The sequence below is a fragment of the Polymorphobacter multimanifer genome (assembly GCF_014205635.1).
Lineage (GTDB): Bacteria > Pseudomonadota > Alphaproteobacteria > Sphingomonadales > Sphingomonadaceae > Sandarakinorhabdus > Sandarakinorhabdus multimanifer.
This window is the reverse complement of record NZ_JACIIV010000025.1, coordinates 1-52,057: the sequence shown is the minus strand read 5'-3', so window position 1 is coordinate 52,057 and position 52,057 is coordinate 1. Positions and strand designations below refer to the sequence as shown.

Annotated in this window: 45 protein-coding genes and 1 tRNA gene; 21 read left to right on the top strand and 25 right to left on the bottom strand. The window is 66.8% G+C overall.

The window, feature by feature from the left end:
* Nucleotides 1–179: 179 nt before the first annotated feature.
* On the bottom strand, nt 180–1,826 hold the full coding sequence (locus tag FHS79_RS15060; RefSeq protein ID WP_184201959.1) for a DUF885 family protein: 1,647 nt from the start codon (nt 1,824–1,826) through the stop codon (nt 180–182).
* 69 nt (nt 1,827–1,895) lie between these two features.
* On the opposite strand from FHS79_RS15060, the gene FHS79_RS15055 reads away from it, so the two are divergent.
* Nucleotides 1,896–2,783 carry a polysaccharide deacetylase family protein gene (locus FHS79_RS15055; RefSeq protein ID WP_184201956.1) on the top strand — a complete coding sequence of 296 codons (888 nt, stop codon included), beginning with the start codon at nt 1,896–1,898 and terminating at the stop codon, nt 2,781–2,783.
* A 6-nt stretch (nt 2,784–2,789) separates the two neighbouring features.
* Here the strand turns inward: FHS79_RS15055 and FHS79_RS15050 are convergent, their stop codons facing one another.
* Both FHS79_RS15050 and FHS79_RS15045 read right to left on the bottom strand, forming a co-directional pair.
* Nucleotides 2,790–4,448 carry a DUF885 family protein gene (locus FHS79_RS15050; protein ID WP_207792378.1) on the bottom strand — a complete coding sequence of 553 codons (1,659 nt, stop codon included), beginning with the start codon at nt 4,446–4,448 and terminating at the stop codon, nt 2,790–2,792.
* 23 nt (nt 4,449–4,471) lie between these two features.
* Nucleotides 4,472–5,326, bottom strand: coding sequence for a class I SAM-dependent methyltransferase (locus FHS79_RS15045; protein WP_184201953.1), 855 nt, complete (start codon nt 5,324–5,326; stop codon nt 4,472–4,474).
* A gap of 275 nt (nt 5,327–5,601) precedes the next feature.
* Here FHS79_RS15045 and FHS79_RS15040 point away from each other — a divergent pair, with 275 nt between their 5' ends.
* From FHS79_RS15040 to FHS79_RS15030, 3 genes are all read left to right on the top strand, one after another.
* Nucleotides 5,602–8,523 carry a TonB-dependent receptor domain-containing protein gene (locus tag FHS79_RS15040; protein WP_184201950.1) on the top strand — a complete coding sequence of 974 codons (2,922 nt, stop codon included), beginning with the start codon at nt 5,602–5,604 and terminating at the stop codon, nt 8,521–8,523.
* 62 nt (nt 8,524–8,585) lie between these two features.
* Complete coding sequence (locus FHS79_RS15035) at nt 8,586–10,292, top strand: DUF885 family protein (RefSeq protein ID WP_184201947.1); 1,707 nt, start codon at nt 8,586–8,588, stop codon at nt 10,290–10,292.
* 77 nt (nt 10,293–10,369) lie between these two features.
* Nucleotides 10,370–11,875 carry an AMP-binding protein gene (locus FHS79_RS15030; RefSeq protein ID WP_184201943.1) on the top strand — a complete coding sequence of 502 codons (1,506 nt, stop codon included), beginning with the start codon at nt 10,370–10,372 and terminating at the stop codon, nt 11,873–11,875.
* A gap of 81 nt (nt 11,876–11,956) precedes the next feature.
* On the opposite strand, the gene FHS79_RS15025 is transcribed toward FHS79_RS15030, so the two are convergent.
* Nucleotides 11,957–12,376, bottom strand: a complete 420-nt coding sequence (locus FHS79_RS15025) for a GNAT family acetyltransferase (protein ID WP_184201940.1) — start codon at nt 12,374–12,376, stop codon at nt 11,957–11,959.
* Between the two features lie 19 nt (nt 12,377–12,395).
* On the opposite strand from FHS79_RS15025, the gene FHS79_RS15020 reads away from it, so the two are divergent.
* A complete protein-coding gene (locus FHS79_RS15020) occupies nt 12,396–12,587 on the top strand; it encodes a hypothetical protein (protein WP_184201937.1) in 192 nt (63 codons plus the stop codon).
* 200 nt (nt 12,588–12,787) lie between these two features.
* Here the strand turns inward: FHS79_RS15020 and FHS79_RS15015 are convergent, their stop codons facing one another.
* From FHS79_RS15015 to FHS79_RS15005, 3 genes are all read right to left on the bottom strand, one after another.
* Entirely contained in the window at nt 12,788–13,534 is a 747-nt protein-coding gene (locus tag FHS79_RS15015; protein WP_243453509.1) for a class I SAM-dependent methyltransferase, read from the bottom strand.
* A gap of 63 nt (nt 13,535–13,597) precedes the next feature.
* Nucleotides 13,598–15,724, bottom strand: coding sequence for a coiled-coil domain-containing protein (locus FHS79_RS15010; RefSeq protein WP_184201934.1), 2,127 nt, complete (start codon nt 15,722–15,724; stop codon nt 13,598–13,600).
* A 9-nt stretch (nt 15,725–15,733) separates the two neighbouring features.
* Complete coding sequence (locus tag FHS79_RS15005; protein ID WP_184201931.1) at nt 15,734–16,612, bottom strand: CDP-alcohol phosphatidyltransferase family protein; 879 nt, start codon at nt 16,610–16,612, stop codon at nt 15,734–15,736.
* 167 nt (nt 16,613–16,779) lie between these two features.
* Between FHS79_RS15005 and FHS79_RS15000 the strand changes: the two genes are divergently transcribed.
* From FHS79_RS15000 to FHS79_RS14990, 3 genes are all read left to right on the top strand, one after another.
* The gene (locus FHS79_RS15000) at nt 16,780–18,105 is read left to right on the top strand and encodes a CDP-alcohol phosphatidyltransferase family protein (RefSeq protein WP_184201928.1); all 1,326 of its coding nucleotides are present in this window, start codon (nt 16,780–16,782) and stop codon (nt 18,103–18,105) included.
* A 72-nt stretch (nt 18,106–18,177) separates the two neighbouring features.
* Nucleotides 18,178–19,281 carry an inositol-3-phosphate synthase gene (locus tag FHS79_RS14995; RefSeq protein WP_184201925.1) on the top strand — a complete coding sequence of 368 codons (1,104 nt, stop codon included), beginning with the start codon at nt 18,178–18,180 and terminating at the stop codon, nt 19,279–19,281.
* Nucleotides 19,282–19,298: 17 nt separating this feature from the next.
* Nucleotides 19,299–19,979: a phosphocholine cytidylyltransferase family protein gene (locus FHS79_RS14990; RefSeq protein WP_184201922.1), complete on the top strand. Its 681-nt coding sequence runs from the start codon at nt 19,299–19,301 to the stop codon at nt 19,977–19,979.
* A gap of 19 nt (nt 19,980–19,998) precedes the next feature.
* Here FHS79_RS14990 and FHS79_RS14985 read toward each other — a convergent pair whose 3' ends face one another.
* The 3 genes from FHS79_RS14985 to gltX are packed head-to-tail and all read right to left on the bottom strand — an operon-like array spanning nt 19,999 to nt 24,348.
* On the bottom strand, nt 19,999–21,576 hold the full coding sequence (locus FHS79_RS14985) for a capsule assembly Wzi family protein (protein ID WP_184201919.1): 1,578 nt from the start codon (nt 21,574–21,576) through the stop codon (nt 19,999–20,001).
* Nucleotides 21,577–21,584: 8 nt separating this feature from the next.
* On the bottom strand, nt 21,585–22,871 hold the full coding sequence (gltA, locus tag FHS79_RS14980; RefSeq protein WP_184201916.1) for a citrate synthase: 1,287 nt from the start codon (nt 22,869–22,871) through the stop codon (nt 21,585–21,587).
* Nucleotides 22,872–22,890: 19 nt separating this feature from the next.
* Nucleotides 22,891–24,348, bottom strand: a complete 1,458-nt coding sequence (gene gltX / locus FHS79_RS14975; RefSeq protein WP_184201913.1) for a glutamate--tRNA ligase — start codon at nt 24,346–24,348, stop codon at nt 22,891–22,893.
* Between the two features lie 68 nt (nt 24,349–24,416).
* Here gltX and FHS79_RS14970 point away from each other — a divergent pair, with 68 nt between their 5' ends.
* Complete coding sequence (locus tag FHS79_RS14970) at nt 24,417–26,528, top strand: ComEC/Rec2 family competence protein (protein WP_184201910.1); 2,112 nt, start codon at nt 24,417–24,419, stop codon at nt 26,526–26,528.
* Between the two features lie 6 nt (nt 26,529–26,534).
* Here the strand turns inward: FHS79_RS14970 and lexA are convergent, their stop codons facing one another.
* Genes lexA through FHS79_RS14925 form a run of 9 tightly spaced genes read right to left on the bottom strand, consistent with a single transcriptional unit; the run spans nt 26,535 to nt 34,989 of the window.
* Complete coding sequence (gene lexA, locus FHS79_RS14965) at nt 26,535–27,194, bottom strand: transcriptional repressor LexA (protein ID WP_184201907.1); 660 nt, start codon at nt 27,192–27,194, stop codon at nt 26,535–26,537.
* Between the two features lie 49 nt (nt 27,195–27,243).
* Nucleotides 27,244–28,443, bottom strand: a complete 1,200-nt coding sequence (locus tag FHS79_RS14960) for a molybdopterin molybdotransferase MoeA (protein WP_184201904.1) — start codon at nt 28,441–28,443, stop codon at nt 27,244–27,246.
* Nucleotides 28,440–28,910, bottom strand: a complete 471-nt coding sequence (gene moaC, locus FHS79_RS14955; RefSeq protein ID WP_184201901.1) for a cyclic pyranopterin monophosphate synthase MoaC — start codon at nt 28,908–28,910, stop codon at nt 28,440–28,442. Before moaC ends, FHS79_RS14960 begins: the two co-directional genes overlap by 4 nt.
* Nucleotides 28,907–29,689: an indole-3-glycerol phosphate synthase TrpC gene (trpC, locus tag FHS79_RS14950; protein ID WP_184201964.1), complete on the bottom strand. Its 783-nt coding sequence runs from the start codon at nt 29,687–29,689 to the stop codon at nt 28,907–28,909. Before trpC ends, moaC begins: the two co-directional genes overlap by 4 nt.
* On the bottom strand, nt 29,686–30,675 hold the full coding sequence (gene trpD, locus FHS79_RS14945) for an anthranilate phosphoribosyltransferase (RefSeq protein ID WP_184201898.1): 990 nt from the start codon (nt 30,673–30,675) through the stop codon (nt 29,686–29,688). Before trpD ends, trpC begins: the two co-directional genes overlap by 4 nt.
* Complete coding sequence (locus FHS79_RS14940) at nt 30,672–31,265, bottom strand: anthranilate synthase component II (protein WP_184201895.1); 594 nt, start codon at nt 31,263–31,265, stop codon at nt 30,672–30,674. Before FHS79_RS14940 ends, trpD begins: the two co-directional genes overlap by 4 nt.
* Nucleotides 31,262–31,546, bottom strand: a complete 285-nt coding sequence (locus FHS79_RS14935) for a DUF427 domain-containing protein (RefSeq protein ID WP_184201892.1) — start codon at nt 31,544–31,546, stop codon at nt 31,262–31,264. The genes FHS79_RS14940 and FHS79_RS14935 overlap by 4 nt, the downstream gene beginning before the upstream one ends.
* Before the next feature lie 15 nt (nt 31,547–31,561).
* Nucleotides 31,562–33,070, bottom strand: a complete 1,509-nt coding sequence (locus FHS79_RS14930) for an anthranilate synthase component I family protein (RefSeq protein WP_184201962.1) — start codon at nt 33,068–33,070, stop codon at nt 31,562–31,564.
* A 17-nt stretch (nt 33,071–33,087) separates the two neighbouring features.
* Complete coding sequence (locus FHS79_RS14925; protein WP_184201889.1) at nt 33,088–34,989, bottom strand: peptidylprolyl isomerase; 1,902 nt, start codon at nt 34,987–34,989, stop codon at nt 33,088–33,090.
* A gap of 91 nt (nt 34,990–35,080) precedes the next feature.
* Here FHS79_RS14925 and tpiA point away from each other — a divergent pair, with 91 nt between their 5' ends.
* The 6 genes from tpiA (at nt 35,081) to FHS79_RS14895 (ending at nt 40,101) form a co-directional block, all read left to right on the top strand.
* Nucleotides 35,081–35,815, top strand: coding sequence for a triose-phosphate isomerase (gene tpiA, locus FHS79_RS14920; protein ID WP_184201886.1), 735 nt, complete (start codon nt 35,081–35,083; stop codon nt 35,813–35,815).
* A 79-nt stretch (nt 35,816–35,894) separates the two neighbouring features.
* Nucleotides 35,895–36,359 (top strand): preprotein translocase subunit SecG, encoded by a 465-nt coding sequence (gene secG, locus FHS79_RS14915; RefSeq protein WP_184201883.1) that lies wholly within the window; start codon nt 35,895–35,897, stop codon nt 36,357–36,359.
* Nucleotides 36,360–36,392: 33 nt separating this feature from the next.
* Nucleotides 36,393–37,682: an MFS transporter gene (locus FHS79_RS14910; protein ID WP_184201880.1), complete on the top strand. Its 1,290-nt coding sequence runs from the start codon at nt 36,393–36,395 to the stop codon at nt 37,680–37,682.
* Nucleotides 37,683–37,767: 85 nt separating this feature from the next.
* Nucleotides 37,768–39,396: a CTP synthase gene (locus tag FHS79_RS14905; RefSeq protein ID WP_184201877.1), complete on the top strand. Its 1,629-nt coding sequence runs from the start codon at nt 37,768–37,770 to the stop codon at nt 39,394–39,396.
* 272 nt (nt 39,397–39,668) lie between these two features.
* Nucleotides 39,669–39,818, top strand: coding sequence for a light-harvesting protein (locus FHS79_RS14900; protein ID WP_184201874.1), 150 nt, complete (start codon nt 39,669–39,671; stop codon nt 39,816–39,818).
* Between the two features lie 13 nt (nt 39,819–39,831).
* A complete protein-coding gene (locus FHS79_RS14895) occupies nt 39,832–40,101 on the top strand; it encodes a light-harvesting protein (protein WP_184201871.1) in 270 nt (89 codons plus the stop codon).
* Nucleotides 40,102–40,167: 66 nt separating this feature from the next.
* Here the strand turns inward: FHS79_RS14895 and FHS79_RS14890 are convergent, their stop codons facing one another.
* Nucleotides 40,168–41,556, bottom strand: coding sequence for a PucC family protein (locus FHS79_RS14890; RefSeq protein WP_184201868.1), 1,389 nt, complete (start codon nt 41,554–41,556; stop codon nt 40,168–40,170).
* Between the two features lie 120 nt (nt 41,557–41,676).
* Between FHS79_RS14890 and FHS79_RS14885 the strand changes: the two genes are divergently transcribed.
* A complete protein-coding gene (locus FHS79_RS14885) occupies nt 41,677–42,135 on the top strand; it encodes a tRNA (cytidine(34)-2'-O)-methyltransferase (RefSeq protein WP_184201865.1) in 459 nt (152 codons plus the stop codon).
* A 40-nt stretch (nt 42,136–42,175) separates the two neighbouring features.
* On the opposite strand, the gene FHS79_RS14880 is transcribed toward FHS79_RS14885, so the two are convergent.
* From FHS79_RS14880 to FHS79_RS19215, 5 genes are all read right to left on the bottom strand, one after another.
* Nucleotides 42,176–44,638, bottom strand: coding sequence for a vitamin K epoxide reductase family protein (locus tag FHS79_RS14880; RefSeq protein WP_184201862.1), 2,463 nt, complete (start codon nt 44,636–44,638; stop codon nt 42,176–42,178).
* A 136-nt stretch (nt 44,639–44,774) separates the two neighbouring features.
* Nucleotides 44,775–45,836, bottom strand: a complete 1,062-nt coding sequence (locus tag FHS79_RS14875) for an SDR family oxidoreductase (protein ID WP_184201858.1) — start codon at nt 45,834–45,836, stop codon at nt 44,775–44,777.
* A gap of 32 nt (nt 45,837–45,868) precedes the next feature.
* Nucleotides 45,869–46,960, bottom strand: a complete 1,092-nt coding sequence (locus FHS79_RS14870) for a serine hydrolase domain-containing protein (protein ID WP_184201855.1) — start codon at nt 46,958–46,960, stop codon at nt 45,869–45,871.
* An 8-nt stretch (nt 46,961–46,968) separates the two neighbouring features.
* Nucleotides 46,969–47,973: an alpha/beta fold hydrolase gene (locus FHS79_RS14865; RefSeq protein WP_184201851.1), complete on the bottom strand. Its 1,005-nt coding sequence runs from the start codon at nt 47,971–47,973 to the stop codon at nt 46,969–46,971.
* A gap of 49 nt (nt 47,974–48,022) precedes the next feature.
* Complete coding sequence (locus tag FHS79_RS19215) at nt 48,023–48,151, bottom strand: hypothetical protein (RefSeq protein ID WP_274603716.1); 129 nt, start codon at nt 48,149–48,151, stop codon at nt 48,023–48,025.
* Between the two features lie 54 nt (nt 48,152–48,205).
* On the opposite strand from FHS79_RS19215, the gene FHS79_RS14860 reads away from it, so the two are divergent.
* The 5 genes from FHS79_RS14860 (at nt 48,206) to FHS79_RS14840 (ending at nt 51,987) form a co-directional block, all read left to right on the top strand.
* Nucleotides 48,206–48,805, top strand: a complete 600-nt coding sequence (locus tag FHS79_RS14860; protein ID WP_184201849.1) for a glutathione S-transferase — start codon at nt 48,206–48,208, stop codon at nt 48,803–48,805.
* 84 nt (nt 48,806–48,889) lie between these two features.
* Nucleotides 48,890–49,210, top strand: coding sequence for a hypothetical protein (locus FHS79_RS14855; RefSeq protein WP_184201846.1), 321 nt, complete (start codon nt 48,890–48,892; stop codon nt 49,208–49,210).
* A gap of 3 nt (nt 49,211–49,213) precedes the next feature.
* Nucleotides 49,214–50,725, top strand: coding sequence for an FAD-binding protein (locus FHS79_RS14850; protein ID WP_184201843.1), 1,512 nt, complete (start codon nt 49,214–49,216; stop codon nt 50,723–50,725).
* 106 nt (nt 50,726–50,831) lie between these two features.
* Nucleotides 50,832–50,908, top strand: a tRNA-Pro gene (locus FHS79_RS14845).
* Nucleotides 50,909–51,192: 284 nt separating this feature from the next.
* Entirely contained in the window at nt 51,193–51,987 is a 795-nt protein-coding gene (locus tag FHS79_RS14840) for a hypothetical protein (RefSeq protein WP_184201841.1), read from the top strand.
* Nucleotides 51,988–52,057 lie beyond the last annotated feature (70 nt).

The window sequence follows — 52,057 nt, the reverse complement described above, 5'->3', positions numbered from 1 at the left end:
CATCCGGTGCCGGCCTGAACGACACCGCCCGCGCTCGCACCGCTCACATCGCCCTATCGGCCCGCGAACAACGCTGACTTCTTCAACACAATCGGCCCAGAAGCTGCCTCTCGCCGCAAGAATTGCGGATGACCGTTTGCCACCCCGTTCCGGCCGTTCACCTTTGATGAAACCACGGCCTAGCCCTTCGGGATCGGCGGGGCCTTGCGCAGGGGTTTGATCTGGTCTTCGAGGCCGGTCATTTCCCAGCGGGTGAGGGCGATGGGAACGAGGCCGCGGGCGATGAAATCGTCGTGGAATTTGGTGAGGTTGAAGGCTTTGCCTTGCTGCATGGCGACGTCGGTGAGGAGTTGTTCGATCTGCAGCTTGCCGAAGTAGTAGTTGAGGCCGAGGCCGGGCTGGCGGAGGTAGAGGGTCATGTCGAAGTTGGCGGTGTCGTCCTGCGGGGTCATGTACATCGGCGTGTCGGTGGCGAGGCGGGTGACGGCGGTGGTGTAGTCCCATTCGCCCGAGTGGACGAGCAGCTCGGGCCAGAGGCGGGCGGCGCGGTTGGCGAGGAGGATGTAGCTGATTTCGCGGGCCTTGGGGCCATCGTCGAGCCAGCCGGCCTGGGTGACGAGCTCTTCGAGGTAGAAGGCCCAGCCTTCGATGCGCGAGGAATCGATGAAGTTTAGGCGGGTGTCGGCGCGGATCGGATCGGTGCTGCGGCGGCGCCACATGCTGTCGAACTGGTGGCCGGGGAGGTTGTGGGCGCGCAGCGTGCGCGGCTCGCGGTCCTCGGTTTCGCGGAAGAAGCCGCGGCGGATGGGGGCATCGAAGGGGCCGGGGACGGCGGGATCGCGGTTGACGGGCATCACATAGGGGACTTCGGGCTCGGGCGGGGCGAGCCAATCGGGCACGGTGAAGATCTTCTTTTCCTTGAGGAACTTTAGAAGATCGATGTCGGCCTTGGTGCGCATGGCTTCGAAATCGGCGAGCGTGGTGACGGGGGGGAGCATCGGCGTGTCGCGGTGCTCATGCTCTTCCATCTTGAGGAAGGCCCAGGTGCGTTCGAGCTCGCGGCGGCCGAGGAGCTTCATGTCGTCGAAGCCCCAGGGGAAGAGCAGGGCGTAGCGGAGATACCAATCAAGCTGCGCCTTGCCGACGCCAGCGGCCTTGGGGAGTTTTGGTTGTTCGGCTTCGAGCCAGCGGACGAAATCGGCGCTGGCGCGCTCGGCGGCGGCGGCTTGTTTGGCGAGCGCAGGGTTGGACTTGGCGAGCTCGCGCGCCATGCGGCCATAGACGCGGGTTTCGATGCCGTGATGGGTGAGGCCCAGCGTGACGAGATCCCCCTTCATTTCGGTGAGGCTGCGGCGGGCGGCGGCGAGGCGCGCGGGCACCAGGGGGAGCTCGCGGGTATAGGCGGTGGTGGCGGCGGGGCTGAGCGGGTAGGTGGGGACGGGGATGGCGGTGCTGATCTTGGGCCCCCAGCCGAGGGCGAGGGTGGCGTACCAGCTTGGGTCGCGCGCGAAGGGGCGGAGCACTTGCTGCTCGAACCAGACCGAGCGGGCTTCGGCGAGGACGAGCATCAGGTCGGCGCGCTGCTTGACGGGCCAGGCACTGTCGTCGGTGGCTTCGAGGCGCTGCATGACGGTTTGTGCCATCGCGGCGCGGGCGGCCATGGCTTGCGGGCCGTGATCGGCGACGCCGGCACTCACCGGGACTTCGGCGGCGGCGCGAAAGCCCTTGTAGAGATCGACAAGCGCCGCATGATCGGCGACCTGCTGGGCCTGCAGCGGGGCTGCGACCATGACGCTGACGGCGAGTGCCGTTCTGAAGTCCAGCATTGTGTTGACCCCTCTCAATATGCGAACAAATGTATCCCTGCCGAACACTCTAGGCTCAAGGACCGTGCCATGGAAACCCCCCACCTGCAGCCCGAAACCGAATGGCGAAGCCGGGTCGAGCGTGTGCGCGCCGGGCGATCGCTGAAGCCGACGCATTGGCCGGATGGGGCGAAGGCGGCGGTGGCGCTATCGTTCGATTGTGACCATGAATGTTTCGAGCTTGGCGGCGGCGGCGAGACGATCGGCCGGCTGGCCTGGGGGGAGTTCGGGCGCCGGGTGGGGGTGCCGCGGATCCTCGAGCATCTCGGACGGCAGGGGGTGCCGGCGAGCTTCTTCATGCCGGCGGTGACGGCGCTGCTCGACCCCGACGAGACGCGGCGGATTGCCGGCGGCGGGCATGAGATCGGGCTGCATGGGTGGATCCATGAGAACAACAGCCATCTCGACCGCGAGACCGAGCGCGGGCTGATGATGCGTGCGCAGGATGTGCTGACGGGGATTCTGGGGCGGCCGGTGCGGGGGTTTCGCTCGGCGAACTGGGATTTGTCGCCGCACACGATCGCGCTCGTGAAGGAATTGGGGCTGGCGTATGACAGCTCGCTGATGGCGGATGAAAACCCCTATGAGCTGCTGATCGAGGGGGTGCCTTCGGGGGTGGTCGAGGTGCCGGTCGAGTGGATCCGCGACGATGCGGTGTATCTGCTGTTCAACCGCAACCCCGCGACGCGGCCCTGGACGACGCCCGATGATGTGTTCACGATCTTCCGCCGCGAGATCGAGGGGGCGGTGGCCGAGGGCGGGCTGTTCCAGCTGGTGATGCACCCGTTCGTGATCGGTTATCGGAGCCGCATCTGGATGCTCGATGCGATGATCGAGCATGCGAGGAGCCTGGGGCCGGTGTGGTTTGCAACGCATGAGCAGGTGGCGGACTGGTGTCTTGCGCACGCGTCCGCCTGAGCTGCTTCAGCGCTTCATGCCGAGCGCCTCGGCTTCGTCATCTTTGCCGAGCATCTGCCAGCGGATGAGCGAGACCGGGATCATGCCATAGCTGTTCAGCTCGTCGAAAAAGGCCTTGGTGGAGAAGGCCTTGCCCTGGGCTTCGGCGCGCTCGGCATAGAGTTTCTCGATCTGGTATTTGCCGGTGATGTAGCTGGGGCCATAGCCGGGGAGGCGCAGGTAGATCTGCTGTTCGGAGGCGAGCAGCGGCAGGGTGGGGCTCATCCAGCCGTTGGGGGTGCGGGTCACCTGCATCTTCATCGCGGCGGGCATGTCGATCATGTTGGCCTGCATGTAGAGCGAGGCGAGGCCGCGGGCGGCGCGCTGTGCCTGCATGATCCAGACGATTTCGCGGGCGCGCGGATCATCGTCGAACAGCCCGGCGTGGAGCATCATCTCCTCCATGGCGGTGGCCATGCCCTCGGAGCGTGACAGCCAGAGGTTGTAGAGCAGCGGGCCGCGGCGGATGTCGCTCGGCTGCGGGTCGGCGGCCATCATCTCTAGATCCCACCAATGGTAGAAGTGGGTCCAGAGCGTCATCGGGGCGCGGTGCATCGAGATGGCGAAGAAATTCTGCTTTTCGGGCGGGACGTAGCTGTCGACGCGCTTCATCAGCGCCGGGCGCATGTAATCGCGGACGGTGAGGATGTCGTTCTGCCCCAGAAAGCCGATGAACTTGTCCACCGAGGCTTCGGCCTGGGCGTCATAGGCGGCGGGCGAGGTGACGCCGGCGAGCTGGGGGAGCTTGCGGTTGCGATGCTCCTCGAGGCGGAGCGCGGCATGGGCGCGGGCGAGCTCGCGGCGGAGGATGGCGACTTCCTGCTCCCAGCTGAGGTCCGACAGCTGCACGTTGCGGAGGTACCAGGTGTAGTTTTCCTTGCCGACGCCCGAGGGGCCGGTCTTTTTGGGGGTTTCGGCCTTGAGCCAGGCGACGAAGTCGTTGGTGGCGGTTTCGGCGTTTGTGATCGCCTTGACGAGTTTGGGGTCGCCATTGCCGACGAGGTTGCGGAGTTTTGCGAGGGTTTCGGCCTGATCTGCCATGGTGCCGGTGCCCGAGGTCCAGAGATCGCGGGCGTTGCCGGTGAGCCAGCCGCGCGCACCCTGCAGCAGCGGTGGGACATGCGCGAGCTCGGCAGCGAGTTTGGCCGAGTCCGCGCTCGAGAGCGGGAAGTTGTACTGCCAGAGTTCGACGAGGCGCGGCAGGGTGGGGCCTTCGTGGCTGGGGGTGTCGCTCTGGGCGGCCCAGACGCTGTTGTACCAGGCGGGGTCGCGCTCCCAGGGCTTGAGGACGCGCAGATCGAAATCGAGGCCGTTCATTTCGCCGCGGACGATGTTGTAGTCGACGAGGGCCGAGGGGCTCCAGCCGCTTGTGTCGATGGCGGCGAGGCGGGCCTGCATGGTCTTGAGGCCGGCGCGCTTGCGGGACAGCTCGGCGGCCGAGAAATCGGGGGCGCCGTTCTTCTCGCCGCTGGCCTGGAAGCTGCGCCATTCGGTGAAGAGCGTGGCGAGCGCGGCCGGAGTGGCGGTGGTGGTGGTTGCGGATTGCGCCATGGCTGTGGCGGGGGCGGCGAGCATGGTGCTGCCGAGCATGGCGGCCATCATGAGCGCCTTCAGAGCCGGTTTCATCGATTGTCTCCCCTTGGATGCTGTCATTTGATGCGATCTGCGATGAGCCAGCGGCCGATGAGCAGCGTGCCGGTGTCGGCGGCGAGGCTGGCGTCTTCGATGCGGGCGGAAAATCCTGACGTGTGGAGCTGATCGGCGGCGGCCTGGGTTGCGGCGGCATCGGGGGCGGCGGCGAGCATGGCGGCGAGCCGGACGCGGTGGCCGGCGAGGCCGGCGGCGAGGGCATCGACCGCGGAAGTGGGGCCATGCGGGTCCTGCTGCGTGGCCATGGTGCCGCGCCAGACGGCTTCGAGCAGGCTGTTGTTGGCGTCCTCATCGGCGCGCGCGACGATGGCGGCGAGCAGCGCGTCGATGTCGGCGGCGGTGGTTTCGGTGGCGTTGCTGAAGTGGCGGTGGAGGCGGGGGGCGAGGGCCTGGGCTTCGAGCCAGTCGATCTGTGCCAGCTGCTCGCGGGCCTGTTCGCAGGGCGCACCTTCGGTGGCGTGGACAAGCGCCACGAGGCGGGCGTTGCAGACGCGGGCGGCTTCGGCGATCGCAGCGGGCAAGCCGGCATATTCGAGGCCGAACTGGCTGACGACCAGCGCGAATGCCTTGTCGGGGAAGGGCAGGGCGGCGGCGTCGAGGCCTGACTGGAAGGGGAAGGGGGCGGCGATGATGGTGGCAAGGTCGATGCCGAGCCAATCGTGCGTCGGCGTGCCGGCATGGTGCCAGAGCGCGCCGCGACCGCAGGCGATGTCGAGCACCGGACGGGGGGCGGCTGCAAACAGCTGGCGCCAGCGATCGGCAAGCAGTGCCTGGGCGGCCGGCGGGAAGCCGGTGGTGCAGCCATGCGGCTGCGCCTCGCGCCAGAACGACGTCCAGGGGTCTTGCTGTGTCACGCGGCGAGCATGGAGAGAGCGTGGCCGATTGGCAACAGAGCGGCCACCAATTTTGTTCGCATAGCAACCTAAAGTGCGCCCAGCGTGCATATTTTGTTGACAGTCTGTCACATCGGAGAAATATTCGATGAACGGGCTCGGTTGTGCCGGCAGGGGAGTGCCGATTGCGCAGCTTCGTCGCAAGGCGTTGAAAAACTTTTGTGTTTTCTTCAACTCGGGTCGGGACAGAGGGGATTGTCACCATGCAGCGGATGAATCGGCAGCTTAGAGGGGGAATGCGTTCGCTCCGCAAACAGGCGTTGTTGGCGAGTGCCGTCGGCGTGCTGGTGCAGACGATCGCGGCGCCGGCCTTTGCACAGGTGGTGACCGCGGACGAGGGCGTGGCCGAAGAGCAGATTGTGGTGACCGGCTCACGCCTGGCGCGGCGGGACCTGGTGGCGACATCGCCGATCGCGACGATCGGTGCCGAGGTGATCCAGTCCCAGGCCGCACCGACATTGGAGACGGTGGTCAACCAGTTGCCGCAGCTGCAGCCTTCGACGACATCCTCGTCCAACCAGTCGGGTGGATCGGGCGTGCTGGCGGCCGATCTGCGCGGGCTGGGGCCGGAGCGGACGCTCGTGCTGGTCGATGGCCGGCGGTACAACCCCGCCAACTTCTCGGGCCTTTCCGACCTTGCGACGATTCCCGATCTGCTGGTGGACCGCATCGAGGTGATCACCGGCGGTGCGTCGGCGGTCTATGGGTCGGATGCCGTGGCGGGTGCGGTGAACTTCGTGCTCAAGCGCAATTTCGAGGGGCTGCAGGCGCAATATGCCTATGGCGAGACCGATCGCGGCGATGGTGCGAGCCACAAGGTCGATGTGATCTTCGGTGCCAACTCGGGCGATGGCCGGGGCAATGTGACCGCCTATTTCAGCTATACCAAGCGCGACCAGGTGCTGATGGGCGACCGGGATTTCTCGAAGCAGCCTTTCCTGGCCGATGCCAATGGCGTGTTCCAGCCGTTCGGCTCGGGGAATATTCCGGGGGGCTCGATCGGGCTCAACGCGGCGCAGCAGGGGCAGATCAATGGTGTGCCTGATCTGAACAATGCGTCGGGAGCGTGCAACACCGGCAATGCCGGCATCAAATTCGGCGGCAATGGCGGTGCACCCGAGCCGTTCTGCCGGTTGCGTGACCAGTTCAACTATGCGGCGCCAAACTTCCTGCTGCGGCCGCTCGAGCGCTACCAGGCGGCGCTGACGGCAAATTACGAGCTGACCGATGGCATCGAGGCCTATGGGCAGTTCTTCTTCACCAAGAAGGAGAATTCGTTCCAGCAGGCGGCCGAGGCGGTGAACCCATCGTCTTCGGGGCAGCCGGCGGGCACGGTGCTGATTCCCAATGCCACGACCAACCCGTTGTTCAGCCCGGCGCAGCAGGCTTTCTTCGGCGCCAACCGGGCGTTTTTCGACCCCGACGGCGACAATATCTTCACGGTGCGTGGCTATGGCCGCCGCTTCGAGGAGTTCGGGCCGCGCACGGTGAGCTTCGTGACCGACAGCTTCAACGCGACCGGCGGGTTGCGCGGTGACTTCGACATCGGCGCCAACAATTGGCGCTGGGACACCTTCTTCCAGTATCAGCAGGTCGATGAGAGCAACACGCGGCAGAATCTGCTGAGCCGGTCGCGGACCACCGCCGGGCTCGACGTGGTGCTGGTGAACGGGGTGCCGCGCTGCCGCAACTCGGAGATCCCGGGGTGCATTCCCGTCAACATCTTCGGCACCGACACGCTGACGCCGGCCATGGCCGACTTCCTGAGCGTGAACTCCACCATCGACAGCCGTTTCCGCCGTGTGGTGGCGGGTGGCAGCGTGGCGGGCGATCTGTTCTCGCTGCCGGCGGGTGCCGTGAGCACCGCGTTCGGTGTGGAGTATCGCAAGGACAGCTTCTCGATCACCCCCGACGAGGTGGCGCTGCAGAATGACCTGGCGGCCATTGCCGTGCCGCCGGTCATCAACGCGGGGTCGTTCAACCTGTTCGAGGTGTTCGGCGAAGTGCGGGTGCCGATCTTGGCCGACCTGCCGTTCGTGAAGAGCCTGGCGCTCGAGGGTGCGGCGCGTTACGCCGACTATAACACCATCGGCGGCGCGCTGGCGTGGAAGGCGGCGGTCGATTGGGAAGTGAATGACTGGCTGCGGCTGCGCGGCAATTACAGCCGCTCGATCCGGGCCCCCAACCTTTCCGAGCTGTTTTCGCCGACCTCGCAGGGGTTCCAGGGCGGGCGTGACCCGTGCCTTGCGGTGAACAATCCGAGTGCGGCGCAGAAGGCGCTTTGCGTGGCGCAGGGTGTGCCGCAGGCGTTTGTCGATACGCTGACGGTGGGGCAGAGCCAGGGCTTCCAGGTGGAAAGCGGCGGTAACCGGCTGCTCGAGGAAGAAAAGTCCAACACGCTGACGCTGGGCATGGTGATCACCCCGGCGCGGGCGCTGGCGTTCACGGTCGATTATTACGACATCAAGGTGGAGGGTGCGATTGCCCAGGTGGGGGCGCAGGTGCTGCTCGACACCTGCTTCAACACGCTCGAAGCCAACAGCGTGTCGTGCCAGGCGATCAGCCGCGATACCTTTTCGGGGAACATCCAGTTCATCCGCGCCTCGCTGCAGAATGTGGCGGAGCGGCGGGTGCGTGGCCTCGATGTGGGGGCCAATTATGGCCTCGACCTGCCGAGTGCGGTGGCGATTTCGGGTGAAGGGGCGCGGCTGGGGCTGTCGCTCAACGCATCGTGGCAGTTCCAGAACAGCACGGTGCCGGCGGCCGGCCTGCCGACGATCGATTGCGCCGGCTTCTACGGCGGCGCCTGCTCTTCGGACTCGGCGCGGATCTCGCCTGACTTCCGGGCGTTTGCCGGGATCGATTATACCTCGGGGCCGCTGAGCGTGCGCAACCAGTTCCGCTACATCGGCACCCTCGAGCTGCTGCCGGGAGCGCCGCCGTCGCAATCGGGGACTCTGGGGGCCGAGACCTATTGGGACATTTCGGCGCGGATGAAGGTGTTCAAGAACTTCGAGCTGTTCGGCGGCATCAACAACCTGCTCGACAACCAGCCGCCGATCATGGGCTTTGCGGCGGGCGGCGATTCCAACACCAATCCGCAGCTTTATGACGTGATCGGCCGCCAGTATTTCGCGGGCGTCAACGTCCGCTTCTGAGGGCTGACAACAACGCCGGCGGGGCGCACCCTGCCGGCGGCACTTATCAGGGAGGGAACCCCATGTTGAAGACCTTGGCTACCGCGTCCGCATTGGCGGTGCTGGCGCTTGCCAGCATGCCGGCGGCGGCGCAATCGGCACTGGCCACGCCGATGGCCGAGTCCGAACGGGCCGGGCCACCCAAGGGCCGTGGCAGCTACCAGGACATGGCAACGCTTTATGCGGACTTCATGCGCTGGCAGAATCTGAGCCCGGCCGACGGCGATGACAGTGTGGGCGTGCCTTCGCGGGTGCGGGACTTCAGTGCGGCCACGGTGGCGAAGCGGCGGACCGAGATGGCCAGCTATCTTTCGCGCATGGAGGACATGAACGTCGCGTCGTGGGATCGATCACAGCAGGTCGACTGGCTGGCGGTGCGCGCCAAGATGCTGCAGCAGCATTTCACGCTGCAGGTCGGCAAGCCCTGGGAGCGCGACCCGGGCTTTTATGTCGACCAGATGCAGTCGGTCGCCTATGCCGATCTGCCGGCCACCGGACAGGATCTGGCGAAGATCAAGCGCGGGCTGCAGGATATTCCGCTGCTGGTGCAGGGTGCCAAGGCGAATCTGCAGAATGTGCCGGCGGACTTCGTGACGCTGGCGCTGTTCAACCTGCGCAATGCCGATGGCGTGGGGCATGGGATGCCGTATCGGCCGGTGCCGCCGGCGGGTGTGATCGGCTGGTATGACGACATGCTGGGCCGGGCGCGCACCGCGCAACCCGAGCTGGTGGCCGATCTCGAAGCCGCCAAGCGCGCCGCCGTGGAGCTGGAAGCGCATCTGAAGGCCAACCGGGGCCGCTGGACAGCGCCGGCGGGCGTGGGGAAGGCGAACTTCAACTGGTATCTGAAGAATGTGAAGCTGCTGCCCTACAACACCGATGACCTGCTGGTGCTGGGCGCGCGCGAAACCGAGCGGCTGTGGGCGCAGCACGCGCTGGAAAAGCACCGCAACCGCAATTTGCCCGAGCTGAAGCCGGCGGCATCCGAAGCCGAATATGAGGCGCTGAAGAAGGAGACCGACCGGCGCATCCGCACCTTCCTGGCGAAGGAAGAGATCATCACCGTGCCCGCGGACATCGGCAAGCTCTATGTCAATGTGCCATGGATCGTCCGCGATGGCGGGCGCAACTTCTGGGAGGAGGTGCAGTTCCGCGATCCTTCGCCCGATTATTTCCATGCGACGATCCCCGGCCATGCCTTTGACGGGCAGATGGCGAAGCGGGTGAAGAACCCCATTCGCGCGACGATTGCCGATGGCGTGCGCAACGAGGGCTGGGGTGTTTATCTGGAGGAAGCGGCGCAGCGGCTCGGCTTCTTCGAGGATATTCCGCGGGTGCGCGAGCTGATCGACATCTTCGGCATCTTCCGCGCGGTGCGGGTGGCGGGGGATATCGACCTGCAGCTCAACCGGGCCAATTTGCAGCAGATCGTCGATCGCTGGAAGACGCTGACACCCTGGCTCGACAACAATGTGGCGCGGGTGGATGCGGAAATCTATCTGCGGCGCCCGCCCGGCTATGGGCTTGGCTACACGATCGGGATGATCGAGATGTCGAAGCTGATCGCCGATGTGAAGGTGCAGCAGCGCGACAAGTTCGTGCTGAAGACCTTCCATGACGACTTCATGGCGGCCGGGCGCGTGCAGATGAGCCTGCTCCGCTGGGAGATGACCGGGCTCGACAATGAAGTGCAGCACTTCTGGAAGGCCGATCCGCTGCCGGCGCAATAGCCGCTGGACCTCCGCATCGGGATATGGACAACTTCTGCCGCCGGTGGTGACGCCGGCGGCATGAGGTGTTCTGGGTGATGGCCAATCTTTTCGACACGCTCGACCTGAGCCGCCACGGCGCGCGCGTTTTTGCGCAGCTGCCGGATGGTGCTGCTGCGACCTATGCCGATGTGGCGGCGGCATCGGCGCGGCATGCGCAGGCGCTGCGGGCGTGCGGGGTGGGACCGGGGGACCGGGTGGCGGTGCAGTGCGAGAAGCGCTTCGAGATGCTGCTGCTGTATCTGGGGTGTTTGCGGGCGGGGGCGGTGTTCCTGCCGCTCAACCCGGCGTATCCGGCGGGTGAGCTCGATTATTTTTTGCGTGATGCCGAGCCGGCGCTGTTCGTGTGCGAGGCGGCGCGGGCGGAGGACAGCCGGGGGGTGGCGGCGGCGGCGGGTGTTGCGCGGGTGGAGACGCTGGGGGATGACGGCGGCAGCTGGGGCGCGCTGGTGGCGACGATGGCGCCGGACTTCGAGACGCTCGACGTGCCCGACAATGCGATGGCGGCGATCCTCTACACGTCAGGCACCACTGGCCGCTCGAAGGGGGCGATGCTGAGCCATGGCAATCTGGCGTCGAATGCACTGACGTTGCGTGAGGCCTGGGCGTTTTCGGCGGATGATGTGCTGCTGCATGCGCTGCCGATCTTTCATACGCATGGGCTTTTCGTGGCGACCAATGTGGTGCTGGCGGCGGGGGCGTCGATGATCTTCCAGCCGCAATTTGCCGTGAACGCGGTGCTGGCGGCACTGCCGCAGGCCAGTGTGATGATGGGGGTGCCGACCTATTATATCCGGCTGCTCGATACGCCGGCGTTCGAGCGGCGGCTGGTGCAGCACATGCGGCTGTTCGTGTCGGGATCGGCGCCGCTTTCGGCCGAGGTGCACCGGGCATTTTCGGCGCGCACCGGCCATGCGATCCTGGAGCGCTACGGGATGACCGAGACGGGGATGAACACGTCGAACCCCTATGACGGCGAGCGGATTGCGGGGACGGTGGGGCCGGCGCTGCCGGGGGTTTCGATAAGGATTGCCGATCCGGTGACGGGTGCGGCGCTGCCGGCGGGCGAGGTGGGGATGATCGAGATTGCCGGGCCCAATGTGTTCGGCGGCTATTGGCGGATGCCCGAGAAGACCGCGGCGGAGTTTCGGGGTGGCTGGTTCGTGTCGGGCGATCTCGGGATGATCGATGCGCGCGGCTATGTGTCGATTGTGGGGCGCGGCAAGGATCTGATCATTTGTGGGGGCTTCAACGTCTATCCGGCCGAGGTGGAGGCGGCGCTCGACGAGCTGCCGCAAGTGAAGGAATCGGCGGTGATCGGCGCGCCGCATCCCGACCTTGGCGAGGGGGTGGTGGCGATCATCGTGGCGGCGGAGCTGGGGTTTGATGATGGGGCGGCGCTGCAGGCGGCGATTGCTGACCGGCTGGCGCGGTTCAAGCAGCCGCGGCGGTTCGTGTTTCTGGACGAGATGCCGAAGAATGCGATGGGCAAGGTGCAGAAGGCGGGGCTGCGGGCGCGGTTTGCGGGGAGTTTTGGGGGGTAGGCAGGGTGGACGGGTTCAGATTTGCACGATGTTCGGCAGTCCGCAAACGCTGGCGCAAGCTGAATGGCAGTGAGTGGGTTGTCAGCAGTCAAAGCGCTTGCCCATGCTGATCCGCTCTTCAACCAGATAGCCATGCCGCCGATAAAATGCTGCTACAGCCTCATTGCCAGCCCTGATCTGCAAGTTGGTCTTCTTGCAGCCGGATCGCGAAAGGCGAATCTCGGCCTCGATCAACAATGCCGTGCCAATGCCCCTTCTTTGATGCTCAGGCTTGACTGCAACTGTGTAAAGCCAGCCTCTATGGCCGTCATATCCTGCCATGACGGTCCCGATGACGTCACCAGCTTCTTCGGCGACAATGAACAATTCGGGCTGGACCTTGAGTTTCGCCGGGATGGCTTCCGCTGCCTTGTTCCAAGGTGAGTCCGTTGGGAACACTTCCTCCCAGAGCGCTTCAACACCTGCAAAGTGCCTGTCTTCGTATGTGAGGATCTCAGCCATCACCCGTAATAACGCGCGGATGCCAATTTCCGAAACGGCGTCGTTTGCTGACGACAAGGGTCTGGCAAGACCATTGCGGCTGGTCCGAGGCGAGCAGGGTGGCGGCGAGGGGGCGGCCCTGGCGGTCGGTGCTGACGTGTTCGATGAGGGTTTCAAAGGCTTCGGCGAGGCAAGTGGCGTGGGTGCGGAGGCGGGGAGTTTTGCGGGGTAGGCGACTTCAGACCTGGATGAAGGTCTGCAATTGGCAGATTGCTCAAACAAGCTGAATGGCCGGAATTGGTTGGGAAGGCGAATGGCGGCTTTGAAGCTTCGGCGGTAGCGATGCCAGAAGAACGACTCATAAATCGCAGATGACTGATCGGCGCTTCGCCAGCAACTCTGCTGAAGAATGCGCCTGATCCAATCATCAAATCATCGCGTTACATCAGGTTTTTCCATGACAGCCAGAGCCTGCCAGAGTTGCGGATGATTGCTGCCGTCGGAGCCGTCGGTGAATTGCGGCAGTGAGAATCCCGCGTCACGCGCAAAGCGTGCGATCCAGTCGCGGTGGAGAAAGTTGTCGAGTTGCTGACCGGCATCCCCCCGACGCAAGTGGTCGAGGTTGTTCTGCCATACCCTGTTGTGCGCCGGATCCGCCATCTCGAGGAAGGAAAATACCAGTTTTCCGCCGGGTTTGAGGGCACGGTAGCTATCGGCGATGTAGAGATAGCATTCCGCCGGATAGAGATGCGTGAACAAGGACCAGTGGAACACCAGATCGATGGAGGCGTCAGGCGCGACGATGGTTGGGGTGGTGTTCAACACCGTTTCGTAGCCCGGGCACTGCCGCTTCAATTCGTCCAGCAACTCGCGGACGACGTCTGCACCAACATATTGGCCCTGCCACCCGGACCTGCGCAATGCCTGCGCGGTGCGTCCGCAGCCACAGCCCACGTCGTAAACCGTCATGCCATCGGTCAGGCCATGGTGGCGCAGCGCGGCCACATGGCCGTCGCCCTGCGCGACGAAACCCTCCATGGTTTCAGAACCGATAGATTGGGCCAGAGCAAGCGCTCGGTCATTCGGCATCCTGCGCAACATGCGCCGAACGACCCTCCGATAATCCTTGACTGAATGGCTGATATGACGCCTTCGAAAACTGAGATCGGAAAAGCGCACTTTCAGTTATCCTTTTGGAAAAACAACGCGACATAACCTTTCAGAGGCTGAATTTGCAACGAGTCAGTCCCCCTTCACCACCTGGGTGAGGGCGAGGTAGAGCTTGCCCGGGTCCGAAGCGAGCAGGGTGGCGGCGAGGGGGCGGCCCTGGCGGTCGGTGCTGACGTGTTCGATGAGGGTTTCGAAGGCTTCGGCGAAGCGGGTGGCGTCGGTGCGGAAGGCGGGGTCGTGGGCGAGGTGGCGGGCGATGGCGCGGCCGGTCTCCTCGTCGAGGCCCGAGGTGAGGCGGCGGAGGAAGCGGCTGCGGTCGCCTGCGAGCCAGGCTTCGTAGTCCTGATCCTCGATGTCGAGTGCCAGCAGGCGCGACAGGTCGATGGCGCTTTCGTGCAGCGTGGCGAGAAGCGTGGTGGCGCGCTTGGCGAGATCGGAGCGCTCGCGGATGTTTATCTCGGTCTGCCGCTTGTCGAAATGGGTTTCCATGTCGGCCATGGTGCGGGTGAGCGCCACCAGCCGCGACGAGACGCGCTCGGCGGCGACCTGGGCCGCACTGGCGGCGTTGGCGTGCTGGACTTCGAGCGCGGCGATGGCGGTGCGGACGGGGGCGCCGAAGGCGATTTCGGCGCGGCTGGTGCCGGCTTGATCGAGGGCGGCTTCGGCTTCGGCGACGACGCCGGCCAGTGTCTCGCGCATCGTGCCCGCGGCCTGGCCGGCAATCTCGCGGATGCGGCTGAAGCTGTCGAGCAGGGTGGCGGAGGCGGCGAGGGCATCGTCTTCGGCCGTGCGGGTGAGGGCGGCGAGGCTGGCTTCGGCGCTGGCCAGCCGGTTCGCCAGCGTGTCGGCGCTGGCGTCGAGGGTGGCGGCAGCCTCCTGCAGCCGGGCATGGGCGGCCGCCATGGTGTCGGCGCCCGCTTCGATGGGGGCGGCGAGGGCAGTGGCATCGTCGTGGAGGCGGGCGAGGCGGCTGGCGAGATCGTCGAGGCCGGGCACGGTGGCGGGGAGGCGCTCGTCCATGGTGCCGAACAGCCTTGTGGCGCCGTCATCGAGGTGCGCAAGGCGGGCCGACAGGCCATCGAGGCTGGCTTCGGTCTCGGCGACCGGGGTGATGAGGCCGGCAATGGCGGTGCGCACATCGCCGAGCCGGTCGGTGACGCTGGCGAGCATGGCGTCGCCGCGGTCGGTGCTGGCGCCGAGCGTGGCATCGAAGCTCTGGAAGCGCTCGCCGAGGTCGTCCACCAGCGTGGCGGCGCGCGCGGCCTGCTCGTCGAGGTTGGTGCCGAGGTTGGCGAGGCCGGCGCAGAGCGAGGCCAGCCGCGCGGCGATGGCGCTGGCGGCCTCGCCACCGATATGCTCGATGCTGGTGCGCGCCTGGTCGATGCTGGCGAGGATGGCGTTGGTCTGGGCGTGGACGCCGTCGCGCGTGATGTCGAGGGCCTCCCCGGTGCGCGCGAGGGCGGCGTCGATGCCCTGGTCGAGCTCCGCCAGCGGGGAGACGAGGGCGGCGCGCGCGGCATCCGAAGCGGCGGTGACGGCTTCGAGGCGGGCTTCGGTTTCGCTCGCGGTGGCGCTGGCTTCGATGCGCGCTTCGGCAAGGCGCGCGGCGAGGCTGGCGATGAGACCGTCGGCGCGGCTGACTTCGCCGGTGAGGAGCGCCTGGGCGCTGCCGAGCAGGATGGTGAGGGCCTCGGCGGCGGCGGTGGCGGCAGGTGTTTCCTGGCCCAGCTGGCGGGTGGCGGCATCGGCACGCTCGGCCGCGGCCGTGAGGCTGGCGGTGGATTCGTGCAGGGCGGCGATGCTGGTGGCGAGGGCTGCGTGCTGGCGCTCGACGGGCTTGGCCATGGCGGTGAGCTGGCCGGTGAAATCCGACAGGCGCGTTTCGAGCGCGGCGAGGGCGTCGGCGCCTTCGCGGAGGCGGAGGGCGGTGAACTCCGCCTGCTCGGCCATCAGCGCGTTGCGCGCGGCCTGGGCGGCGCTGGTATCGCGCAGGCGTGTGGCGACAAGCCAGAGGACGGTGAGCGGGGCGGCGATGTTGAGGGCGATGCCGGCAATGACCGGGAAAGCCTCGAAGCTTGCGGGGATGGTGGCGCCGGGGAGGAAGAGCATTGCCGTGACGATGATCATTGCCAGCCACAGGAGCGTTGCGGCGCCAGCGGCGAGGATGGGCCAGCGCGGCGGGGTCGGCAGATCGGACATCGGCTCTCGTCAATCCTTGGGAAGTGTGCCCTGGGAACAGGTGTCCTGACCTAGCACCGTGCCGCTGCTGCTGGCCAGCGCCGCTTCGCGGGCGCGGAGCCGCCGGCCCATGACCAGCGCGATGACGGTGAGGGCGGCGATCTCCCAATACCAGTAGAGGCGCGGATCGCCGGCGAGGCAGGCGAGGGCGATGGCGACGGTGCGGTTGTTGGCGGAGAGGATCGACAGGCGGCGGACAAGCGGGGCGGTGGCGTCGAGATAGCGCGGCAGCAGGCCGGGGTGGGCTGCCAGGGCGGCGTCCATCCGCCGGTGGGCGGCGTTGAAGCGGGCCTCGACCCAATCATAGGCGGCGGCGATGGCCGGGCCGGGGGGGCGGATGGGGGTGACGAAGTTGCCGGTGAGGCGGCGCTTCCAGGCGTCACGCTCGGCTTCGTACCAGGCGGACTGGACGGCGTGAAAGAGTCCCGACACGACGGCGAGCGCCAGCACCGGCTGCCAATCGGCAAAGCTGAGCGCGATGGGCGCCAGCACGAAGATGAAGGCGAGATAATCGCACATGCCGTCGATGACGCGGCCGAGCGGGCTGGCCTTGCCCGATGCGCGCGCGAGCTTGCCATCGAGCCCGTCCATCACATGCCAGCCGACCATGAGCAGGAAGCCGGCGACGACGAACAGTGGCGACTGCCAGTGCCAGTAGCAGAAGCCGGCCAGAAGGCCGAAGCCCATGCCGGTGAAGGACACGGTGTTGGGGTGGATATCGAGCCTGAGCGCCAGCGGCAGCAGCCGCCATGACATGGCGTGCACCAGCCAGAGGTTGGATGGATCTTCGATCGCCTCGGGACGGGCGCTGTCGGCGCCCGCGGCGGTGTGTGTGGCGCTTTTGTGCACAGCTGTTCTGCTAGGCCCGGCGGGGCCGGCTTGGCAAGAGCCACGGTCGCACCCTGCACCCGCATCGTGATGGCATGAAAAAGCGGGTCCAGCTTTTGTTGTCGTGTGTTTTTTATCGGAAAACCGGTTCCCACTTTTCCGAAACACACCCTATGAGGCGCTGACGCATGACACGGATCGGTGTTCTTCTGGCCCCGGAGGCTGAAATGGCGCTGGTGCGGATCGGCGGCTTGACCGTGCTCGAGCGGCAGGCACGGCTGCTGGCGCGCGTCGGCTGTGCACGGCTGCTGCTGGTGGCGGCGCCGCCGCTGACGCCGGTGCCGGCGGGGGCCGAACTGCTCAAGATGGGCGAGCTGGGTGCGGCACTGGCGGGTGCGGACGAGGTGCTGCTGATCGCGGCCGGGCTGGTGATCGATGAGCGGGCGCTGCGCGCGGTGGCAGCCGCGCCCGGCCCGGCGATGCTGGTGAGCAATGGCCGCGGGACCGGCCCGCCCGAGGCCGCGCGCGGCGTGGAGCGACTCGATGCGCAGGCGCATGCCGCCGGCGTGCTGCGGCTGGCGGCGCGCAGCGTGGCGGCGGTGGCCGAAGGGCTGGGCGACTGGGACCTGGGATCGACGCTGATCCGCACCGCTGCGGCCGATGCGTCGGTGATCCGCGTGCCGATTGAAGGGATTGCGCTCTATTCGGCCGAGCGCCGCCGCGAAGTGCCGCTGCTCTGGGCGCTGCCGCGCGACGAAGCCGGTGCGCGCGCGGCGAGCGATGCGGTGGTGGCGGCGGCGCAGAAGGGCTGCCTCGACTGGCCGGCGCGGTTCATCCATCCGCTGATCGAGGACATGCTGGTGCGCTTGCTGGCGCCCACGGCGGTGACGCCGAACATGGTGACGCTGCTCACCGGGGTGATAGGGGTGGCCGCCGGACTGGCCTTTGCCAGCGGGGCCTTGTGGTGGGGGCTGGGGCTGGCGCTGTTGTGCGGGCCGCTCGACGGCGTCGATGGCAAGCTGGCGCGGACACGCATCGAGTTTTCACGCTGGGGGGACCTGGAGCATGCGCTCGACAAGGTGCTCGAATATGGCTGGTACCTCTGCGTGGCCTATTGGTTTGCCAGCACGCGTGGCACCGGCCTGCCCTGGGCGGTGGCGGCGCTGATCATCCTGCCGGCGCTTGCCGAGGCCGTGCAGGGCGAATTCTACCGGCGGCTGACGGGGCTGCAGCTCGATGACAGCGGGCGCTTCGAGCGAACGGCGCGGCTGGTGGCGGGGCGGCGCAACACCTTCCTGTGGACCTGGGCGATTTTTGCCGTTTTCGGACACTGGTTCGAAGGATTTGTTGCCATCGCGATCTACAGCATCCTCACGACCGCCGTGGCACAGTGGCGGTTTTACAAGCGCTTGGGCGCCTTTGCGCAAACGGGCGACGCGCGTGTGCGCGAGAACATCGCTGCGACGCGGTATGATTTCCTTGCCAAAGCGTCCTTGCCCAGTGACCGGCTGTAGTATAACTGCCACAAAATCATGGGAGGCGCCCGGATGCGGACGCTCGGGTGGCTTTGAAAGGAAATGCTTGAAATGTCGTTGATTCCCGTCGCCCTGGTGGGGGTTGGCAATTGTGTTTCGTCCCTCGTTCAGGGGCTCTTCCACTACGCCAACGGTGGATCGAACGATGAGCAGGGGCTGATGCACTGGGATATGGGCGGCTATCGGCCCAAGGATATCTCGGTCGTCGCTGCCTGGGACGTCGATTCGCGCAAGGTCGGCAAGGATGTGTCCGAAGCGATCTTCGCAAAGCCGAATTGCACTGCCGTGTTCTGCGACCATGTCGGGCAGACCGGTGCCATCGTGCAGATGGGCCGCATCCTCGATGGCGTGTCGCCGCATATGGCATCGCATCCCGACCATCGCCGCTTCCTGGTGTCCGATGCCCCGGAGCCTACCAAGGCCGAGGTGGTGGAGAGCCTGAAGCGCTCGGGCGCGCAGGTGATGTGCAATTATCTGCCGGTCGGCAGCCAGCAGGCCACCGAATTCTATGCCGATGCCGCGATCACTGCCGGCGTGGCGTTCGTCAACAACATGCCGGTGTTCATCGCTTCGAATCCGGTGTGGGCGGAGAAGTTCCGCAGCGCCGGCGTGCCGATCATCGGGGACGACATCAAGGCGCAGCTGGGGGCGACGATCGTCCACCGCATGTTGACCGACCTGTTCGCCAAGCGCGGCGTGACGCTCGATCGCACCTATCAGCTCAACACCGGCGGCAACACCGACTTCCTCAACATGCTCAACCGCGAGCGGCTGGCATCGAAGAAGGAATCGAAGACCGAAGCCGTGCAGTCGGTGGCGCACACGCGGCTCGACGACGAGAACATCCATGTCGGCCCGTCCGACTATGTGCCGTGGCAGAACGACAACAAGGTCTGCTTCCTGCGCATGGAAGGCCGGATGTTCGGTGGCGTGCCGATGAACATCGAGCTTCGGCTTTCGGTGGAGGACAGCCCCAACTCGGCGGGTGTGGCGATCGACATGATCCGCTGCGCCAAGATCGCGCTCGACCGTGGTCTGGCCGGTCCCGTGCTCGGGCCATCGTCCTACTTCTGCAAGCACCCGCCGGTGCAGGTGACCGACGATGAAGCGTTCACCGCCGTCGAGGATTTCATCGCGGGCGTGACGGTCAACTAAGACCGCGGAAGCACTGTATGCAGGCGATTGTCCTTGCCGCGGGCATGGGCACGCGCCTGCGCAGCGTTTCGGCCTCCAAGCCGCTGACTCCGGTCGGCGGCGAGGTCCTGCTGGTCCGCATCCTTGCCAATCTTGCTGCGGCCGGCGTGACCCGTCCGGTGGTGATTACCGGCTATGAGGGCGAGCGCGTCGGCGCCGTGGCGCGCGCTGCGGGTGCCGAGATCGTTCACAATCCGGATTGGGCCGAGCCCAATGGAGTGTCGGTGCTCGCGGCCGCCGGTGTGCTGGAGGACAAGGCGCTGCTGGTGATGGGGGACCATCTGGCCTCGCCATCGCTCTATGCCGCCGTTGCCGGGGCATCGCTCGCCGATGCCGGGCTGGTGCTCGGCATCGACCGCCGCCTGGGTCACCCCTGGGTCGATGAGGAGGATGTGACGCGCGTCTCGACGCGCGGCGACCGGATCCTCGCCATCGGCAAGACCATTGCCAGCTATGATTGCTACGACTGCGGGGTGTTCCTGATCACGCCCGAGCTGATGGAGTCGCTGGCGGGGCTGCCGCGGCCGGGCCTGTCGGATGGGGTGCGGGCGCTGGCTGCGCGCCGCCGGGCCGCGGTGGCGGATGTTTCGGCGCATGACTGGATCGACATCGATGATCCGCGGGCGTTGGCGCTGGCCGAGGAGTGGGTGGCCAGGTGAGGGCTCCGGCCGCCGGAGGCTAGAACCGCTGCCGCAACTGGACTTCGATCGCGGCGCGCGGTGCGCGGCGGCCGGGGGTGCTCGGGCTGTCGGATTGCCAGCGGGTTTCGATGCGGAGATCGCCGAATGTCATCGGCAGCTCGGCACCCGCGGTGAGGATGGCGAGTTTTTCCGAGGATGCAGAGACGGGGTTGCTGATCGCCGGGCCGGGGCTGCCATCGGGGCGCGGGAAGATGGCGGTGGGCGGGTTCCCGAGATCGATGACGTTCAGGTGGACGGCGCGTGCCGAGCCGTACCAGCGGCGATTGCGGGTGTCGGTGACGGCGGCGTGGAGGGCGAGGTTGCGGCTGTCTCCGGCGGTCCAGTGGCCGATCGGGCGTCCGCGATAGGTGAAGCCCGAGGTGTAGAGGCTGTTGTTGTAGAAGGAGCCGGGATATTGCGTCTCGCCGCCAGTGAGGCCTTCGAGCGGGGTGCCGTTGAACAGCGAGACGGCCAGCGTGTCGGAATATTCGAGCGTGGTGGTGAAGCTGCCGCCGCCGCTGCCGGCCGGGCCGGAGACGGTGAGGCCGATGAGCCGGCCCCATTGTTCGAGGATGACATTGTCGAAATCCTCGGCCTCGCCTTCGAAATAGAGCTTTGCCGCGACATTGCCGAAGTTGTGGGTGTAGCTGATGTCGAAGCCGGCGATCTGGTTGCCGGGCTGGTTGAGGAAGGCATCGGTGTCGCCAACGGTGGGATTGTCGGCATTGCCGATGCCGATGAAGGATTGGGCGATCTGCTTGAGGCCGCATGGCCGGCCGGCGCCGCAGAGCATCTGGGCGCGGTTGAGGCCGATCTCGAGGCCGGCTGCGGGCGTGAAGCCGAGCCTGGTGCCGATGGTGAGCGTGTTGCGGAAATCCCGGTCTTCGTTGAGGACTCCGGCGAACATGTCGAGCCGGATCGGGCCGAGCCAGCGCAGGACCGGCAGATCGATGGGATAGGGCTCGAGGCGCTTGATGCCGAGCTTGGGCATCGGACGGGTGGCGTTGGAGAAGAGCAGCGCGCCATCGACGCCAGGGCCGAACCATTGCTCGGTGTTGCCGGCGTAGACGGCCCAGTTGCCGAGGCGGGCGGTGACCTGCGATGGCTCGGGGTGCCAGCGCGCCACATCCTGATCCGACCGGTAGCCGCCGCCGAGGCTGATCGAGAATACCTCGCCGGTGGCCTCCACCCGGCCCGACACATCGGCACGGCCGCGCGCAAGCGTGCCGAAATCGCGCGCCACGCTCACTTCGTTGGTGCCCATCAGCCGGGCTTCGAAGGCGAGGCGCTGCGCGGCGAAATCGGCCAGCCGATCGAGGCGTCGCGCGGCGGCGGCGACGTGCGCGGGCAGCGCCCGGCCATCCCTGGCGCGGTTGAGGCCGGCGTCGATCTGCGCCCAGGGCAGGGGCCAGCTGTCGACCGGGCCGCGGATGAGGCCGGCGGCGGCGAGCGTGCCGACATCTTGCCGCAACTGCCGGTCCCCAACATCGGCGAAGGGGCCGGCACTGGCGGCGGTGGCGAAGCCGAGGGCCAGCGCGCCGGCGATGAGCCGGGCGCTGGCGGTGAAAACACGCACTGACGCTGTCAGCCGCGCGCGTTGAGCGGCACGAAATCGCGCTGGGTGGGGCCGGTGTAGAGCTGGCGCGGGCGGCCGATCTTCTGCTCGGGATCTTCCATCATCTCGGTCCATTGCGCGATCCAGCCGACGGCGCGCGAGATGGCGAACAGCACGGTGAACATCGAGGTGGGGAAGCCGATGGCGGACATGACGACGCCCGAATAGAAATCGACGTTGGGATAGAGCTTCTTGTCGATGAAATAGGGGTCGTTGAGGGCGATATGCTCGAGCTCGCGCGCCACGTCGAAGATGGGATCGGAACGGCCCAGCTTGTCGAGAATGTCCTTCGCCACCTTGCTCATCACCTTGGCGCGGGGATCGTAGTTCTTGTAGACGCGGTGGCCGAAGCCCATGAGGCGGAACGGATCATCCTTGTTCTTGGCGCGTGCGATGAACTCGGGAATCCGGTCCGGCGTGCCGATTTCGCGCAGCATGTTGAGGGCGGCTTCGTTGGCGCCGCCATGCGCCGGGCCCCAGAGGCAGGCGATGCCGGCCGAGATGCAGGCAAACGGGTTGGCGCCCGACGAGCCGGCGAGGCGGACGGTCGAGGTGCTGGCGTTCTGCTCGTGATCGGCCTGCAGGATGAGCAGCTTTTCCATGGCGTCTTCGACCACCGGATCGATGACATAGGGCTCGGCGGGGACGCCGAAGGTCATGCGCAGGAAGTTGCCGGCGAAGCTGAGCGAATTGTCGGGGTAGAGGAAAGGCTGGCCGATCGAATATTTATACGCCATCGCCGCCAGGGTGGGCATCTTGGCGATGATCCGGTGCGAGGCGATGACGCGCTGCTGCGGATCATGGATGTCGGTCGAATCATGGTAGAAGGCGGCCATGGCACCGACGATGCCGCACATGATCGCCATCGGGTGCGCATCGCGGCGGAAACCGCGGTAGAATTGCGCGAGCTGCTCGTGGATCATGGTGTGGCGGGTGATGAGATGGGTGAACTCGTCGTGATCGGGCTTGCTCGGCAGATCGCCGTTCAGCAGAAGATAGGCGACTTCGAGAAAGTTGGACTTTTCGGCGAGCTGGTCGATGGGGTAGCCGCGATAGAGCAGGATGCCCTGATCGCCATCGATATAGGTGATCTTGGATTCGCATGCCGCGGTGCTGGTGAAGCCCGGATCATAGGTGAAGCGCCCGGTGTTGCCGTAGAGCTTGCGGATATCGATGACATCGGGGCCGACGCTGCCGCTCAGCACGGGATATTCGGCCGACTTGTCGCCCAGTGCTATGTTGGCTGTGTTGGTCATGCGTTGGTCCCTTTCGCTCTCAGGCGCTTGTTGTTTCGTGGGTCTGGGCAATGGCGTCGTCGATGCGGCCCAGCGTTTCGTCGCGACCGAGCGCTTCCATCACTTCGAACAGGCCAGGCGACTGGCCCGCACCCGTGAGGGCGGCGCGCAGCGGTTGTGCGACCGCGCCGAGCTTGAGCTGTTCCGCCGTTGCAAGCTCCCTTGCTGCTGCCTCCAGATCGGGGACCACCCAGGGCGACACGGCGGCAAGGGCCGCGCGCGCCCGGACGAGCAGTCCCGATGGTGCCGATGCTAGCAGCCGCAGCGCCGCTTCGTCCATGGGGATTGGGCGGGTGCGAAGATAGAAGAGGGCGGAAGCGGCCAGGCTGTTGAGATCCGGCGCTCTTTTCTTCAGTTCGGCCATGCTGCGCTGCAGCAGTTCGATGTCCTGCGGGGCCAGCGGGCGGGCGAGGGCCGACTCGACCTTCGGCTGGATCAGGGTTGTGAGCCGGGCATCGCCGGTCGCGCGGATATAATGGCCGTTGACCGATTCCAGCTTCTTCATGTCGAAGCGCGACGGACTGCGACCAACGGCTTCGAGGCTGAACCATTCGATGGCCTGGGCGCGGCTGATCACCTCATCATCGCCGTGACCCCAGCCGAGGCGGAGAAGGTAGTTTTCCAGCGCCTCGGGCAGCAGGCCGAGCTGATCGCGATAGGCATCGACGCCGAGCGCGCCGTGGCGCTTGGAGAGTTTTGCACCATCGGCGCCGTGGATGAGCGGGATGTGCGCGTAGATGGGCTCGGGCCACTCCCCCTCGACTTCATTCATGGCGCGGATGAGGGCGAGCTGGCGGAAGGCGTTGTTGAGGTGATCGTCGCCACGGATGACATGCGTCACACCCATGTCATGATCGTCGACGACCACGGCGAGCATGTAGGTGGGGGTGCCGTCCGAGCGCAGCAGCACCATGTCGTCAAGCTCGGCATTGGCGACGGTGACGGGACCCTGGACCTTGTCGTCGATGGTGACTTCACCGGTTTGCGGTGCTTTCAGTCGGATGACGAAGGGGGCGCCCTCGGGGCCGTCGGACCGATCGCGCCAGCGGCCATCGTAGCGCAGCGGGCGCTTTTCGGCGCGCTGCTGGGCGCGCATGGCCTCCAGCTCCTCAGCTGTTGCATAGCAACGATAGGCGTGGCCGGCTTCGAGCAGCGCGTGCGCGACCTCGGCGTGGCGGGCGGCGCGGCTGAACTGGTAGACGATCTCGTCATCATGATCGAGGCCGAGCCAGCCCATGCCATCGAGGATGGCGGCGATGGCGGCATCGGTGGAGCGGGCGCGGTCGGTATCCTCGATGCGCAGGCGGAAGCTGCCGCCATGATGCCTGGCGAACAGATAGTTGAACAGCGCCGTGCGGGCGCCGCCGATATGGAGGAAACCGGTTGGCGAGGGCGCGAAGCGGGTGACGACAGCTGAAGAGGGAGCGCTTGCGCTCATGCGGGGAATGTCCAATTCTGGATATGGGCCGTGGATGCGTTACGCGCCAGAATGGAGCGCTCGGCGGGGTGACTAGCAGAAGCCTTGGGGCGGTTCAAACCGCAGTGCCGGCAGGGGGATTGTGGCCGGGCTTTGGCGCGCGGTTCGAGGCGCTGATCGATGGCGAGCGCGAGGCGCTGCCGCTGTGGCTGCCGGTGGCGCTGGGGGCGGGAATCGCGCTGTGGTTCACCTTGCCCTGGGCGGGGCAGCGGCTGGCGATGGGGCTGGCTTTGGCGGGGCTGGGCGGGGCGCTGGTGGTGCTGCGCACAAGATGGCCGGCCGCACTGCTGCTGATGGCGGCGCTGGGGATGGCCGCGGCGGAGGTGCGCGACCGGACGGTGGCGCACCGGGTGCTGGTGGAGCGGACGATCGTGCGGATCGATGCGCGGGTGCTGGCGGTGGAGCCGCGCGCGGCGCGCGAGCAGCTGCGGCTGGTGCTGGCGCTGGACGATCCTGCGTTGCCCGAGCGGGTGCGGGTGAGCCTGCGGGGGGTGGCGGCGGAGCGGGCGCAGGCGCTGCCGGGGCTGGCGGAGGGTGCGCGGGTGCAGCTGAGGGCGATGCTGATGCCGCCAATGGGGCCGGCGGTACCTGGGGGCTATGATGCGGCGCGGGCCCTGTGGTTCGAGGGGGTGGGGGCCACCGGGATCGTGTTGGGGCGGGTTGACGTGGTGGAGGCGGCGCCGGCGCCGGATGGAATTTCGGCGTGGATGGCGGCGGCGCGGCGGCGGCTGAATGCGCGGATATTGGCGGCGGTGCCGGGCGAGGCGGGTGCGGTGGCGGCGGTGTTTGTGACCGGGGATCGTGGGGCGGTGCCGCTGGAGACGGCAGCGGCGGTGCGCGATTCGGGGCTGGCGCATCTGCTGTCGATCTCGGGGCTGCACATGGCGGTGGTGGTGGGCGGCGTGATCTTCCTGGTGCGGCGGCTGGTGGGGCTCTGGCCATGGATGGCGCTGCGGCTGCCGGTGCGCGCGCTGGCGATGCTGTGCGGGGCGGTGGCGGGGCTGGGCTATACGCTGTTGGCGGGCGGGGAGGTGCCGACGGTGCGATCTTTGCTCGCCACGCTGATCGTGCTGCTGGGGCTGGTTGCGGGGCGTGATGCGATTTCGCTGCGGCTGCTCGGGGCGGCGGCGGTCATCATCCTGCTGGCGCGACCCGAGGTGCTGATGGGGCCGAGCTTCCAGATGAGCTTTGCCGCGGTGGCGGCGATCATCGCGCTTTATGAAGCGCCGGCAACCAAGGCGGCGCTGGCGCCGCGCGAGGATGCCGGGGTGTTGCGGCGGCTGGGGCATGGCGTGGTGGCGCTGGTGGCGACGGGGCTGGTGGCGGAGATGGTGCTGGCGCCGATCGGGCTGTTCCACTTCCAGCAATCGGGGTTGTTCGGCGTCGGGGCCAATCTGCTGGCAATCCCGCTGGCGAGTTTTGCGATCATGCCCGCATTGGGGCTTGGGCTGGTCGGGGATGCGCTGGGGCTGGGGGCTGTGGCCTTTGCGCCTGCGGGGTGGGCGGTGATGTTGTTGCTCGACATTGCCTATGCGACGGCGGGCTTGCCGGGGGCGGTTTCACGGCTGCCGGTGATGCCGGTACTGGCATTTCCGCTGCTGGCGCTGGGTGGGCTGTGGCTGGTGCTGTGGCGGACGCGGTTGCGGCTGGGGGGCGTGCCGCTGGTGGCGGCGGGCGCCATGCTGGCGCTGTTCGGCACGCCGCCCGACCTGCTGGTGAGCCGCGATGGCCGGCATGTGGCGCTGGTGCTCGAGAGCGGTGAACTTGCGTTTCTGCGGCCGCGCACCGGGGAGTATCTGCGCGACAGCTGGGGGGCGGCGGTGGCGGGGGACGGGCAGGGACGCGCGTTCGATGACCTGCCAGGGATGGATTGCAGCCGTGACGCCTGTCTTGGAATGGTCGGGCGCTTGACGCTGTTTGCGACGCGCTCACACGATTGGCTGCCGCAAGCGACGATGGAACCGGCGTGTACGGCGGCCGATATCGTGGTGAGCGAGCGGCGTTTGCCCGACTGGTGTGCGGCGCGATGGTTGCGGCTCGACCGAACCGCCCTCACCGAACGCGGAGCGGTGGCGGTATGGTTGCGGACGGGGAAAGTGGTGGGCGCGCGCGATGGCCTCGGGGACCATCGCTGGCGCTGATCTACCTCAATGGTAGCGGCGGAGGATCCCGGCGAGGCGGCCCTGCACACGAACCTGCTCGGGGCGGTAGTGCTGCGGGGTGTGAGTGCTGTTGGCAGGATCGAGACGGACCATGTTCTTTTCGCGGCGGATGTACTTCAGCGTCGCCTCGCTGTCGTCGATGAGTGCCACGACGATATCACCGTCGCGTGCATCCTCGCAGCGGCGAATGAGGGCATAATCGCCGTCGAAGATGCCGGCCTCGATCATCGAGTCACCCGAGACTTCGAGCGCGTAATGATCGCCGGGGCCGAGCAGGGCCGAGGGCACGGCAAGCGAGCGATCGGATTCAAGTGCCTCCACCGGCAGACCGGCAGCGATGCGGCCGTGAAGCGGCACCGACACGCTGTCGTTGGCGGGCTCGGGGAGCGGCAACGATGACTTGGCGGCGACCGCGGGCGCCGGCTTCATCGCATCGGGCAGGCGCAGCACTTCGAGCGCGCGTGCGCGGTTGGGGAGGCGGCGGATGAAGTTGCGCTCCTCAAGGGCATTGATTAGGCGATGGACGCCGGATTTGGAGCGAAGGCTGAGCGCCTCCTTCATTTCCTCGAAGCTCGGGGAAACACCGCTCGCCTTGAGCCGGTCATCGATGAAACCGAGCAGTTCCTGCTGTTTGCGCGTCAACATGCTTAACCCCCTGTTTGGCACAGCTGCCTTGGGAACACATGCGGAACGATTAGGCAACATCCGAGAACATGTCAAGCGCGATGCAAGTGACGGTTTCGCCCGTTTCCGCAGGCGGGGCATGGGCTTCGCGGATGATGAGGACTTCGGCTTGTGCCAGCGCCGCGAGCTGCGCACTGTCCTGGGCGGGGGCGGGTTGCACGCTGCCATCGGGGAGCAGCCAAGCGCGCAGATGATCGCGGCGGTTGCCGCTTGCGGGGAGGGCGACTGCCAGCGGTGCCCGTATGGTCGGCAATTCGGTGGCGCGCCCACCGAGCGCGCGGACCAGCGGCCACCCGAAGAGCAATGCGCAGACATAGGCGGAGACGGGATTGCCGGGGAGGCCGAGGATGCGCGTGCTGCCGAGCGCTCCGGCGATGAGCGGCTTGCCCGGGCGCATGGCGATCTTCCAGAAATCGAGCGTGGCGCCGAGGCCCTGCAGGACGGGGATGATGAGATCATGGTCGCCGACCGAGGCGCCGCCGATGGTGACGATGAGATCGGCTTCGGTGCCGCTGATGCCGGCGGCGATGGCGCTGCTGTCATCCGGAATGATGCCGAGATCGGTGACGTGGGCGCCGGCTGCGGTGAAAAGGGCGGCGAGCATCACGCCGTTGCTGCTGATGATTTGGCCGGGGCCGGGGCGGGTGCCGGGGGGGACGAGTTCGTCGCCGGTGGCGATGAGGGTGACGCGGGGACGGCGGAGCACGCGGACGCTGCCATGGCCAGCGGCGGCGAGCAGTCCGAGGTGGCGCGCGGTGAGGCGCGTTCCTTGGGTGATGACGGAGGAACCTTCCGCAAAGTCCTGGCCTGCCTTGCGAATATGGGCGCCGATCGTTGGTGGGCCTTCGCCGGACAGGATGGCGATCTGGCCCTCCCGGTGCACTTCTTCCTGCACGATCACCGTGTCGGCGCCGGCCGGCAGCGGTGCGCCGGTGAAGATGCGGACGGTCTCGCCGGTACCGATATGGCCGGCGAAGCCATGGCCGGCGGCGGATTCGCCGATGATGCGGAAGGGGCCGGGCATGTCTGCCCAGCGCACGGCCCAGCCGTCCATGGCGCTGGCGGCGAAGGGGGGTTGGGTGAGGCGGGCGTGGACGGGTTCGGCAGCGATGCGGCCGGCGGCTACCGCCAGCAGAAGGGTCTCGGTGCCGAGAGGGCCGGCGCTGGCGAGCAGGCGGGCGAGGGCTTCGTCGGGATGCAGCAGGCTCATGTCCCCTGGAAGTCGCCCGAGCGGCCGCCGGACTTTTCGCGCAGGCGCACCTGGCCGATGACCATCGACCGATCGAGCGATTTCGCCATGTCGTACAAGGTGAGGAGTGCGGCGGAAACTGCTGTAAGTGCTTCCATTTCCACGCCGGTGCCATGGGTGGTGACGACGCGCGCCTGGACGCGGATGCCGTCCTCCTCGAGCGCCAGATCGACGCTGACGGCATCGAGGGGGAGCGGGTGACAGAGGGGGATGATCGAGGAGGTGGCCTTGGCGGCCATGATGCCGGCGATGCGCGCGGTGGCGAGAGCATCGCCCTTTTTGAGCGTGGCGTCGCGGATGGCGGTGAGGGCGGTCTCGCCCATAGTGATGCGGCCTTCGGCGAGCGCCTCGCGGCGGGTCGCGGTCTTGGCGGAGATGTCGACCATATGCGCGGCACCCTGGCCGTCGAGATGGGTGAGGCGGCTCATGCCAGCAGTGCACGTGTGGCGGCTTCGACATCGGAGTGGCGCATGAGCGATTCTCCGATGAGGAAGGTGTTGATGCCGCGCGCTTGAAGGGCCGCAAGTTCGGCGGGGCCGGAAAGGCCGGATTCGGCGACAAGGGTGCGGCCGGGGGTGTCAGCGAGCTCGAAGCTTGTTACAAGATCGACGTTCAACGTCTTGAGATTGCGGTTGTTGATGCCGAGAAGCGGGGTCTTGAGCTGCAGCGCGCGGTCGCGTTCGGCAGCATCATGGACTTCGACAAGGACATCGAGGCCGAGGCTGTGGGCATAGGCTTCGAGGTCGATGGCTTCGGCGTCGGAGAGGGCTGCCATGATGAGCAGGATGCAATCGGCACCGATGGCGCGGGCGTTGGCGATCTGCCAACGGGTGACGAAGAAATCCTTGGCGAGGACCGGCAGGGTGCAGGCGGCGCGGGCTTCGATGAGGTAGTTGTCCGCACCGAGGAACCAACGCTCTTCGGTGAGGACGGAGAGGCAGGTAGCGCCGCCGGCCTGATAGGCGCGGGCGATGGCGGCGGGATGGAAATCCTTTCGGATAAGGCCCTTGGAGGGCGATGCTTTCTTGATTTCTGCGATGAGCGCCTTGTCCTCGCGGGCATGCGCGGCGTGGATGGCGGCGATGAAGCCGCGGGGTGGCGAAGCGGCCGCGGCGGCGGCTTCGCGATCTGCGAGGCTGTGCTTTTCGCTGCGCATGGCGACATGGGCGCGGCTGTTGGCGCAGATTGTGGTGAGCGTGTCGGTCATCGAAAGGCTTTCCATAGCGCCAGTGTATCGCCAGCAGCGCCGCTGGCCAGTGCCTGTGCGGCACGCGCGGCGGCGGCAGGGAGGGTGAGGGCGGGATCGGCGACAGTGAGGGCGGCGGCGGCGTTGAGGACGACGATGTCGTGGTAGCCGCCATTGGCTCCCGCCAGCAGGGCTTCGAGGGCGCGGGCGTTGTGGGCGGGGTCTCCGCCGGCGAGGCTGGCGGCGGGGTGGAGGGGCAGGCCAGCGTCTTCGGGGTGAATGCGCTGCCTGGTCAGGCTGGTGCCTTCGACAATGAGGGCCTCGCTCGCCGCCGAGATGGCGAGCTCGTCGAAGCCGTCGCCGTGGACGACCATGGCGCGGCGGGTGCCGAGGCTGGCGAGGGCGCCGGCGAGGAGGGGCATGGCGTGGGGGGCGAAGACGCCGACGATCTGCCGCTTGACCCCGGCGGGGTTGGCGAGGGGCCCGAGCAGGTTGAAGATCGTGCGGCGGCCGAGCGCGCGGCGCACTGGCGCCACGCGCGCCATGGCGGGGTGGTGGCGCGCGGCGTGGAGGAAGGTGATGCCGACCTCGCGCAGGCAGGGACCGAGGCGTTCGATCGGCAGCTCGGGGACGCCGAGGGCGGCGAGGACGTCGGCGGCGCCGCTCGCCGAGGACGCGGCGCGGTTGCCGTGCTTGGCGACGGGCACGCCGCAGGCCGCGACGACGAGGCTGACAGCGGTGCTGATGTTGAGGCTGTGCATGCCATCGCCGCCGGTGCCGCAGACGTCGATCGCGGTGTCGGGGGCATCGACACGGTGCGCCATGCGGGCGCGGAGGGCGCGAGCGGCGGCAGTGACTTCCAGGACGGTTTCGCCGCGCTCGGCCAGGATGGTGAGGAAGCCGGCGAGGGCGGCGTCCTCGGCGTCGCCGTCGAGGATGCGGGCGAAGGCATCGGCGGCGGCTTGCGCGTCGAGGGGCCGGGACGGATCGGGGAGCGGCCGGATCATGCCGGGACAGCGCTGTGGGCGATCCCTGCGGAATCGAGGAAGTTGGCGAGCAGCGCATGGCCATGCTCGGTGGCGATGCTCTCGGGGTGGAACTGCACGCCGTGGAGCGGCAGCGTCTTGTGGTGCATGCCCATGATGAGGCCGTCGGCGCGCGCGTTGACCGTGAAGCAGGTGGGCAGGGTTTCCGCTTCGACGATCAGGCTGTGGTAGCGGGTGGCGAGATAGGGGCTGGGGAGGCCGGCAAACACGCCGGTGCCGGTGTGGGCGATGTCGCTGGTCTTGCCATGCATCACCCGGGGTGCGCGGATGACGCGGCCGCCGAAGGCCTGGCCGAGCGCCTGATGGCCGAGGCAGACGCCGAGCAGCGGCAGCCGGGCTTGCGCCGCGGCGGCGATCAGACCCAGGCAGATGCCGGCTTCATTGGGGGTGCAGGGGCCGGGGGAGAGAAGGATGGCGGCGGGGCGCAGCGCCATGGCGTCTGCCACGGTGATGGCATCGTTGCGGACGACGTGCGTCGGCGCCCCCAGTTCCTCGAGATAGTGGACGAGGTTGAAGGTGAAGCTGTCATAGTTGTCGATGACAAGGATCATGCGGTGACTTTGACGCCTTTCCAGAAGGCGATGTGGCCCTTGATGTTCGACGCGGCGGATTTGGGCTCGGGGTAATACCAGGCGGCATCCTTGTTGACCGCACCATCGACGTTGAGGCTGTGATAATGCGCGGTACCCTTCCAGCCGCACACGCTGGTGAGGGTGCTTGGCTGAAGCAGTGCTGCGTTGACGCTTTCGGGCGGGAAATAGTGATTGTTTTCAACAATCACGGTGTGGTTCGATTCGGCGATGGTGACGCCGTTCCACTCAGCTTTGGCCATGGGTTTTCTCCTCTTTCACTGCCCATAGCCCGGCTCGGCGGCGGCGGCGAGAGCGGCGCGGGCGGCTGCGACAAGCGCTCCGGCCTTGGCTTCGCACTCGCGCTGCTCGTAAGCCGCCACGCTGTCGGCGACGATGCCGGCACCCGCCTGGATGTGCATGGTGCCATCCTTGACCACCGCGGTGCGCAGCACGATGCAGCTATCCATGTCTCCGCTCGGGCTGAAATAGCCCACACCACCGGCATAGGCGCCCCGGGCTTCGGGTTCGAGTTCGGCGATGACCTGGGCGGCGCGGACCTTGGGGGCGCCGCTCACCGTGCCGGCGGGAAAGCCGGCGAGAAGGGCATCGACGGCATCGACGCCGGGGGCCAGCCGGCCCTCGACGTTGGAGACGATGTGCATGACATGGCTGTAGAATTCGACGCCGGCACGGTCGGTGACGCGCACGGTTCCGGGGATGCTGACGCGGCCGGTGTCGTGGCGGCCGAGATCGAGGAGCATGAGGTGCTCGGCCTGCTCCTTGGCGTCGGCGAGGAGGCTGGCGCGGTTCTCGGCGTCTTGCGCCGCGTCGCGGCCGCGGGGGCGGGTGCCGGCGATGGGGCGGATGGTGACCTTGCCTTCACGCGCGCGGACGAGGATCTCGGGGCTGGAGCCGACAAGGGCAAAGCCCGGAAGATCGAGAAAATAGAGGAAGGGGGAGGGGTTGATGCGGCGCAGAGCGCGGTAGAGATCGAAGGGGGGAAGCGGGAAGGGCAGGCTGAATCGCTGCGCGAGGACGACCTGGAAAATGTCCCCGGCGAGGATGTATTCACGCGCCGTCTCGACCATCGCGGCATAGCGTTCGGGCGGGGTGTGCGCGGTGAGGATGGGGTCGGGAAGGGGTGCCGAAGGGGTGTTGCGGGGTGGCAGGGGGGCGCTCAGCGACCGGGCGGCGGCGTGCAGCCGGTCGAGGGCGGCGGCGTGGCGGGCTTCCGGCGTGCCGGGCTGATCGGGGAATAGCGGGGCGACGATGTGGAGCACGTCGCGAAGCCGGTCGAACACCAGCAGCAGCTGGGGGCGGACGAAGATCATGTCCGGCAGGCCGAGCGGCGACGGGGGGGCTGCGGGGACGCTGGGCTCGGTGAGGCGGACGGCTTCATAGCCGATATAGCCGACGAGGCAGGCGAGTGCGGCGGGCAGGCCTTGCGGAACATCGGCGCGGGCTTCTGCCACCAGCGCGCGCAATTGGGTGAGGGCATCGCCGGGCTGGTCGGTGAAGGCAGTGCGGTCCTGCTGCCAGTTGCGGTTGATGCGCGCCTGGTTGCCGCTGGCCTTCCATACGAGATCGGGATCGAGGCCGATGAGCGAGTGGCGGCCGCGGACCTGGCCGCCTTCGACCGATTCGAGCAGGAAGGCGCCCGAGCCGCTGGTGCCGAGCTTGAGCATCGCGGAGACCGGGGTTTCGGTGTCGGCGACGATGCTGGTGTGGAGAAGCAGCGCCCGGCCGGCGGCGAGCGTGGCGATCGCTTCGTCGGCGGCGGGCATCACCGCATCGGTGTGGCTCATGAAGCGGGGTCGGCCGCGCCTGCGCCCGACAGCCGGCGGCGGACGGCATCGACGGCGGCGGTGTTGCGGGTCGCCTTGATCTCGCGCTCGGCAGCGGCGGCAAGGGCTTCGGCGAACTCGTTGGGGAGCTGGCCGGCGATCTCGCGGCGCATCGCATCGACGAGGCCTGGGGCCTCGGCGAGGTTGCCGGGGGTGACTTCCGCGACATGGACAAGCGCCCAGCCTTCCATGCCGCCGATGACGCGCGTCGTGCCGGGCTGGGTGGTGAGGAAGGCCTGGATGAGGGGTGGCACCTGCGGCTGCTGGAGGACATCGACGCGGCGGCCGGTGAGCGGCTGCGGGGCGGGCAGGCCGGCATCGGTGACGGCCTTGGCGAAGGGGGTGCCCGACTTGACGGCGGCGACGATGGCATCGGCGCGGGCGCGCGAGGCCTTGACCGCCTTGTCGCGCGCCGCGAGCTCGGCGACCAACTGCTTGATCTCTGCGAGGGGGCGCACGGTGGCGCCGACGATGGTGGTGGTTTCAATGGCGGCGAGCTGCTCGCCTTCGAGGCGCTGCACGGTGATGCCGTCCTCGGGCTGCTGGGCGAAGGCGAGGGCTGCGAGCCGGGCGGGCACGCCTTCGAGCGGCGCAGCATCGATGCTCGCACCTTCGCGTGTTACGGGCGGCTGGCTGAACAGGTTGAGCCGCTCGGCGGTGGCGACGTCGGCGAAGCTCTTGCCGTCTTCGGCCGCTTCCTCGATGCGGGCGACGGTGGCGGCGAGGCCATCGGCGGCGGCGCGGGCGGTCAACTCCTGGCGGATGGTGTCGCGCACCTGCGCCAGGCTCCTTGCCGGATTGCCCATGGCTTCGAGCGACAGCACATGCCAGCCGAAGGCCGACCTGACCGGTGCGCTGATGCCGCCGACCGGCAGCGCGAAAGCGGCTGCGGCGACGGCGGGGCTGGTTTCGGCGGCGAGCGCGGACTGCGACTTTTCCCCGATGGCGATGTCGGCAGCGCCGAAGCCGGCGAGGCGCTGGGCGGCGGCGGCAAAGCCTTCGGTGGCGGCAGCGGCGGCGACGGCCTTGGCGCGGGCCTCATCGGGCACCACGACCTGCAGCAGCCGGCGGGTGGGGGCGGCACCATAGCGCGCCGGATCCTTGGCGAAGGCGGCGGCGATGTCCGCATCGGTGACGGTGACCGCGACCTGTGCGGGATCGAGCAGCGCATAGCGGAAGCCGCGCCGCTCGGGCACGGCGAAGCGGCTGCGGTTGGCGGTGTAGAAGGCGGTGACTTCGGCATCGGTGGCGGGAGTGACGGTGCCAGGCGGCACCAAGGCGACCCCGCCGCGGCGGATATCGACGAGCGACTGCGCCAGCGGCGTGGCCATGCCGGCGGGCATGTTCATGGCGGCGGTGAGCGGCGAGAGCAGCGCCTTGCGGCTGATGTCGCCGGCGATATCCTGGCGGAGCTGGGCGTCGGACAGGCGCTGCTGGGAAATGACGCGGTTGTAGGTGTCCTGATCGAACTTGCCGGCGACCTGGAAGGCGGGAATGGCGGCGATGACGGCGCCGACCGCGCGGTCGGATGCGGCGAGGCCGAGCGATTCGGCATAGACTTCGATTGCGGCGCGGCCGACGAGCTGGTCTGCCATCAGCCCCACGGCGCCATCATTGGCGAGATCGGCGAGGGTGGCATCGGGGGTTTGCTGGCGGGCGGTCTGCAGCACGGTGTCGAGGGTGCGGAGCAGATCGCCTTCGCTGATCGTGCGGTCCCCGACCGTGGCGATGACACCCTGGCGGGTGGCGCTGCCGGCAAAAGGATCTCCCACGCCGGTGATGATGAACGCGACGACGACCAGGGCAAGGATGCCGAGGGCGATCGGGCTGGAGAGACCCTTGCGGATGAACTGGAGCATGAAGACCTTGCTTGCAAAACCGGGCGCGTGCGCGTGCGGCGGCTTGTAACCATGGCGGCGGCTTGCCACAAGCGCGGCGCAGAACAGGAGGATGGCTGTGGCGCTGATCGTGGGCAACTGGAAGATGCACGGGCTGAAGGCCTCGCTTGCCGAAGTGGCGGCCGTGGCAAGGGCGGTGGCGACGGCCGAGCTGGCTGACGTCTGGATTGCGCCGCCGTTCACGCTCGTGGCGGCAGCGGTGGATGCGGCCGGCGGGGCGGTGCCGATCGGCGGGCAGGATTGCCACCATGCGGCGAAGGGCGCGCACACCGGCTGTGTTTCGGCCGAACAGCTCGCCGATGCCGGGGCGAGGTTCGTGATCGTGGGGCATAGCGAGCGGCGGGCGGACCAGCGTGAGAGCGACGCCGACGTGCGCGCCAAGGCCGAGGCCGCGCGGGCGGCGGGACTGCAGGTGATCGTGTGCGTGGGCGAGACCGAGGCGGAGCGCGATGCCGGGCAGGCGCAGGCGGTGGTGGCGGGACAGCTGGCAGGGTCTTTGCCCGATGCGGCGGACGGGTTGATCGTGGCGTATGAGCCGGTGTGGGCGATCGGCACCGGGCGCACGCCGACGCCCGAGGACGTGGCGGCGATGCATGCGCACGTAAGGGCAGCGCTGGTCGATCGCTTCGGGGCGGCGGGGGCGGGGGTGGCGATTCTCTATGGGGGATCGGTGAAGCCCGACAATGCTGCCTTGCTGCTGGGTGTTCCCGAGGTCGGCGGCGCGCTGGTGGGCGGGGCGAGCCTGACCGCGGCGAGCCTGTTGGCGATCGTGAAGGCGGCGGGCTGACGTATCCCTGGCGCTTGTAGTTGCGGGGTGGAGCCGCTAGGGGACGGGATTATTCCCCGACCATCCGGATATATTGCCCGTGACCACCTTTCTTCTTGTCGTTCATGCGCTGATCGCGCTCGCCCTTGTGACGGTGATCCTGCTGCAACGCTCCGAGGGCGGCGGGCTGGGCATCGGCGGCGGCACCGGCGGCGGCATGGTGTCGGTGCGGGGCGCGGCCAATTTGCTGACGCGCGCCACCACGGTTCTGGCGGTGATGTTCATTTCGACCTCGATCCTGCTCGCGGTTCTGGCCGCCGGCACGAGCAAGCCGCGTGCGGTGGATACCAGCCTTGTGCCGCTGGGTGGTGCGCCGACCGGTGCACCGCTCACCGCGCCGGGTGCGCAGCCGATCCTGCCCGGTGTGCCGCTGGGTGCGCCTTTGACAGGTGCTGTGCCGAATGCTGTGACCGAGGCTGTGCCCAATGCTGGCGCCAATGACGTCAATGGTGCAGCGCCGGCTGCGCCGCAGCCCGAGCCGGGCGGCGCGCCGCTCGCGCGCTGATCTGGCGCTGCGTCCGGGGGGCATCGAAGCGGGGTGGGGGCATCCACAGGACCAGTTGCCGGGCCTTCGCGGGTCAAGCAGATTTTCGGCGGGGCCGCCGGCAACCTTGTCGAATGGTATGACTGGTATGCCTATTCGGCGTTTGCGCTGTATTTTGCGCCGCGCTTCTTTCCCAGGGACGATGCGCTCGCGCAGCAGCTGAACGGCGCGATCATCTTCGCGATCGGCTTTCTGATGCGGCCGCTCGGCGGCTGGCTGCTGGGGCTTTATGCCGACCGGCATGGGCGCAAGGCTGCACTCACCCTGTCGGTGAGCCTGATGTGCTTCGGTTCGCTGATGATCGCGGTGGCGCCGACCTATGACCAGGTGGGGCTGGCGGCACCCGCACTTCTGCTGGTGGCGCGGCTGGTGCAGGGGTTGAGCGTGGGCGGCGAATATGGGGCGTCCGCCACTTTCATGGCCGAGGTGGCCGATGCGAAGCACCGCGGCTTCTGGGCGAGCTTTCAATATGTGACGCTGATCGGCGGGCAGCTGGTGGCGCTGGGCGTGCTGGTGACGATGCAGGCGACGCTGACCGAGGCCGAACTGCTCGACTGGGGCTGGCGGGTGCCGTTCGTGATCGGCGCGCTGTGTGCGGTGCTGGTGTTCTGGCTGCGGCGCGGGCTGGTGGAGACCGAGGCCTTTCAGAAGATCGACGCGCAAGCCCGCAAGGGGCTGATGCGGCGGCTGCTGGCGCACCCGCGGGCGCTGCTGACGGTGGTGGCGCTGACCGGGGGTGGCAGCCTGGCCTTCTACACCTTCACCACATACATGCAGAAATATCTGGTGCTTTCAGCGGGTTGGAGCAAGACCGAGGCGACCAATGTGAGCACGGTGGCGCTGTTCGGATACATGCTGCTGCAGCCTGTGTTCGGGGCGCTTTCGGACCGGGTGGGGCGGCGGCCGCTGCTGATCACTTTCGGGATCGGCGGCACCTTGCTGAGCGTGCCGGCGCTGACGGCGCTGGGGACGGCGACCTATCCCTATGAGGGGCTGCTGCTGATGTTCTCGGCGCTGTGCGTGCTCAGCTGTTACACGGCGATTTCCGGGCTGGTGAAGGCCGAGATGTTCCCGGCCAATATCCGGGCGCTCGGCGTGGGGTTGCCCTATGCGGTGGGGGTGGCGGTGTTCGGCGGCACGGCGGAGACGGTGGCATTGGGCTTCAAGTCGGCCGGGCTCGAGGCCGGTTTCTTCTGGTATGTGGCGGCGATGTGCGGCGTGGCGCTGGTGGCGGCGTGGAGCCTGCCCGACACCAAGGCGAATTCGCGGATCGAAACGGAATGACGCGGGCGGCAGGCGCAGTTTTCCACAGCTAATCGAGTTGTCGCACTGGCGCATGCGGGGGCAGGCGCGCTAAGACCATCCTCCCATGACACGGTTTATCTTCATCACCGGTGGCGTGGTTTCGTCGCTCGGCAAGGGTCTCATGGCTGCGAGCCTCGCGGCTTTGCTGCAGGCGCGTGGCTACAGCGTGCGCGTGCGCAAGTTCGATCCCTATCTCAATGTCGATCCGGGGACGATGAGCCCCTATCAGCACGGCGAGGTGTATGTGACCGATGACGGCGCCGAGACCGACCTCGATCTGGGGCATTACGAGCGGTTCACCGGCGTGCCGAGCCGGCAGACCGACAACATCACCTCGGGGCGCGTTTACCGGGACATCATCGCCAAGGAGCGGCGCGGCGACTTTTTGGGCGCGACGGTGCAGGTGATCCCGCATGTGACCGATGCGATCAAGACCTTCGCGCGGGCCGAGACGGAGGGGCTGGACTTCGTGCTGTGCGAGATCGGCGGCACGGTGGGCGATATCGAGGGGCTGCCGTTCCTGGAGGCGATCCGCCAGCTTTCGATCGATGTCGGCAAGGCCAATGCCGTTTATATCCATTGCACGCTGGTGCCGTATCTGGCGGCGGCAGGCGAGCTGAAGACCAAGCCGACCCAGCACAGCGTGGCCGAGCTGCGCGGCATCGGCATCCAGCCCGATGTGCTGGTGTGCCGATCCGAGCACCCGCTGCCGGAATCGGACCGGGCGAAGATAGCGCTTTTCTGCAATGTCGATCGCAAGGCGGTGATCGCCGCCCTCGATGCGCCGAGCATTTATGATGTGCCGCTGCAATATCATGGCGAGGGGCTCGACGAGGAGGTTCTCAAGGCCTTCGGCATCACCGATGCGCCCGCACCCGACCTGAGCCGCTGGGACGCGATTTCGGAGGCACTTGCCACGCCCGAGGGCGAGGTGACGATCGGCGTGGTGGGCAAATATACCGGCATGAAGGATGCCTACAAGTCGTTGACCGAGGCGCTGGTGCATGGCGGGATCGCCAACCGGGTGAAGGTGAATGTCCGCTGGCTCGATGCCGAAGAATTCGAGGGCGACGATGCAATGCCGCGGCTGGAGCCGATGCACGGCATATTGGTGCCGGGCGGCTTCGGCGAGCGCGGCAGCGAGGGGAAGATCGCCTGTGTGCGCTTTGCGCGCGAGCATGGCGTGCCGTTCTTCGGGATCTGCCTCGGCATGCAGATGGCGTGCATCGAGGCGGCGCGCAACCAGGCCGGGGTGGCGGGCGCCTCCACCACCGAATTCGGGCCGACGCAGGAGCCGGTGGTGGGGATGATCACCGAATGGATGAGCCCGGAGGGGTTGCAGGTGCGCGAGGCCGGCGGCAACCTGGGCGGCACGATGCGGCTGGGGAGCTATGCGGCGCGGCTTGCGGGCAACAGCCTGGCGGCGAGCGTGTATGGCAGCGAGACGATCCATGAGCGGCATCGCCACCGCTATGAGGTGAATGTGCATTACCGCGACCGGCTGGAGGCGGAGGGGCTGATGTTCACCGGCATGTCTCCGGATGGGCTGCTTCCCGAGATCGTCGAGCGGCCGGAGCATCCGTGGTTCGTTGGCGTGCAGTTCCACCCCGAGCTGAAGTCCAAGCCATTTGATCCGCACCCGTTGTTTGCGGGTTTCGTGGCGGCGGCGGTGCGGCAGAGCCGGCTGGTCTGACGCTGCAGCGCAACAAAGAGCGCGCCTCATCCGTGGCTTGGCCTGCGACAATTTGATGACGCGGCGAATTGACACACCCCTCGAGTTGATGAATAAAGGAACGGCAAGGAATCGCGTGGGAGCAGTTTAACGCTCCGGTCGGCAGCGATGCAGACGAGGTTTCTGGCGAGGATCGGGGAACCGCTGGCGTGGCGGTGTTTCGATCGGGGGCAGGATCGGGCTTTTGCGCAATCTTTCCCCGGCAATCGCAACTGACAGAGGGGAATTCATCCATGACTGATGAAAAGGTTTACCCGACAGGGCTTACCGAGAAGGAAGCCATCGAAATCAATGAAGGCCTCAAGTGGGGCACCCGCATCTATGGCGCCATCGCCGTGTTCGCCCATATCCTGGCGTACATTCTGACGCCTTGGCTCCAGTAAGGGGGATTGTACCATGAATGAAGGTCGTCTTTTTCTTTATGTGAGCCCGACAGTGGCGATCCCGCTGTTCTTCCTGGCGCTGGTGGCGACGGCGCTGATCGTGCATGCCGCGATCCTGACCAACACCACCTGGTTCGCCGGCTATTGGCAGGGTGCTGCGGCTGAAACGGCAGCTCCGGCTGCCATGGAAGCTGCTCCGGCTGCCGAAGAAACCGCTCCTGCGGCGGAAGCTGAAGCCGTTCCGGCTGAAGCTGCTCCTGCGGACGCTGCTCCGGCGGAATAATCGGTTCTGCTTTCGGGCAGGCGGGATGAGCCGGGATCGCAAGATCCCGGCTTTTTCGTGTGTGGATCAGCCGGGCTTGCGGCGGATGAGGGGGAGCATGGCGAGGAGCGTGATGACGAGCAGCAGCACTTCGAGGCCGTAGACGAGCATGTAGCCATCGGCGACGCGCGGCCAGGGGCCGGTGAAGCCGAGGCCGGAGCCGAGATCGCGCAGGCCGCCGCCGAGTGCTGCGCCTGCGCCCGCTGCCGTCGCCTGCACCGCCCCCCAGGCGCCGAGTGCCATGCCGGCCTGCTCGGGAGGGGCGTTGTTCATGGTGGCGGTGAGGGTGCCATGGCCGAACAGGCCCGCACCGAGCCCGATGAGCAGCACACCGATGTTGAACATCTGCGGCGCCTGCATGGGAGCCGACGCCATGACCATGACAAAGGCCGGCAGGCCGATGAGTGCGCCGGCACTCGCCATGCGAAAGGGATCGCCGCCGCGGCTGAGCAGTTGCGAGGCCATGGCGAAGCCGACGAGGCTGCCGCCGGCAAAGGTGGCGGTGAGCTTGGTGGTGGCGCCGACCCCCAGCCCGAGCACCTGCCCGCCATAGGGCTCGAGCAGGATATCCTCCATGGTGAAGGCGAGCGTGCCGAGGCCGACGGCGACGAGCCGGCGGAGCGCCTGGTTCTGCGCGATGAAACTGTTCCAGCTTGCCTTGAAGGTTGGGGGTGGCGGGAGGGGCGTCGTGAGCAGGCGGGCGGGGCGTCGGGCTTCCTGCTTCCATGTGGCGATGAAGTTGAGGAGAACGGTGATGACCGCCGAGGCCTGGATGACCTGGATGAGCCGGCCGGGCGAGAAATCGACAAGGAATGCCCCGAAAGCCAGTGCGGAGACGATCGAGCCCATGAGCAGGCTGACGTACATGAGGCCGACGACATTGGCCTGCTGGTGCTCGGGGGCGAGGTCGGTGGCGAGGGCGAGGCCGACGGTCTGGGTGATGTGGATGCCGGCGCCCACGAGCAGGATGGCGATGGCGGCGGCCATCTGGCCGACCCAATCGGGGGCGAGGGCGGCGTTCAATGATTTGGCGAGCACGAGCAGCGCGAAGGGCATGATGGCGAGGCCGCCGAACTGGATCATGGTGCCGCGGTAGATGAACGGCACTCGCCGCCAGCCGAGTGCGGAGCGGTGGGTGTCCGACCGGAAGCCGATGAGGGCGCGGAAGGGGGCGAAGAGCAGCGGCAGCGCCAGCATGACGCCGACGATGGTGGAGGGGACGTCGAGCTCGACGATCATCACCCGGTTGAGCGTGCCGACGAGCAGGGTGAGCGACATGCCGACCGACACTTGGATGAGCGACAGCCGCAAAAGCCGCGACAAGGGCAGATCGGGGCTGGCGACATCGGCGAAGGGCAGCACGCGGGTGCCCCAGCGGTTCCAGATTCCGTTCAAAGTGCGATCGATTCGGCTCAAGCCGGTGCTCCCCCTGCGACGCTCTGCCACGCCTATCGGATGCGATGGCGTATAGGCAAGGGCGGTTGGCGCTTCGCCGGGGGCCTTGTGCAATTGATGCGCGGCCGCCAAGCAGCGGTGATGCGCGTTGCCCTGTTCGAACCCGAGATTGCCGGAAATGTCGGGGCGGTGCTGCGGCTCGGCGCGTGCCTGGGTGCTGCTGTCGACCTGATCGAGCCGCTGGGCTTTGCATGGGATGACCGGCGGGTGCGGCGGACGGCGATGGACTATATCGACCATGTGGTGATTGCCCGCCATGACGGCTTCGACGCCTTCCGGACGGCGATCGGCGCGCGGCGGCTGGTGCTGTTCACGACGAAGGCCACGCACTCGGCGTATGACTTCGGCTTCGATGCCGATGATGTGTTGCTGTTCGGCAAGGAGAGTGCGGGCGTGCCGGCCGATGTTGCCGCCGGATGCGACCAGCGAGTGCGCTTGCCGATCCGGCCGGAAGTGCGCTCGATGAACCTTGCCACGGCTGTGGCGCTGGCGCTCGGCGAGGCGCTGCGCCAGACGAACGGGCTGCCGGGCGAGGGCTGAATACCAGGGCGCTGGAGGACGCCGAGGCGACTGACGCCGATCAGACGAGGAGGCGGTTCCAGCTGCCGTAATGTTCCCGGACCTGGCCGCGCCGGATGCTCAGGGCGATCAGCGCGACGCCGATGGCGCAGCTTGCGATGGCATGCGCCGTGCCGGCACCAAGCATGAAGGGGGTGACCAGCAGGGCGGCCCCCAGCGGAACGAGGCAGAAGCGCAGCGGCCGTGCGACTTCGGCGGACGCGAGCGAGACGATCGTCAACGCCAGGAAGCCGATGACGTGATCGGCATCGGCCATGGCGCCCTCTGCACCGAAGGTCAGCCGGGTGAACAGAAGCGATGCTGCCATCACGCCGGCCAGCGCGAGGTTCCACGGCAGGTTGACGCCGCCGGACACCATATCGCGCAGCACTGCAACGGGGCCCCGTTCGAACTCGTCGCGGCGCTCCTCGCGCTGGCCCTCGTCGGTGTCGCCGAACAGGAAGACGCGAAGCCATGGCCGGCCGGCCCTTGCGCGTCGGCGCACGAACTGGACCGTCGCGAGCAGCTCGTCGAGCGAATAGGGGATCTGGATCAGCATCGCTGCCGCACCGACCAGCGTGAGCGCTGCCCAGGTGCCGATGGTGATCGGCTGGATGATGACGAACAGGATCGAGACGACGCCGAGCGGCGCGATCATCAGGCCGAACAGGAAGACCAGCCAGGGCATGGTGCGCCAACGCGCGCGTGATCCGATGATGCCGGTGACGATCTCGAGCGCATAGACATAGCCGCCGAGCGCTGCATCGGGGACCGGAAAGGCGCGGGAGACCGACGATGTGATCACCGCTTCCGTCCCGTTCCTGGCGGGATCATCGGGCAGGCCGGGGAAGAACGGATCCCAGACGCGGTCGATATGGCCGAGCTGATAAGCGGTAAGGTAGCGCGCCACGAGCAGGCCGATGAGTGCGAGGAAGATGATCGGGAGCCGCTGTGCCATGCTCGACGGATTGTAGCTCCAGCCAGGCGGAATGTCCGGCCCGGTCATTGCAGCGATGGCGGCGGTTCCCGGCTCGGGCCGCGTGCCGACCGCGAGGCCGAAGGCCAGGGCGCCGACGAGCGTGTCGGACAGGAAGGCGGCGGGGTTGGCTGTCCAGAACAGGAACGGGACTGCCATGATGCCGGCGGCGACCGCTGCACTGGCCCAGCGCGCCCACGCCAGCCGCCACGACAGCGACAGGGTGGCGAACACGACCAGTGCTGCGCCGAGTGCTGCCTCGGACCAGAAAAGCCCGGGCTCCTCGACCTGCACGATCATGGGCTGGACGATGATCCAGCAACCGAGCGCGATATTGACGAAGTGCGCCCAGCGCGTTTCGCCATGCGCTTCGCGGCGCCATTGTTCATGGCGCGCGCGCAGGGCCTCGGGGTTTTCGCCGACTGCTTCGGCATCGGACACAAAAGCCGGCGGCGGAACGCGGTTGGCCTCGTACCAGCCGGCGGGATCATCCTTCAGCGCGGCCACGATGGCGGGCAGTTCGTCGGCGAGGGCGCGCCTCGGCTCCCAACCGAGAAGTGCGCGGGCGCGGCCGATATCGAGCGCGTAATGATCGCTCGCCATCTGTGTCATGAACGGCTGGATGAAGGGCCGCTCGCCCTGGTCGATGGCATCGGGGATGACCGGCTCGGCCTTGTCCTGCACCCAGGCGCCGGCGCCTGCCACCGCGGCAGGCACGCGCACTGTGGCCCAGCCTTCACCATGGACGAGGCGGCCGATCCGATCCTGCAGGTCGTCATAGCCGATCGTGTCGGGCTCGCCGATCAGGATGACGGTCTCGTCGGGCAGGCGGCCGCGCCGGTCGATGGTGCGGACGAAGGCGTCGATCATGTCTGCGCGGTGGACCATCGCCTGTCCGGCTTCGGTATCGCCGGAATAGAGATGGCTCTGGAAATCCCGTTCGTAGATGCGCGCGATCTGGTTGGCGAAAGTCGGCACGGACGTGCGCTCGTCGTAGAGGCCGGCGAGGTGGAGGAAGACGACGGGAATGTCGCCGCGATCCTCGCTGATCGCCTGCTCGGCTTTGGCCTTTGATTTCGGATAGGCCCAGCCGGGTGCGATGGGACGGCTTTCATCGATCCGCTCGCCTGGTCGGCCCGGCGCATGGACGAGCATGGTGCCCGAATAGACGAATTGTTCGACCTCGAACGCCTGCAAGCCTCGGATGAGGTTGCGACTGCCGTCGACATTGACCGCGTTGTACTCGGGTTTGTCCTCGCCGCTGAAATCGAAGAAGGCAGCAAGATGGACCACGCTCGCGATGTGGCGGCCGTGCTCGGCTCCGATCAGGTCAAGGGCTTCGGCCACGCTCCTTTCGTCGCCGAGATCGGCTTCGATGACAGGAAAGTCGGTATCGCCTGCCGACATGTCGATGCCGACAACGGCATAGTGTTTCCGGAGCGCTTTCGCGAGCGTGCGGCCGATGTTGCCGGCGGCACCCGTGATCAGGACAAGAGGTTTTTCGGCCATCAGATGCTCGGATGGCCGGCACCCTGGCTCGGAGATTGGGGAGATCGGATCGGTTTCACCTCTCGTCAACCGTCCGGGTTGCCGAAGGTTTCAGGACCGACCAACGCATGCCGAAGTTGCGCCGCGCTGCTGACGGCTAGGGGATCAGTCGGTCCGCACGAAGCGCCTCGAACAGTGCGAAAAACGCATCATCGGTGGGCTGATAGTCGGTGAAGCCGAGGCGGCGGCTCTTGCCCATGTCGGTGACGACCTCGATCGGGCGGCCAAGGTCGGCGTCGGTGTGCCAGGGTGAGGCCAGGCGCGACAGATCGGGCTCGGCCAGACCATGGCGAGCGGCAAGGTCGCGCCAGAGGCCGGCGTCTCCGGCCATCTGGGTTTCGAGCGGAAGGACCGTGCCGTCGAACGCGGCAGGCTGCAGGCCGAACCACTGGGCGATGCGGCCCCACATCCATTCCCAGCGAAACACGTCGCCGTTGACGACGTTGAAGGCCTGGTTGCGCGCGGCAGGTGTCGCCGTTGCCCATAGCATGTGGCGGGCCAGCAGGTGCGCGTCGGTCATGTCGGTCAGGCCCTTCCACTGGACCGCCGAGCCCGGAAAGCGGAAGGGCCGGCCCGTCTCGCGGCACAGCGATGCATGGACCGCGAGCGTGGTGCCCATGTTCATGGCGTTGCCGACGGCCTTGCCGATGATGGTGTGCGGGCGGTGGACGCTCCAGCCGAAGCCATCGCGCGCGGCCGCGGCGAAGACTTCGTCCTCCTGGGCATAATAGAAGTTTTCCACGTCTAGCCGGCCCTGGTCTTCGCGGAATGGCGTTTGTGGAAGCATGCCCTGGCCATAGGCTTCGAACGGCCCGAGATAGTGTTTGAGGCCGGTGACGAGTGCGACGTGGCGGACGCTGCCGGCTGGCCGCAGGGCATCGAGCAGGTTGCGGACCATCGCGGCATTGACACGGATGTTCTCGGCTTCGGTCGCCTGGCGTGACCATGTCGCGATGAAGACGGCATCGGGTGCCAGGCCGGCAAGGGCAGTCGCGAGCGCGGCCGGTTTTTGCAGGTCGGCTGCGACCGGCGTCACGCCGGGCCGTGCGGAGGGCTGCCGTGCCAATCCAAGGACGTGCCAACCGGCTGCTGCAAGCACGTCGGCGGCAGCACTGCCGACAATGCCGCTGGAACCGACGACGAGGGCCGTTCTGGCCATGTTGAAACCTTCCTTTGGAGCGTCTTGCTCGATCATGATGACATTTGCGGGTTTGCCTGGGCACCGGTTTCGGCCGCCGGCACGATGCCTGTCGCGAGCAGGCGGTGAAGCGCATCGATGTGCCCGCCGTCGCGCGCACCGGTCGCATCGGAGGTCATCACCACGGTGAGCCGCAGATCGGGCACCACATAGATCATCTGTCCGCCATAGCCCCATGCGAAGCGCACGGGGTGGCCGCCGGCGTTGCCGATGAACCAGCCATAGCCATATTGCCCGCCGCTCCACGGCGAGATCGTCTGCGGCGTCCAGCTCTGCTCGATCCAGGACGCTGGCAAGACGCGTCTGCCTTCGGCAACCCCGCCGAGCCGATAGAGCTCGCCGAAGCGGGCCATCGCGCGCGGGGACAGGAGCATGTCGTTGCCGCCGAAATAGACACCCTGCGGATCGGCGGGCCAGGACGGGATGGTGATGCCGAGCGGCGCCCCGAGCCACTCCCTGCCGAGCTGCAACGTGCTCTTGCCCGAGGCGCGCGTGAGCATCGCCGACAGCAGATGGGTGTTGCCTGTCGAGTAGAGCATGCTGCCGCCGGGATCATCGACAAAGGGCCGCGACAGCGCCGACCTGACCCAATTGGGGCTCGACACCCAGCGGCCATAATAGGCGCCCGACGTACGCTCCAGCCCGGCCTGCATCGACAGCAGATTGCCGACAGTGACCTGCGCGAGCCGCGGATCGGGGTTGGAGGGCGCGTCGGCACCGAGGACCGACACGATCGGCTGTTCTGTGCCCTCGAGAACCCCGCGTTGGATCGCAATGCCGACAAGCGCCGAGATGACCGATTTCGATGCGGATTTGATGTTTACCGGGCGATCGAGCGGCGGGCCACCGTTGAAGCGGTGCTCGGCCAGCGCCTGTCCGTCGCGCAGCACCAGCAATGCGCGGAGGCGCGGCAATTGGTCGGCTGCAGCCACCGCGCGAGCCATGGTTTCGGGATCGAGACCGCGCGTCGGTGACGCATTCGGGCGGGCCACCGGAGCCTGGGCGGTTTGCGTCTGGCCGGTTTCCATTTGGCCTACGGGCGCCGCGTCGCAGCCCCAGGCCAGCGGCAGGGCCAGCAGCAGCATTGGCCATTTCACGACCCGATGGCTTCGTTCAATGTCTGGAGAAAGAGCGCTGGCGCCTCCACCTGCGGAGAGTGTCCAAGCGCCTCGAGGCGGATCAGCGTGGCATCGGGAATGGCTTTTGCCGCGGTCTCGGCTGCCTGCGGAACGGTGCGGACCTTGGCACGTCGATCCGGCGGTGCGCTGCCGGCGCGAAACGCGGTGAGATCGCGCTGCCCGATGATCAACGTCACCGGCATTTTCAGCTGCGGAAGCTCGGCCTCGATCGGCTGGGTCTGGATCATGTCGGACAGGCGCGCCTGCGCATCGCGGACCACATTGCCGTCGGGGCTTGCATATTGGCCCGCCAGCATCGCCACCCAACGGTCATAGGCCGGGCGCCATTCGCCGTGATAATAGGTGCGCAGCTGATAGGCCTTGATCGACGCTGCGTCGGTGTTAGCCTCGTCTTCGCGCAGCTTGCCGAGACCGGCATAGGGCACGCCCTCCGCCAGCGTGTCGTTGAGGCCAAGCGGGTTGACGAGCACGACCCGCGACACGCGTTCCGGATGCAGCAGGGCGAACCTGACAGCAAGAATGCCGCCGGTCGAGTGGCCGACGAGTACTACCTTCTCCGCCCCGGCCTGCTCCAGCAGCCTGGCGGTGAGGTCGGCCATCGCGTGGAAACTGTACTGATAGCCCTGCGGTTTGGACGATTTGCAAAAGCCGACCTGATCGGGTGCGATCACCCGATAGCCCGAGGCGGCGAGCCCGCGCGCGGTTTCGTCCCAGGTCCCGGCACAGAAGTTCTTGCCGTGCAGCAGGACGACCGTGGTGCCGTTTGCGCGCGCCGCGGGTTCGAGGTCCAGATAGGCCATCCGGATCGGGTGGCCTTGCGAGGACGCTTCATACCAATGGACCGGGGACGCATAGTCGAAGAGTTCGAGATTGGCGCCGAGCGGCACGGTTTGCGCCATGGCGACGCTGGCCGACAAGGCGAGCCCGGCAATCGCGGCGGTGTTGAGGAACTGTATCATCGGAGTTGAACGCTGGATTATCACAATGGGTCCGCCTCGCAAAACTTGTTCACGTTGCTGACCGGCGGTATTCCGGTGCGCCAGCGATGCTGCTGGCGGCGCCGGTCGTGAACAGGATCTGCGGATTGTCTGACGTCAGCTTCAGCATTGCCGGCCGCACCGTGGTGAAGATCGCCATGGCGCGGGAATGCTCGGTCTCCACGCCCGTTGGCACAAGCGGCTCCGGGGTGTGATGGCCAGTCCTGTCTTGTACAGCTTTCGGCGCTGTCCTTATGCGATGCGGGCGCGGCTGGCGTTGGCGGTGAGTGGCACGGCGTATGAGCTGCGGGAAGTAAGGCTGGCCGACAAGCCTGCCGGGATGTTGCTTGCTTCGCCCAAGGGAACCGTTCCCGTATTGGTGCTTGCCAGTGGTGAAGTCATCGATGAAAGCCTCGACATCATGCGCCGCGTTCTCGAGATCCGGGATCCCGAAGCATGGCTCGGTCGTGACGACACGGCGCTGATTGCCATCAACGACGGTGCGTTCAAGCACGATCTCGACCGGTACAAATATCCTGAGCGGCATGGCAGCGATCCGCTGGTGCACCGTGAGCGCGGGCTGGCCTTTCTGCAGGAGCTCGATGGACGCCTCGCGGCCTCCGGCCAGCTTTGCGGTCCGGTGCGGGGGTTTGCAGATGCCGCCGTCATGCCTTTCGTCCGGCAGTTTGCGGCGACGGACCGGGATTGGTTCGAAGCCCAGCCGCTCCCGAGCCTGAAACCCTGGCTGGCGGGGCATCTGGCATCGGCGCTGTTCCAGGGGATCATGGTTCGCAAGACACCCTGGTCACCGTGAGGCCGGCTCCCGGCTGATGCGAACGGCGATTGACCTGCCAAGGCCTGCGGCGTTAAAATTCGGCACTGTGGGGGAAAAATCGCGATGGCGGGCATTCCACATTTTGCGGTGGCACTGGCCGTGCTGGCAAGCGTATCGGGCTGTGCCACGCACAGGCTCGTCGTCGCCAACCCCAATCCATCGGGCGAGGCTGTCGCGTTCGACAGCGACAGCTTCGGACTGGGGGCGGTGCAGCGGCGCACCGTCGCCGATTGCCCGTCGAACCTGATCGATGAGGTACGGGTCAAGCAGAACCTCGGCCAGGCACTCACCTCGGTGTTGACCCTTGGCCTGTGGCAGCGGGCGCGCATCGAATATCGCTGCGCCAAGGTTCCCGCGGGCCCGGCTGGCATCATCGAGGAATAGGGCATGGCCGAGGATGCCCAGCTCATCCGCCGTGGCCCTGGCACCACCGTCAATTTCCATGGCACGGTGAAAGGTCCTGCAGCCGAGCGCTGGTACATCGCCAATGAACCGGGGGGCCCGAGCATCGCCGGCCTGCGCAAGACCGCCGGGCGCTTGCAGGCGTTGATCCAGGCGGCCATGACGGCGGAGATGCGGCTGCGCTGCCATGGCGCACGCTGGTCATTCTCGGAAATCTGCGATCCGGCCGGTGGCTGGATCTTGCAGACAGACCAGCTCAACTGGCAGTTCCGCCTGTCGGCCTCGAGCCTCGACCCCGGCTTTCGCGGGATCGCCGAGGAATTGCTGCTGGCCCAGTGCGGGGCATCGATCGCCGAAATCAACGCCGAGCTGGAAAACAATGGCCAGGCGTTGCGCACATCGGGTGCGTCCAATGGCCAGACGATTGCCGGCGCGATAGGCACGGGCGTTCATGGCTCGGCTGTCGATGTCGGCGCGATGCAAAGCCAGGTCGCCGGCCTGCACATTGTCACGGCAACGCGCAGCCTCTGGCTGGAACGCCCGTCCGACCCGGTGATGGGCGCGGACTTTGCAAGCAAGCTCGGCGCTGAGCTTGTGCGTGACGATCTGCTGTTCGAAGCGGCGCTGGTCTCGCTGGGTGCGCTGGGAATCGTCCACGCCGTGCTGCTTCGCACGACCGGGCGGTATCTGCTGCGATCCTGGCTGATGCCGTTGCCGACGGCCGATGTGACACGGGCACTGAACACGCTGGATTTCGCCGGCGCACCATTGCCACTGGCGCATGCGCGGCCCTATTTTTTCCAGGCGGTGATGGATCCGGCACGGCCGGACACCATGCATTGCACCGTGCGCTACAAGCAGCCGTGTCCACCGGGCCATGTGCGCGACAATGCGTTGAAATCGGGCTATGAGGCCGGCAACGATCTGCCTGGGGTGCTGGCCAAGCTGCTCGATGTGGCGCCTGCGATGCGCCAGACGGTGGTGTCGCTGCTCATCAAGTCCGAACTGCGCCCGTTTGCCGACAGGCTTGGGCTGCCCGGAGAAACCTACAGCTATACTGCCGCTCGGCCCGGCTCCGCCGGCTCGGCTATGGCTGTCCCGGTGGGTTATACGAGCCGGGCGCTCGACCTTGCCCGACGCGTCTTTGCCGCCAATACGGGAGCACCTGTCATCATCGCGTGCCGCTTCGTGCGGCGCTCGCCGGGGCTTCTGTCCTTCACACGCTATGATCCGTGCTGCGTGCTGGATGTGGATGGGCTGGACAATGAGGCGGTGCGAACGGTGATGGAAGGCGTGCGCGCGGCATTCGATGCGGACGGCCTGCCTTACGCCCAGCACTGGGGCAAGCTGCACGGCCTGACGGCAGCCCGGGTGCGCTCCAGCTACGGCAGCAATCTGGATCGTTGGACAGCGGCGCGGCACAGGCTGCTGCCCGACACGGCCCAGCGCGAAGTGTTTTCGATCCCGCTTTTCGACAGCCTGGGATTGAACGCATGAGGAGGCTGTGTGCCGCAAGACCGCGTGAGTTGCTCGCTGCTGTGTCCATCGGTTCGACCGCTTCGCTTGCGCTTTCAGGGGGTATGGCCTAGGGGACGTGCCGGTTCGGGGAGTGGCGCAGCCTGGTAGCGCATCTGGTTTGGGACCAGAGGGTCGCAGGTTCGAATCCTGTCTCCCCGACCAATTTTCCTTTAAGACACTGATTTGGTTAGCATCACCGCAAACTGCGGCGTTGGTGCGGACTTCGGCGTGTCAACTCCGTTCCTGGAGATGCTTCGGATGGCTGGCCAGCAATACCTCTAGTGCCGAGGACCAATTTGTTCGTGGCGGTGCGAAAACCAGGTTGCGCGCCGATTGACACTGGCTGCTCAGCGCGCACCAATAGGCTTCAGAAGGATTTGGGCTGGTACACGGGAAGTAAACCGTCTTTTGCACGCCAAAAATGGCGGTCCGTTTGGAGTAATGATATGCCAGCCAACGACCAAATCGAGCCTACGGAGTCATATAAGGAAAAATATGATGCCGCCTTCGAGTTTGAAATTCGAAAGTACGATCGCGATCGAGAGCATGAACTTGAGCTAAACAGGTTCACGCATGCATTTGAGTTGGAGCGCGTAAAACTGCTTTTTTTACTGAATGGCGGCGCCTTTACATTGCTGGTCACATTGGTCGACAAACAAAACGGCGTAGTGGACAAAGGGCTCTTCTGGTTGGTGGCTGCATCGGCAGCCTGGCTTTTGGGACTGCTCTGCGCGGCACAAGCTGCGCAGCGTGCATTGGATACCCAGCGCAGTTTCATGCAAGCCTATCATCGTCGTCGCCGCGCTGTCGAATGGCGTCAGCTCAAAAAAGGCGGAGAAGACGACAAAACCCTTGAGCGAATTGTCGGAAAGCCGCCAAACGCCAATTCCTCGCAGAACAATGAGGGCAATCCGCAGTATCGTCCATGGCACAGCATGTGCATGTTTATTCACGAAACACGGAAAAAATTCAAACCGCAGGGCTGGGTTGAACTGCCCGGCGAAGACAAGGGCCATTACTGGCCCTGCGACATTATCAATACTTTCCATAAGCGACTGGTGAGGTGGATTGTCCCGAATAATTGGGGCCCCGTGCTGAAATACAATGACGATAGAAACTTCGACGATTCGGCAGACGATGCCCGGAAAGTCGGAGAGAAGGCGGCGGGAGCTTTAAAGATCTGGGTGAGATCAAGCGTCATCCTGTTTGTTGTGGGGGTCGTGTCCCAGGTGGTGGTGTAGGTCGCGGTTGGCCATCGGCGATCTTCGGTTAGGTTTGGGTTGCAATATCCAACCAACGGAGATCACCGAT

Coding starts and splice junctions, on each gene's coding strand:
- FHS79_RS15060 (WP_184201959.1), bottom strand. CDS start 1,826: ATGCTGGACTTCAGAACGGCACTCGCCGTCAGCGTCATGGTCGCAGCC.
- FHS79_RS15055 (WP_184201956.1), top strand. CDS start 1,896: ATGGAAACCCCCCACCTGCAGCCCGAAACCGAATGGCGAAGCCGGGTC.
- FHS79_RS15050 (WP_207792378.1), bottom strand. CDS start 4,448: ATGAAACCGGCTCTGAAGGCGCTCATGATGGCCGCCATGCTCGGCAGC.
- FHS79_RS15040 (WP_184201950.1), top strand. CDS start 5,602: ATGCGTTCGCTCCGCAAACAGGCGTTGTTGGCGAGTGCCGTCGGCGTG.
- FHS79_RS15035 (WP_184201947.1), top strand. CDS start 8,586: ATGTTGAAGACCTTGGCTACCGCGTCCGCATTGGCGGTGCTGGCGCTT.
- FHS79_RS15030 (WP_184201943.1), top strand. CDS start 10,370: ATGGCCAATCTTTTCGACACGCTCGACCTGAGCCGCCACGGCGCGCGC.
- FHS79_RS15025 (WP_184201940.1), bottom strand. CDS start 12,376: ATGGCTGAGATCCTCACATACGAAGACAGGCACTTTGCAGGTGTTGAA.
- FHS79_RS15020 (WP_184201937.1), top strand. CDS start 12,396: ATGCCAATTTCCGAAACGGCGTCGTTTGCTGACGACAAGGGTCTGGCA.
- FHS79_RS15010 (WP_184201934.1), bottom strand. CDS start 15,724: ATGTCCGATCTGCCGACCCCGCCGCGCTGGCCCATCCTCGCCGCTGGC.
- FHS79_RS15000 (WP_184201928.1), top strand. CDS start 16,780: ATGACACGGATCGGTGTTCTTCTGGCCCCGGAGGCTGAAATGGCGCTG.
- FHS79_RS14995 (WP_184201925.1), top strand. CDS start 18,178: ATGTCGTTGATTCCCGTCGCCCTGGTGGGGGTTGGCAATTGTGTTTCG.
- FHS79_RS14990 (WP_184201922.1), top strand. CDS start 19,299: ATGCAGGCGATTGTCCTTGCCGCGGGCATGGGCACGCGCCTGCGCAGC.
- gltA (WP_184201916.1), bottom strand. CDS start 22,871: ATGACCAACACAGCCAACATAGCACTGGGCGACAAGTCGGCCGAATAT.
- gltX (WP_184201913.1), bottom strand. CDS start 24,348: ATGAGCGCAAGCGCTCCCTCTTCAGCTGTCGTCACCCGCTTCGCGCCC.
- lexA (WP_184201907.1), bottom strand. CDS start 27,194: ATGTTGACGCGCAAACAGCAGGAACTGCTCGGTTTCATCGATGACCGG.
- FHS79_RS14960 (WP_184201904.1), bottom strand. CDS start 28,443: ATGAGCCTGCTGCATCCCGACGAAGCCCTCGCCCGCCTGCTCGCCAGC.
- moaC (WP_184201901.1), bottom strand. CDS start 28,910: ATGAGCCGCCTCACCCATCTCGACGGCCAGGGTGCCGCGCATATGGTC.
- trpC (WP_184201964.1), bottom strand. CDS start 29,689: ATGACCGACACGCTCACCACAATCTGCGCCAACAGCCGCGCCCATGTC.
- trpD (WP_184201898.1), bottom strand. CDS start 30,675: ATGATCCGGCCGCTCCCCGATCCGTCCCGGCCCCTCGACGCGCAAGCC.
- FHS79_RS14940 (WP_184201895.1), bottom strand. CDS start 31,265: ATGATCCTTGTCATCGACAACTATGACAGCTTCACCTTCAACCTCGTC.
- FHS79_RS14935 (WP_184201892.1), bottom strand. CDS start 31,546: ATGGCCAAAGCTGAGTGGAACGGCGTCACCATCGCCGAATCGAACCAC.
- FHS79_RS14930 (WP_184201962.1), bottom strand. CDS start 33,070: ATGCCCGCCGCCGACGAAGCGATCGCCACGCTCGCCGCCGGCCGGGCG.
- FHS79_RS14925 (WP_184201889.1), bottom strand. CDS start 34,989: ATGCTCCAGTTCATCCGCAAGGGTCTCTCCAGCCCGATCGCCCTCGGC.
- tpiA (WP_184201886.1), top strand. CDS start 35,081: ATGGCTGTGGCGCTGATCGTGGGCAACTGGAAGATGCACGGGCTGAAG.
- FHS79_RS14905 (WP_184201877.1), top strand. CDS start 37,768: ATGACACGGTTTATCTTCATCACCGGTGGCGTGGTTTCGTCGCTCGGC.
- FHS79_RS14900 (WP_184201874.1), top strand. CDS start 39,669: ATGACTGATGAAAAGGTTTACCCGACAGGGCTTACCGAGAAGGAAGCC.
- FHS79_RS14895 (WP_184201871.1), top strand. CDS start 39,832: ATGAATGAAGGTCGTCTTTTTCTTTATGTGAGCCCGACAGTGGCGATC.
- FHS79_RS14885 (WP_184201865.1), top strand. CDS start 41,677: ATGCGCGTTGCCCTGTTCGAACCCGAGATTGCCGGAAATGTCGGGGCG.
- FHS79_RS14880 (WP_184201862.1), bottom strand. CDS start 44,638: ATGGCCGAAAAACCTCTTGTCCTGATCACGGGTGCCGCCGGCAACATC.
- FHS79_RS14875 (WP_184201858.1), bottom strand. CDS start 45,836: ATGGCCAGAACGGCCCTCGTCGTCGGTTCCAGCGGCATTGTCGGCAGT.
- FHS79_RS14870 (WP_184201855.1), bottom strand. CDS start 46,960: ATGCTGCTGCTGGCCCTGCCGCTGGCCTGGGGCTGCGACGCGGCGCCC.
- FHS79_RS14865 (WP_184201851.1), bottom strand. CDS start 47,973: ATGATACAGTTCCTCAACACCGCCGCGATTGCCGGGCTCGCCTTGTCG.
- FHS79_RS19215 (WP_274603716.1), bottom strand. CDS start 48,151: ATGGCGATCTTCACCACGGTGCGGCCGGCAATGCTGAAGCTGACGTCA.
- FHS79_RS14860 (WP_184201849.1), top strand. CDS start 48,206: ATGGCCAGTCCTGTCTTGTACAGCTTTCGGCGCTGTCCTTATGCGATG.
- FHS79_RS14855 (WP_184201846.1), top strand. CDS start 48,890: ATGGCGGGCATTCCACATTTTGCGGTGGCACTGGCCGTGCTGGCAAGC.
- FHS79_RS14850 (WP_184201843.1), top strand. CDS start 49,214: ATGGCCGAGGATGCCCAGCTCATCCGCCGTGGCCCTGGCACCACCGTC.
- FHS79_RS14840 (WP_184201841.1), top strand. CDS start 51,193: ATGCCAGCCAACGACCAAATCGAGCCTACGGAGTCATATAAGGAAAAA.